The following is a 56,959-nucleotide window of genomic DNA, read 5'->3' as shown; positions in this document are numbered from 1 at the left end:
CATCTCCGAGCCCGGCGGACGCTACGACGCGCCGCCGCAGGAATGGCTGGACATCGCGGACCGTTTCTACGAGGCCTCGATGGACAGCGCCGACGGCAAGGCGGCGATTCCGATCCTGTTCGGCATCGATGCGGTGCACGGCCACAACAACCTGATCGGCGCGACTTTGTTCCCGCACAACATCGGCCTGGGCGCGACCCGAAATCCCGAACTGATCCGGCGCATCGGCGAGGCGACCGCGGCGGAAGTGCGCAGCACCGGCATGGAGTGGACCTTCGCTCCGACCCTGACCGTGCCGCGCGACGATCGCTGGGGCCGCACCTACGAAGGCTATTCGGAAGATCCGCGGCTGGTCGCCGACTACGCCGCGGCGGCGATCGAAGGGCTGCAGGGCAAGCTCGGCAGCGAGCAGTTCCTCGACGGCGCGCACGTGATCGCCTCGGCCAAGCACTTCCTCGCCGACGGCGGCACCTTCGAGGGCCGCGACCAGGGCGATGCGCGGATCGGCGAGGACGAGTTGCGCCGCGTGCACGGCGCCGGCTATCCGCCGGCGCTGCAGGCCGGCGCGCAGACCGTGATGGCCTCGTTCTCGAGCTGGCAGGGCCGCAAGATGCACGGCAACCAGGAGTTGCTGACCGGCCTGCTCAAGCAACGCTGGCATTTCGACGGCTTCGTGGTCGGCGACTGGAACGCGCACGGCCAGTTGCCGGGCTGCCGCAACGAGGATTGCGCGGCGGCGTTCAACGCCGGCGTCGATATGCTGATGGCGCCGGACAGCTGGCGCGGCTACTACGAGAACGCGCTCAAGCAGGTGCGCAGCGGCGAGATCGCGATGGCGCGGCTGGACGACGCGGTGGCGCGGATCCTGCGGGTCAAGCTGCGGCTGGGTCTGTTCGAGGCCGGCAAGCCCTCGCAACGCCCGCTCGGCGGCAAGTTCGAACTGCTCGGCAGTCCGGCGCATCGCGCCGTCGCCCGTCAGGCGGTGCGCGAATCGCTGGTGCTGTTGAAGAACGACGCCGCAACGCTGCCGATTTCGCCCAAGGCCCGCGTGCTGGTGGTCGGCGCGGCGGCCGACGACGTCGCCCGCCAGTCCGGCGGCTGGACCTTGAACTGGCAGGGCACCGGGCTCAAGCCGGCCGACTTCCCCAACGCGCAGTCGATCTGGAGCGGCCTGCGCGAGCAGATCCGGGCCGGCGGCGGCGAGGCCGAGCTGTCCGCCGACGGCCGCTACGCGCGCAAGCCCGATGTGGCGATCTACGTCTACGGCGAAGAGCCCTATGCCGAGTTCCAGGGCGACTTGCGCACGCTGGCGTTCCGCCCGACCCGCAATCCCGAACTGGAGACGATCCGCAAGCTCAAGGCCGACGGCATCCCGGTGGTCAGCGTGCTGCTGTCGGGCCGGCCGCTGTGGGTCAATCGCGAGATCAACGCTTCCGACGCCTTCGTCGCCGCCTGGCTGCCGGGTTCGGAGGGCGGCGGCATCGCCGACGTGTTGCTGCGCGGGCGCGACGGCAAGGTCCAGCACGACTTCAAGGGCAAGCTGTCGTACTCGTGGCCGAAAACCGCGGTGCAGGTGGTCAACGTCGGCGACCGTGACTACGCGCCGCAGTTCGCCTTCGGCTACGGCCTGAGCTACGCCGAGGGCGGCAAGGTCGGTGTGCTGGCCGAGGATCCCGGCGCGGCCGACATCGATCCGCGTTCGATGCAGTTCCTCGGCCGCGGCGCGCTGCCGCGCGGCTGGCGCCTGCGCGCGACCGCGCAGGGCAAGGCCAGCGAGGCGATCAAGCCGCCGTTGGCGGCCGGCACGGCGCTGGCGGTGACGGCGGTGGACTATCGCGCGCAAGAGGACGCGTGGCGCCTGCAATGGAAGGACGCGGCGCGGCTGGAATGGGTCGCCGACGCGCCGGTGGAGCTGGTGCGCGAGACCAACGGCGACGTGCAGTTGCTGATCACGCTCAAGGCCGATGCGATCGGCCAGGGCGAGGTCAGCCTGCTGGCCGGCTGCGGCCCGAAGTGCGAGGCGCAGCTGCCGCTGGGCGCGGCCGTGCGCGGCCTGCCGCCCGGGCAGTGGCGGCGCATCGGCGTGCCGCTGAAGTGCCTGCGCGCCGCGGGAGCGGAGATGGCCAAGCTGGAGGTGCCGTTCGGCCTGCAGGCCGGCGCCGGTACCACCCTGACCTTGCATGAGGTGGCGTACGGCACCGATGCGGAGACGGTGATCGACTGCAAGCGCCAGTGACGCCCGCAACGCCGCTCCGTCCACCCGGCGGAGCGGCGTCGCCGCTTTCCTGTAGGAGCGGTCCCACGGGGATTTCCTGCGCTCGTAAGCCGCGACCACCGAGGCCGCGTATCCAAGTTCAGCCTCCGATGCCAGGCCAGCCGGCCTGTCTGTCCGTCGGCCGACGCGGCTTCGGTAAAGAGCGTGGTATTTCACCACTCCGGTGGTCGCGGCTCACGCCGCTCCTACAAAGGCGCGTTGCGGTCCTGTAGGAGCGGCGCGCGCCGCGACAACCGAAGCGATGTACGCAAGCGTTGCGGCCAGGGCCCGGTGGGCGAGGCAATGCCGCCGCGGATCGGGCGGGTAGTCGGTTTTTGAGCGTGACGTGGTATTTCACCGCTCCGATTGTCGCGGCTCACGCCGCTCCTACAAGCGCGCGTTGCCGTCCTGTAGGAGCGGCGTGAGCCGCGACCACCGAAGCGACGTACGCGAGCGTTGCGGCCAAGGCCCGGTGGGCGAGGGAATGCCGCCGTGGATCGGGCGGGTAGTCGGTTTGTGAGCGTGACGTGGTATTTCACCGCTCCGGTTGTCGCGGCTCACGCCGCTCCTACAGGGGCGGCGCGTTAGCAGACCCCTGGACAGTTTGTCCTGCGGCGGTTTGCCGCAGTCTCGCGGCGCGGCGACAGGACTAGGATGCGGCGCATGAACGCACTGCCCCGTCCGTTATTGAGCGGTCTGCTCGTCGACGACGATCCGGCCTACGCCGCCACCCTGCAACGCAGCCTCGCCCGACGCGGGATCGAAAGCCGCACCGCCGGCAGCGTGCGCGAAGCGCTCGACCTGGCCTTGGCCCAGCCGCCCGGGTTCGCCTTGCTGGATCTCAAGCTGGGCCACGAATCCGGCCTGCAGTTGATCCGGCCGCTGCGCGAATTGCGCCCGGACATGCGCATCGTCCTGGTCACCGGCTACGCCAGCGTGGCCACCGCGGTCGACGCGATCAAGCGCGGCGCCGACGACTATCTGCCCAAGCCGGCCAGCGTGCCGGCGATCCTGGCGGTGCTCGGCATCGAGACGCCGGACACGCCGCTGCCGGCGGCGCCGGCCAGCGAAACCATGATGCCGTTGCGGCGGATGGAGTGGGAGCATATCCAGCAGGCGCTCAACGACACCGGCGGCAATATTTCGGCGACCGCGCGCCTGCTCGGCATGCACCGCCGCTCGCTGCAGCGCAAGCTGGGCAAGCGCCCCGGCCCCGAGCGTCGCATCGTCGGCCTGTAGTTCTCCAGGGGTAGCAGCGGCGTCCCGCCAGAGATTTACTTCGGTCACAAGCCGCGCCCGCCATCCCGCCCGGTCGCCGCGTCTTTATCCTGCGCCCCTGTAGGAGCGGCGTGAGCCGGGATCAAGGGACGCGCAGAGGAATCAACGCCTCCGCCATCGATCGAAGCCCGAAACCATCGCGAAGGGTAGGGGCGGCGTCCCACAGGGATTTCCTTCGGTCACAAGCCGCGACCGCGCTGCTGCAGTCTCGCGGCGTATGTCGTTCGGAGGCTTCAAAAGCTCCAAAGCTCCAAAGCAAAGCTTCCGTCCGCAAGCGGCCGGGTCCCCTTCTTTGTCCAAGGCGACAAAGTCCCACGGGATTTCCTGCGGTCAAAAGTAACCAAAGAAAACGCCATTCCTGTTTCGAGTCAAAAGCCACTATGGGACGGTGCTTGCGCGGGGCTGCTCCGCACAGGCCCTCCCTGGCCTGGCTGCGCACGGCCCGCATCCCTGCGGGCCGCCCTTCGGGGCTTCAGGGCGTTCTCGCGATTTCGCTGCTGCGCCAAGCTCATTACGGCAACGGCAACGGCAACGGCAACGGCAACGGCAACGGCAACGGCAACCGCAACCGCAACCGCAACCGCAACCGCCGTTGTCGCTACGGTGCCTTACGGCCCCGTCGCACCCAATGGGCGCACCAACGCCTGCACCTGGGTCTCGCTGCGTTTGCCGTGGGCGTCCTCGAACACCAAGGTCATCGGCACGCGTTCGCCGGCGCGCAGGGCGCGGCGCAGGCCGATCAGCATGATGTGGTAGCCGCCCGGGGCCAGGGCGATGCTGCGGCCGCGCGGCAGGGGCAGGGCGGCGATCTGGCGCATGCGCATCATCTGCCCTTCCATCGCCATCTCGTGCACTTCCACCGCTTCGGCCGCCGGGGAGCGCGCGCCGACCAGGCGGGTGTCGCGTTGCGCGGTCAGGCGCATGAAGGCGCCGGTGGCGTGCTGCTGGGCGACGCTGGCGCGCACCCACGGCGCTTCGACCGCGACTTGCGCCGCGGCGGCGGTACTGGACACGAACAGGGACACGGCGAGGGCCGCGGAACTGAGACGGGCGATCATCGGGCGGCGCTCGCGGAGGGAGTGGGGATGAGCCTGGCCCACAGGGTCGGGCTCATAGGATCTGGCGGATATCGTCGACGCAGCGCTGCGCGCTCTGCTCGTGGCGCAGGGCGATGCGCAAGGCGCCTTGTGGGTCGAACACATAGCTCAGCGCCGAATGGTCGATGGTGTAGGACGCGCCGGTCGGCACCTTGGCGTAGACCACGCGGAAGTCCTTGGCGGTGCGCGCGGTGCGATCGGCGTCGCCGTACAGGCCGAGGAAACTCGGGTCGAAGGCGCGCACGTAGGTGTCCAGCACCGCCGGCGTGTCGCGCTCCGGGTCCAGGGTCACGAAGATCACCTGCAGCGCCTGGCCCGGCGCGCCGAGCAGCTTGCGGATCTGCACCGCGCGGGTCAGCGCGGTCGGGCACACGTCCGGGCATTGGGTGAAGCCGAAGAACAGCAGCACCGGACGGCCGCGGAAATCGGCCAGCCGGCGGACCCGGCCCTGTGGGTCGAGCAATTGGAAATCGCGGGCGAAATCGCGCCCGGTCAGGTTGATGCCGTGCAGCGACAGCGGGCGCTGGCCGCCGCAGGCGCTGAGCAGGCCGGCGCAGGCCAGGCCGGCGAGGACGCGTCGACGCGCGCGCAGGTCGATCGGGACGGGAAGGCGGGACGCGGGCACGGCGGCGGCCTCGACGATGCGGGAGGCCGGCATTGCAGCACCGCCGCCGCGGGCGGCGGATGTGGCCGAGTGTCGCAGCGCGGTGCCTCGCGCGCTGCGGAGCGCTACAGGTCGCGCACCACCCAGCCGCTGGGATGCGGCGTGTCTTCGCCGCTGTCGAGCGCGGCCTGGGCGACCTCGTCCGGGCTGCGCCCGGCCTTCCACGCCGCGGCCATCGCCGCCAAGCGCTCGCGGGTGGCGCGGGTGTAGGCGCCTTCCATTTCGTTCTGGGCGTCGGCCGCGAGCTTCTGCGGGTACAGGGTGCGCGCGTCCTCGCTGCGGTTGAGCAGGGCGATCAGGCGCGACAGCGCGGTGCGGAAGCTGGCCGCGCCGAGCGCGGTGCGCTGGGTGCGCTGCAGGTGCCACACGGTCAGGTATTCGACCGGGCCGAGCAGGCGTCGCGGCGTGGCGCCGAAGAAATGCCCGGACAGGGCGCTGACCGCGACCGGGCCGCCGGCGTCGGGCAACCGGGTCGCGCCCCAGGAGCTCAGCGCGCCGCCGGGCAGGTCCATGCGCCGCAACGCGGTGCCGAAGGTGTCGGCGAGCAGGCGCTGGGCGTGGGTGTCGTCGCTCTCGGCGACCACCCCGAGCAGGCGGATGAACAAGGGGTAGCGGTCCTCGCCGAGCCGGCGCACCACGCGCTTGAGCACCGCCAGGCGGTACTCCGGGTCGCTGTGCGCGGCCAGCGCGGAGATCAGCCGGTCGGCGCCGGCGCGCAGGGCTTCGGGGCTGGGGATGGAGTCGTTCAAGCGGATACGGGGCGCGATGAAGCCGGCGCCTAGGGTAGCGCGGACGCGGGGCGGCAGCCGATGCTGGGCAGGCGCCCCGGATCGGACGCGGTCGCCGCTTGCGAGCGCAGGATATCCCGCGGGACGCCGCGGCTAGTTCCGCGCCGGCTCAGCTGAGCGCGTCGAGGACGGCGTCGGCGCCGCGGTCGGCGGCCGAGGACAGGTCCAGGCCGCCCAGTTCGTGTTCGAAGCCGGGGTCGCCGGCCAGGCGGCGTTCGCCCGCGGGCACCCCGCTCCAGGCGTCGGCATTGAGCACGGTTTCGCCGGCATCGGCCGCCGGCGGCGCGTAGGCCGGCAGAGCCGCTTCGGCGACCTGGGGCGACTGCTGGATCTGCTCCTGCGGCGCCGGCTCCCGTCCGCGCAGGCTCTCGAGCGCAGCCTGCCCGTCGAGGCTGGTGCGGTCGATGCGCGAATCGGGGCCGATGGTGCTCATGCGGGGCGGGCAACGGGTGAAGTCGGGGGGGATGGGCGAAATGTAGCGCCGGGCGGGGAGGGAGGATACTCGGGACGACCCTAGGTCGCCGGCCCGGGTTCAGCCAGGCGCGGCCGCGGAGCGTGACCGGAGTGGCGACGTCGCCACGGTCGCGTTCCGGTCTGCGTGATAGCCTCGTCACCCTCTCGCTGCAAGGGCCGCGCATGGCGAAGGACCAGGGCGCCGACAAGACCGAACCGCCTACCCCAAAACGGATCCGGGATGCGCGCAAGGAAGGCAATGTCGCCAAGAGCAAGGAGCTGACCAGCACGGTGCTGGTGCTCGGCTGGGTGGTGTGCGGCTGGCTGATGCTGGATTTCATGCGCGCCAAGCTGATCCGGCTGTTCGAGACCTGCCTCAAGGCGATCAACCAGCCCTTCGGCGACGCCCTGCGCGAGTCCGGGGCCGCCGCATTCGACACCTTGCTGTGGCTGTCGCTGCCGCTGCTGGCGATGGCGGTGTTCCTGGGCGTGATCGTCGAATTCCTCCAGGTCGGGCCGATCATGACCCTGGAGAAGCTCAAGCCCAGCATGGAGAAGATGAACCCGGCCGAAGGGCTGAAGAAGATGTTCTCCATGGACAACCTGGTCGAGCTGGTCAAGTCGGTGCTCAAGAGCGCCGCCCTGATCGGCATCGGCGGCTTCGTCCTGTACAAGATGCTGGCCCAGCTGATGTTGCTGCCCTACGCGCCGCCGGCGGCGATGGGCGCGGGCATCTGGCACGGGCTGGTGCGGATCGCGGTGTGGACGATCTTCGTGTTCTTCTTCGTCTCGGCGATCGACGTCTGGTACCAGAAGTTCGCCTACCTCAAGCAACTGCGCATGAGCCGCCGCGACATCCAGCAGGAGGTCAAGGAGAACGAGGGCGACCCGCACGTGAAGAGCCGGCGCCGGCAGTTGCATCAGGAGTGGTCGCAGCAGAACATGCTCAATGCCGTCCGCCAGTCGAACGTGGTCGTGACCAATCCCACCCACATCGCCATCGCCCTGCAATACGAGCACGGCGTGACCGACCTGCCGGTCGTGGTCGCCAAGGGCGAGGGCTACATGGCCGAGCAGATCAAGGCCGCGGCGGCCGAGGCCGGGGTGCCGATCCTGCAGAACGTCGAACTCGCGCGCGGCCTCAACGAGCACGTCGCCCTGGACGACTACATCGGCAACGAGTTCTTCGAAGCGGTGGCCGAGGTCCTGCACTGGGCCGAAGGCGTGCGCCGCCTGCGCGACGGCGACGACAGCGCGCCGGAACTGCCGCCGCCGCTGGAACAGCCGCGCTGAGGCGCGGGGTCGCCAGCACTTCCGCTACCGCAATTCCCTTTCAGCCCGCACCGTTCCCGCTGTTCCTGCCTTGAAAAAAGGGGCAGGGGGGATTTGCTTTTGGATTTGCTTCTGGCTTCGCTTCAATGCGGTCGCTATGAAGCAACAGCAACAGCAAATCCCCCCTGCCCCCCCTTTTTCAACGCTCTGTCCTCGATCTGTGTTGGTGGCGACGCCGGGTTATTTACAGTTATTAACTAAAAAAGCCCCGGTCCTTCCCCATTTAATTCCCTCTAGCCACCGTGCCCTCCCAGGGCATTGACACTTGTCCGATGAGGCGTCTCCCAAACGGCGACAGTCATCGAACTTTGCCATGTCAGTAGCTCCTCGCTTTGTTACAGCGAGCCGAAGCGGATGTCGTTCCACCTAAACGCGTCGTAAGCGCCGATCAAATACGGCCGGCCCCATCGCTAGATAAAGGCTACGTATAGCCTACGCTCCGTAGAGTTGCACGCCCGTCCTCCGGATCGGCAGTCATGGCAAGGAAGTCGTCTGCGTCGCCCCTTGACCGGCTGCGTGCCTTGGTCGGCCAGTTGTCGTCCGATGAGTGCTTGGCGCTCAGGCCGCTCCTGGCTGCGCGGGAAAGCGCGGTCGAAGCCGACATGGTCGGTGCACAACGGCGCTCGGCCATCCTGGACTGCCCGCACTGTCACGCGCCGTCTTTCACCAAGCACGGTAAATGCCGTCTTGGCGAGCAACGGTTCTTGCGCAAGGCCTGCAAGAAGACCTTTACGCACATGACCACGAGCGCGCTCAAGGGGCTCCATCTCAAAGACAAGCACTTCGAGAATGTGCGCCGCATGCTGGAAGGCCTTTCCGTGCGTCGGGTTGCGCAAAGCATTGGCGTGGACAAGAACACCGCTTTTCGGTGGCGGCACAAGTTCCTGCGCGCAATCATCGAGAACGGGCCGACGCAGTTGGGGGCAATCGTTGAAGTCGACGAAACCTATTTCAAGCGATCCTACAAGGGAGGAAAGCTTCCTCGTGGCGTGCGGCCGCGGAGCAGCGGCGGCCGGGCCAAGAAGCGGGGCCTTTCGCGGAAGTATCAGGTGGCGGTCCTCGTCGCGCGATCGCGTGATCCTGTGTTGACCTTCACCGCAGTGCTTCCTCGCGCCAATACCGATTGCATTGACAAAGTCCTTTCGCCACTCCTGGCGCCGGGCACGGTGCTTTGTTCCGACGGCGCCGCCATGTATCCGAAGTTGGCAGCCCACCACGGGCTGGAGCATCACGCGATCCCCGCCTACAAGCGCAACGCGCGACCCAAGCGCCGAACGAACTCCCTCTACAACATCCAGTCGATGAACGCCTACACGCGCGACCTCAAGGACTGGATGATCCCGTTTCGCGGCGTGTCGACCCACCACTTGCCGTCTTATCTGGCGTGGCATCGGCTCTTGAGGGGAACAAAGGAGCAGCCCCGGCTCGGGAGTTCTTTCTGAAATCTCACGGTAGCTGAATTCGGGGCGATGGCGGTCGCGCCACAAACACGACCGCCATCGCGGCTTTGGCCGTCATCATGCGCGCGCATCAAATCGGTCATCGCTCATTGGGGGTGAGTTGATCGGTCCTAAGGGTGTGGCACCTCTAACATGCCTAATGGAACCCGGTCTCGTTCTGTGACAGCAGCTTGTTTCACGAAGGTCCGCTTCGCTGGAAAGCACACCGCGTGGAACCGTCCAGTCAGCGTTCGAACTTGCATTCGTCTCTTACACAAGCTATATTGGCCTGGATTCCGTCTCGAAGGTGCGTTGTTAGCCCTACGGTCCGGAAGGAGCAAAGGCCGGTGCGGCGAGCCGTAGGTTGTTCCACGACATCCTATGTTGATTTGTCGTATGTATTAAACCCGCCAGCGCAAGTGGATACTGAAAACGGGGCCAAAGGCCCCGTTTTCGCGTCTGGGGTCATATGAACACCAACGACGATTTCGAGAAAATAATCGCTGAAATGATTGGCTCTGCGGGGGGGCGCCCAATCGCTGGAGCAAGAGCACGGATTCTTCTTGAGAGGATTGCTCAGGAGAGGGGAATTCCGTTCCCTCCGCCTGAAATGGCCGGGCGAAAATTCTACGACTTCCTCGAACGCTTCAGGAGCATAATTTCTCTTCGAAAGCGTCCTCACCAAGATTTTCTAATCGCTCCAGTTGACCAGCCGGAGTTGCTCGCGTCTGAGCACGCTACGCGAGGAAAGTTTGCAAAATTGCGGGGGGATATCTACGAAGCGCTGGCGAGAGAGCATCCTGATGGGAGAAAGCCTTTTTACCTAACTGGTCAGGATGTCATCTCGTGGCACACCCCCGACGAGATTGTAGCCGATGGCGTTGAACTCCCCGCGCCCGTTTCACCGATAGAAATTCGACGAGCTTATGCCGAAGCAAGTAAGTGGCGCGATCAGCTTCTGGATGTCGTTGAGAATGAGGCATCTTTTTCGAAACTTATTCGTTCAAAAAATCTCGGGTCAGACTGGGTTGAATTTCGGCTGCGATTATTAATCGACCGGCTTAAGGACTGGAGCGACTCCCATGGTATTCCCTGGGGAAATAGCTGGATAGAAGATCCGGCAAAGGTTGGTGCGCGCCCCGGCGGACTTCAGCACGCACCGGGCGTTAGTCATGTTCAAGATGCATTAATCGGCCTGCGGGCCGCTTTGACTGAGGATGATTTGCGCCGGATCACCGTTCCAATGGATATTGTCTTGAAGCTTCTTGAGCGAAAGATAAAGGGATAATCATGCCTACGGCGCTTATCGCAGGCTTGCCGCAAAGTATGATCCCACGTGTAAAGCATATCCTGCAGGGCTGCGTGCTACCCGATGGGTGGTCGATAAAGTTTGCAGCAGGAGCAAACTCAAAGCGTGCCGCCGTAGGTTGTAACGGTCTAGAAGATATAGTGGGACACATGTCCCCTGAAGAAAGCCCGCATATTATGGGGCTCACCGAGAACAGAAACGAGCGAAGCGAGGTCGAGCGCAGACTTACTCCCCATTTTCGTCTCCGGTGGCTTCCAAGCGAACCATTCATCCAGCAATCCAAAGAAATTATTGGGTTGATGCAGGCCGCCATTCTCGATGAGGATAAATGGCGTATGCGTGTCCTGCCTCGCGATGAGAAGCATGTGTTAGTTCTTCCTCATATCTTCGATTCTTCTTGCAAAGATGGTGGTCTAACCATCTGGCAACGAGCGACGCGCTGGGGAGATGAGGGGCTAATCAAGGCAGCAGAACGGCTCATTGCGCGCTTCGAAGGGGTCCATCAAAAGAAAGGGAAGGTTTGCCACGACGCCAGGGGGCTGGCTTGGAATCATGATGGGCAAAGACATGGCGGCATACCCATCCCAAGAAACTGGAAGTTTAGTTTAAAGCTCCCCGAAAGCTTCCATTTCGATGTTGCTTATCCCTCCCCGAAGGAATATTCGATTAACGACGCGCTCGGCCGACGCCATACCGCAAGTAAAGGGCCGACGCATCATCTCAACATCGATGCCCATGGATACGTTCGTTAGTAGATTAATTGCGTCTTTACTCTGATAGATATCAATGCGCAGACAGCCGGAGTGATGGCAGCGATCACCTCTTCGGCATTACTTAGTGCCGTCGCCTTCACGAAGAATTTTGACTGCATCTTTTCTTTCTTTCGGAGACATTCGAGCAAGCAGCTCGATCGCCTCTGCCAAGGCATCGTCGACGGCATAGAAGTAAGGCACCGGCTTACCCAGCACCTTTCCTAACAGTTCCAGCGAGCGCACATCCGGTGTGTGCTTGCCGGCTTCGTATTGATTGACCCTGGGCGACGCGCCCGTAGGGTCGAACCCCGCCGCAATTCCCAGGCCACGCTGAGACAACCCCATGGCCTCCCGCGCCTGTCTCAGGCGAATGGCAACGATGCCAACAGGGCTGGGGGCTGGACCTCGGGGCAAACCAGAGCTCTCGACGGATGAACTGATCCCTAAGAGGGTCTTAGAAGCCGCTGGACTTGTCTTCTAAGACTTCTTTAGAGTTCGCCCATCCGCACCGGAGCTCTGACATGAGCCAATCGATCCCGCGCGAGGTATCCCGCTTCTTGGTCTTGGTTTCGCTGGTGGCAGGGGTGGCGGGCTTTTCGGAGGCCGCTACGCCCGAAGCCGCTAAAACCCCCAGCCTGTCGTGCCGGCTCCAGGCTGGCCAGATCGCGGGGACTGCCAAGACCCCAAGGACCAGCGAGTTCGTCTGGAGCGCAGCCCATGGCATCGATGACGCCACGGGTCCGATCCGGACCAGCCTGGGCCAGGTCGACCAGGAAGCCGGATCCACCTCCTCGACGGTGCTGACGCTCGGCGGCAAGCGGCTGGCGCTGCCGGCGTCGCTCACGGGGTCTGTCCGGTTCGGCCGAGTCATCGACTACTGCGACAAGGTGGCGCTGGCCTATCTGGTCGAACGGGCCGAAGACAGCTCTGCGAGCCCTAGCCAGGTGGTTGTGCTGCTCGGCGCCCAGGGCGTGCTGGAAACCGATCTATTGCCCGGAACCGCCGCTTCCCCAGGCGAGCACTGAGTAGTTGTCCAGTAAACCGGGGTCCAGCGGCGCCGGCGATCGCTTGCACCCATCCGAGTGTTTCCGTTGCGCGAACTGAGCGCGACCAGTTCCTACAGCCGCCAAAGGCGGTCAGACCGTGCTCAACCGCGGCCCATTTCTCTAAGGACGGACGTCATGTTCACGCTGCTCAAGCTCATCAGGCTGGCAATCACGGCGATTTGCGCGCTGCTTCTCTTCATTAGCTTTCGCGATGACGACATCATCGGCTTGATTATGAGCGTTTCGATCGCAGGCTTCGTTCTGGCGGTCGTGTGGCTGGTGCCTCTGCCGTTCCGCCACCACCCGCCCAAGTTGCCCGGTCAATTTGCAGGCGGCTTCACCCCTACCGCCGCGCACGACAACATCGCGATCGATGCGAACATGGAATTGCTGTGGATCCGCGACCCTCTTCGCGGTGAACGCTACTTCCACCGCTCGGACATCCTCGTAGCCAGGGCTAACTACGACTGGCGCAATGGCACCTTCCGGCAGCGTATCGAACTGCAGGTCAACGATACCGCCTACCCGCAGTATTCGGTGCTCTTTGAGCGGCATTCGGACACTTGGATCAAGACCAGCAAGCTCAACGGCCAAGAGCGCGACGAATGGTTCGATCGGATCAGGGCTTGGACCGGACTGGTCACCGTAAGGTAGGCCCGACGGCGGCAGATGACCGATTGGCGCGTAACCCAATTTTCTGAGCGCCATCAGGGTCCGTTTGGCTCCGCAGGTCATAGAAGGGCCCGTGCAATACGCTCTCGCTCTGGGCATTTTGGGAAAGATCGTCCAAGGGAAGCGTGTCGGTTGGAGACTACGCGTCACCTTGCGACAATCGCCCCATGCACCCCCTCTTCCATATCCAGCCCGATCACATCCGAGCCTTGGACGACGGGCAGGCCAGGGAACTCCTGGCTCGTCTGTGCCGCTCCCATGTCCATCGAGCAGGCCTCGACCCGGCTGCCGTGTTCTGGGGCGGCAACCAGCGGGCAAACGACGGCGGGGTCGATGTGCGGGTCGAAAGCCACCCGGCCTGCGACCTGAGCGCCCCCCTGGGCCGCAGCGTAGCCATCGTCCAGGTCAAAGCCGAACCCTTTGAGCGAGCCAAGATTGGTCCGGAGATGGCGCCCAAGCCCAAGCGTGTCATCCGGCCATCGATTGCTGCGCTGGCGAAGGATGGTGGCCTGTATGTCATCGCCTCTACTCGCGACGATCCCGCAGACCCGAGGCGAGCCGATCGCGTCGCAGCCATGGAAAAAGTGCTCGATAAGCACCGCTTGGCGGGCAAGATCAAGGTCGATTTCCTTGGCGTGCGACAGATCGCCGATTGGGTCGAGGAATTTCCCTCGCTCGCGATCTGGGTTCGTGAGCATATTGGCAAGCCCGTCCTGGGATGGAACGGTTATGGGCCTTGGGCTTACAAGGAAACCAACCAGGAGGCTGAGTTCGTCGTAGGCGAGGAGCCGCGGGTCTTCGGGCCAGGGGCTACCGATGGAATGACTGACCTCCAAGCCATTGAGGCGATCCGGCGCGATCTAGCGGCAGGTGGCACGGTGCGCCTGGTGGGCTTGTCGGGCGTGGGTAAGACCCGACTGGCACAGGCCCTGTTCGACCCTCGCATCAAAACTGAATCGCCAGCCCTCTCTCAGGACTGGGCGATCTATACCGATATCTCGAATAGCCCTGATCCGTCACCAGAGGCGATGATCGAGGCGCTCTCGGGCTCTAGCGCTCCGTCGATCCTGATCGTGGACAACTGCGGGCAGAAGTCGCATGCGGCCCTTGTCGAGCGTAAGGCCAAGACCGCCAAAACGATCGGTCTGCTCACCATTGAATACGACATCCAGGACGATCTCCCCGAGGACACGGTGTTCTATCGGCTGGAAGGCGCGTCTGACGAAACCATGTCGGCGCTCTTGCGCGCACGCTATCAGCACTTGTCGTTGAACGATGTGCATACGGTCATTGCCGCAAGCGACGGCAACTCTCGCCTCGCCTTCGCACTAGCCTCCACCTCCAAATACACCGATGACCTGTCTTCCCTGAAAGATGGCGAGCTGTTCCGACGCCTTTTCGAGCAGAGCCAGGGCGCTGGCGACGAACTATTGCGCTGCGCCAAGGCTGCGAGCCTGATCTATTCTTTTGATGGTGAGGACATGTCGCCCACCTCCGAGATGGCCGTCCTAGCCGCGTTCGCAGGCACCACGGTCGCCGAGTTCCGGCGCAACATGGTCGACCTCAAGCGACGGGGCTTGCTCCAGGAGCGCGGGAAATGGCGTGCGCTGCTACCCCATGCGGTTTCAAACCGACTGGCGGCGCTGGCTTTGGAAGAACAGCTGGCATCGGAAATCGAGGAGCGGCTCTTCACGCATGCGCCAGAGCGCGTGCGTTCCTCGTTCGCACATCGCTTGAGCTTTCTTCACGCCTCGCCAGCTGCCAAAACCCTGGTGTCAGGCTTGATAGACGGCACAGGCTCCGTCTCGGACATCAGCCGCTTTACCGCCAAGGACTTGCCGATCTTCCTGCGCTTGGCTGCGGTTGCCCCGGAGCACGCGCTGGCTGCCGCTGAACGCTATGCGGCAGGCGGGGATCTTGGCAAGCTGCACGAGTTCGAGATCGAAAAGATCACGCAACTTATGCAGTCCATTGCCTATGACGCGAACCTTTTTGATCGGTGCGTTGGGGTATTGCTCACCTTGCTGCCCCTTCAGCCCACAGTTCGAAATACTAGAGAAAAGAAGCTGGAGCAGCTGAGAGAACTCTTCCAGCCCTACTACTCGGGCACGCTAGCCACCGGTGTGCAGCGCGCGCCGCATATCAAGCGTTTGCTGGCATCCGGCGCTCCTGAAGAAGTAGAAATTGGGCTCGCGCTGCTTAAGGAAGCTTTGAAGGTGCGGGACTTCCGCTATACCTCAACCTTCCAGTTCGGCGCGCGCAAGCGCAGCGTGGGCTGGTGGCCTAAAGACATCGAGGACTATCGAGCCTGGTATCTGCTCTTCATCGGTATCGCCGAGGAGCACGCGTTCCGTCATGACGCGATCGGCCGCCAGGTTCGGGTCATGCTCGGGCGCGGTGTCTTCGGATACATTCGAGATCCAGTGCTTTCGGTCCGGATCCAGGCGCTGGCCCCTCGCCTGATCGATTGCGACGACTGGCTGCCTGCTCTGAAGAGCATCAATGAGCTGTTGCGGCAGAAAGACCTGGAACCCGATCTCAGAGAACAAGTAACTTCGTTCAAAGACCTGATCTCGCCCAAAGCGCTGCGGGCAAAAATCCATGCCGTCATCTCGATGCGCGATGCCATTGACGACGAGGAAGATGACGACGACATTCTGGATGCCGAGGAGCGCGCTGCTGCGAGAGGTGAGCGCCTTGGCCGTGAACTAGCGGCGGACACGATTTTACTCCAGGAAATGATCCCAGGGCTGCTTAGCGTTGACGCCAAGAACTACACCATGGCGGTTGGGCGCGGAGTTGCCATGGCCACGCCTGACCCGGCTCCCCTCATGAGCGATATACGCGCCCATGCTCTTGCTTCTACAAACCTTGAACAGCTCAATCCCACTTTTGTATTCGGACTGATTTCCGGATGGGGTGAGCGTGACTTAGAAGCAACCAGCGCGCTACTGAATGGCATGCTCGACGACGAGGCTCTAGGGGGTTGGCTACCCACGCTCCAATTGGCCATTCCCATGACCAGCGAGGGAGCGCAACGTATCCGCCGGGCTTTGGCGATCGGAAGAGCGCCGCTGTGGCGCTATCGCGACCTCATGTTTGGCGGAAGGCTGATGCCTATCTCCGTCGATGAAATTCGCCCGCTTCTGGATGACATTGCCTCAAAAGGACTTGAGGGAGTGCATGTCGCCCTAGACATCCTTCATATGGTGATCTTCAGCGCCAAGGAGCGTGAACCGTCGGAGCAGGCCGCATTGGGGCGCTACTGCCAGGAACTGCTGGCACGCGTAGATTGGCCTCGCCTCGAACATGGCCAGGAGCGCGTCGACTTCGAGATTGAAAATCTAATCAAGTTCGCCACCAAACACTCGGCAACCTTTCAGGTTATTCAGCCCGTGCTCGCACGGGCCGTGGAGGCGAGGACCCTTCACTCCCGCTACTTGCCCAGCACGACCGGCAACTTCTTGGCGCCCATTATCCGAGGCTATCCCCAGGATGCCCTCACCTATCTGTTCAATCTGGAAGATCCCCAGCGTCGCCACGCCATGAGCGATCTAGTCTTGGAGGAGAGCTCGATCAGCAAGGACGGGGATACTTTCTCCGCAGTCTCCGACGACCTCCTTGTAGCTTGGTGTGCAGAAGACCCGGGCACCCGGATCCTGTTTGCCGCCCGCATCTGTCAGCTCACGGAAGCGACAGACGATGGCCCGTCTATTGCCCGGCGTCTATTCGAGCTTGCTCCGGACAAGAGCGCATTCCTTCTGGAATTCGCGGGGCGAGGCTTGACCGCCGGCAGCTCAGAGCGGGAGATGCCCATCCTGCGCAAGGTGCTGGCCCTTACTTTTTCCTTGCCAACTGCGGACGGATCGCCGGAACGTCAGGCCCAAGAAGAAGCTATCGAGCGGATCAAAGATCGGATCAGCGTGTGGGATCGAATGATTGGCCAAATGAGCCGAGACCGGGATGAATCATTCGAGTAGATGACGCTCGAACGCGGTTCCCGCCTCGGTGGGCGTGGAAACCGATTAGCGCACTCACGATTTTCCTGCAGCTCCCAGCTTCGGCCCCTCCGCCTGCAAACGGCTCCTTAGCTCGTCGTTTACTGCGTTTCCGATCGCCAGTATCAATACTTCTTGACGCTGGTATTCATCGATCAATGTTGCACGCACCCACTTCGGGGGATAGCCAATGCCATTGAAGGTGAAGGCATCGAAAGGCAGGCCGTGTTGGACAGCTTCTGTTTCGTGGCTAACCGCATAGGACACTTCGATGATCGAGCGGTGCTTGGAATGGTTGTTCAACGCGGCCAAGTAAATAAAGCCAGGATCATCCAGCAATGTGGCTAGTCCGTCTTTGATGGGCCCCGCGGCCAGCTTCTTGCCTACCTTGGCCCAGACGATGTTTCGCTCGTCTTTGATGGGCGCGGTCGGATCCAGGTTTATACCTAGGGCGTAGTAAGCGAAGTGGACGACGTTATCAGCGACGGCGTGCATGCTCTGAACACAGGCGACCGTATGCGCATAGGCCTGAAATCGTGCCGTGTCAAACTGTTGCTCATCCGTGTCGAATGCGCACAAGAAGACGGCTGTCAGCTCGAAGTCCTGCCGTCCCTGCAAGGCACTCTCCATCAAGGATTTGGCCTGATTGAAGTGATAACGGCTGAATTCGCGACGGTCGCCAATGGTCCGCAGGCACTCGTTTACGGTGCGCAACTGGCTATCCCCAAACAGTTGCCTTACATACCCTCGAAGCTCTTCATCGGGCCATCCTCAAGTGAAGAGACTAACGCGCAAATAAGCGGTCAACCTCAGTGCGCTCCTCCGCAGAGTAAGACTTGCCCAAATACTTGCCAGAGTAGTCCATGGCGCCAGCCAAAAAACGGTGAGCGACCGGGCTGCAGCCTTCAAGGGCGGTATCGAGATAGACACAAAAGGCGAAGCCGGCTTGGGCCGCCAGCATGCCCATTTCCTCCAGCACAGCGCGTAACGCGGTGGCGTCCGAAAATGGTCCCATATGGGCGTTCATGCCCTGGGGGCGCAGCATGGCGAAGCCATCGATCGTTGGGTGGCCCGCCAGCGTGGAGAATTTAATGTAAATCTCTTCGCGGCGGCTCTTACCTAATCCAGCGTGGTCGTCGAGGACCTTACGCATGGCCGCCGGACCAAATTCCAGCTTAAGCGTGCGCCGGTCCGCTTTGCGCCATTTTGCGATGAGCGAGCGGTCCGCGTGAAAGGCATTGACTAGGTTGGTCGTCTCGATGACGTCGCGCAGGATGAGCGTAGCGGCCTGGTAGTAGCCAGAAGCCATGAGCTTCCATGCGGTCGCAAAGCCATTGAATACTCTGATTGCTAGATGGCTGATGGCGCGCTCGTCGTCGTCGGCCTGATAGTGCTGGCGGAGCTTGTCCATGACATCCATGGCTCGCTCAGCGATATCCAACTGGTCAGCCAAGTCCGGTGCCGCCGCGATCAAATGCAGCGCGCGCTGATGCAACTCTTCTTCGCCCTGATGTAGCAAAAGCAGATTGGAAGGGATGCTTGCCACGGTCTAAGCCCTTGTATGGCCTAAATTCTTCATCAGAAAGTGCGCCGGGCGTCCCAGGTCGCCAGTGTGCCTTTGAAGTATAGCGGCGGACCTGATGTGACTTGTAGAGCGATACCCATCCACGCGTAGGCAGGCGCTAGTTAATAGTTGTAAATATCTGTTGGAATGAAGCGCCGCTGACCAATACAGATCGAGGACAGAGCGTTTTTCAAAGGGGGGAACAGCAAAGCAAAGGGGGGAACAGCAAAGGCTCAAGGGGGCAGAGGCTTGCGAAGGGGCGTGCGGCTGCACGCTCCGCCGAATCCCGAATCCCGAATCCCGAATCCCGAATCCCGAACCCGAGTCCCGAATCCCAGCCTCAGCCGCCGAACACGCGATTCAGCGCATCCAGCAAGCCGCGGTTGTCGGCCAGGCGATCCAGCACGATCTCGACGTAGACGCCGAGCATCAGCAGGATGATCCAGGTCGCCAGCCAGGCCTTGATCGGCATGGTGATGGTGAAGACGTTGAGCTGCGGGGCGAAGCGGTTGACCAGGCCGAACGACAGGTCGATCAGCAGCAGCACCACCATCGCCGGCGCGGCCAGCACCAGCAGGGCGGTCATCAGATAGCTGAACTGACCGACGAACAACTCCATGCCGACCGCGTGCAGGGTCGGGAAGTAGGTGGTCACCGGCCACATCGCGTAGCTCGACAGCAGCAGGTCGAGGAACACCAGGAAGGCGCCGCTGGCCATGAACAGCCAGGCCGCGAACTGCGACAGGAAGCTGCCGTGCAGCGAGGCCTGGTGACCCTGGATCGGGTCGAACACCTGCGCCAGGGTCATGCCGACCTGGGTGTCGATGATGTTGCCGGCGGCGCTGATCGCCCAGAACACCATGCCGAAGCAGAAGCCGATCGCGACCCCGATGAACAGCTCCTTGAGGATGATCGGCGCCCAGGCGAAGGTGCCCAGGGTATTGAGCGGCACGCCGTTCATCGCCACCGGAATGGCGATGATCGCCAGGCTGACCATGAAGCTGTTGCGCACCAGCGGCGGCATGTTCTCCGAGGTCAGCAGCGGCAACATCATGAACGCGCCGATCACCCGCGGCAGCACCAGCCCGAGCGCGAGCAGGACGTTGCCGACCGAATCGAAATTCATCGCCTGCCGCGCCTCAGTGCCGGACCAGGCCCGGGAAGTCGATGAAGATGCGGTCGGCGAAGGTGTACAGGGTGCCGCCGATCATCGACGCGGTGACGAACAAGGTCACCACGATCACCGCGAACTTGATCGCGTAGGCGAAGGTCTGCTCCTGCAACTGGGTCGCGGCCTGGATGAAGGCCACCACCAGGCCCACCACGGCCGCGGCCACCACCGGCGGACCCGACAACAGCAGGGTCAGCCACAGGGCCTGTTTGGTGAGTTCTAGCATGTCACCCATGGTTCGGGACTCGGGGTTCGGGACTCGGGACTCGGAGGCCGGGGACGCGCGGGACTGGGGATGAAACCGACAAGCGCGGCGCCGCCGCTCTTGCGAGTCCCCAGTCCCGAATCCCGAGTCCCGGCTGGGTGCGCTCACCCGCCATAGGTGAGCACCAGGCCATGCACCAGCTTGGCCCAGCCGCCGATCAGCACGAACAGCAGCAGCTTGAACGGCAGCGAGACGGTGGTCGGGGACAGCATCATCATGCCCAGCGAGAGCAGGATGTTGGACACCACCAGGTCGATGATCAGGAACGGCAGGAAGATCAGGAAGCCGATCTGGAACGCGGCGGTGAGCTCGCTGACGGTGAAGGCCGGGATCACCACGATGAAGTCGTTGACCGAGATGTCGCTGCGCGCGGCCGGCGGCAGCAGGCGCTGGGCGCTGCGCAGGAAGAACGCGCGCTCGGCGTCGCTGGAGTGCTTGATCAGGAACTTGCGCAGCGGTTCCTTGCCGGCGTCCATCAGCGCCAGCAGGCGCGCGGTGTCCATCTTGCCGCCGGAGCTGAGCAGGGCCGAGGGCGGCTTGCTCGCGCCGGCGGCCGCGGCCGGAGCGGCAGGCGGCGCGGCGACCGGGGTGGCGGTGGTGCTGAAGCCGACGCTGGTGTTGGCGGCCAGCGCGCCCGGCGCGGTTGCGCCCGGCGCGGCCGCGCTGGCCGGTGCGGCCGCGGGCGCTGCGCCGGCGGGGGCGGCTGCGGTCGGCGCTGCAGTCGCCGCGGGCGGCGCGCCGGTGCCCGGCGGCTGGCCCTGGGTCGCGCTCGCCGCCGGCTGGCCGCTGATGCGCGCGTTGATCGCGTCGTGGGTTTCCAGGATCACCGGATACATCACGTAGATCGACAGCACGATCGCCAGGCCGTTGATGACCACGTTCGGCGGCACCTGCTGCAGGCCCAGCGCGTTGCGCAGCAGGCTCAGCACGACCACGATCTTGGTGAACGAGGTCACCATGACCGCGACGAACGGGGCCAGCGCCAGGCTGACCACCGTCACCAGCACCAGCGCCGGCGAGAACGAACTGAAATCCATCGGTCAGCTCCAGCCGATCAGCCGCACGCCCAGGGTGTCGCCGACCGCGACGATCTCGCCGCGCCCGGCGTCGCGGCCGTTGGCGCGGATCACCACGTTCGCGCCTTCCAGCCGCGAGGGCAGGGCGAACACGTAGCCGGGCTGGAAGCCCGACAGCTCCTGGTATTTGCATTCCAGCCGGCCGAGGTCGAAGTCGAGCCGGACCGGCACGTCGGGCGCAGTGGGTTCCGCGGACTCGGGGGCGGCGGACTCGGTGTCGGACATCGCGGAAGTCTCCTGGTGCGTGGCAAGGGTCAAGGGCGGGCCGTCGATGCGCCAGCCGTCGGCGTTCGCGCTCACCGGCCAGGCGTAGCCGGGCACGTGCGCCTGCACCGGCGGCGGGCGCTGGGCGTTGCCGATCACCAGCACGTCGCCCGGACGCAACTGGCGGAAATGGTCGTAGCGCAGCTGCGGGCCGTTCCAGCGCAGCGCGACCGGCACCGGCAGGTCGCCCCAGCGCGCCAGCGCGTTGGGGTCCTGGGCCGATTCGACGATGTCCGAGCGCGACAGCAACTGGCCGACCCAGTTCACCGGCAGGCGCAGGGTGCCGCGGCTGAGCAGGTGCTGGCCGGAGGGATCGGCGATCGCGAACGCCAGCCACAGCCCGTCGAGCTCGGCCTCGGCTTCGGCATGGGCGGCGCGAATCGGGTCGTTGTCGTCGGCGACCGGGATCAGCGCCACGTCGATGGCCTGGCTGAGCTTCATCAGCTGCGCCTCGTGGGCCAGGCTCCAGGCCAGCAGGCGCGAGCGGCCCTGGTAATCGCTCCAGTGCAGGCCGGTGTCGGCCTCCTGGCTCAGGCTGCTCTCGAAATGCAGCTTGATCCGCGCGCCGTCGCCTTCCAGGGTGAAGACCTCGCCGTGCACCGGCTGCGCCGGCACGAACTGCAGCCAGGCGCCGTCGCGGGTCGGCCAGCGCTGGCGCAGCGCGAACACGTCGCGCAGGGCTTCGGCCTGCCAGGGGTGCAGCGCCGGCAGGCGCCCGCGCACCGGCGCGGCGGCGGGATGCGCGGCGGGCGCGATCGCTTCGCTCGTCTCAACCATGTCCCAGCGCCACCTTCATCAGTTCGGGCAGCGAGCGTACCCCGAGTTTGTTCATCATGTTCGATCGATGCAGTTCCACGGTCTTGACGCTGATGCCGAGTACGTCGGCGATGATCTTGTTCGGCTTGCTCGCCACCACCAGGTCCATGACCTGGCGCTCGCGCGGGCTGAGCCGGGACAGGCGGTCGTCGCCGCCGTCGGCGCCGGCGTGCTGGCGGGCGTGGGCCATCGCGGTGCGCAGCGCGTCGATCAGGGTGTCGTCGCTGAACGGCTTCTCGAGGAAGTTGGACGCGCCCTTGCGCATCGCCTCGACCGCCAGCGGCACGTCGCCGTGCGCGGTCACGAACACTAGCGGCAGGGCGATGCCGCGCCGGCGCAGCTCCTCCTGCAGCTGCAGCCCGCTCATCAGCGGCATGCGGATGTCGCTGACGATGCACTGCGCGCCGCCGCCGCCCTGGCGTTCGCCGGCGAAGCTCTCCAGGAACGCCGGGCCCGAAGGGTAGGCCAGCACTTCGAATCCGGCGGTTTCCAGCAGCCAGGCGGTCGACTCGCGGAAGCCGTCGTTGTCGTCGATCAGGTAGATCCGAGCTTCGGTCATGGGCGAATCCTCGCGCCCCGGCGGCGCGCGCGGCGCGCGCCCGCGCGCCCGGCGGAGCCGGCGGCGGGGACGAGCGGGGCGCGGGACGGGGTCATCGGCGTCATCGGCGGTGCGCGCATCCAGGCCGAGGCCGGTCCGGCGCGCGGAGCGGATCCGGGCGCGACGATATAACCCGACAGGCCGGGGCGGCGGTCGTGACCTTTGTCATGCCCGTAGCCGAAGGCGCAACCCAGGCCATCAATTGCGGGCCTCGTAGCGCGGCAGGGTGAAGCCGAACACGCTGCCGCCGCCTTCGCGCGGTTCGAAGAACAGCCGGCCCTGGTGGTACTCGACGATCGAGCGGCAGATCGCCAGGCCGATGCCCAGGCCGTCGGTCTTGGTGGTGAAGAACGGCGAGAACAGCTGGTCCTGCTCGGCCGGGCTGAGCCCGGCGCCGCGGTCGGACACCCGCACCTCGACCTGGTCGTCGAGGTTCATGCGCGCGTCGATGCGCAGCTCGCGCTGCGCGGTCGGGATGTCGCGCATCGCCTCGATCGCGTTCTTGACCAGGTTCAGCAGCACCTGCTCGATCATCACCCGGTCGGCGAACACCGGCGCCAGCTGCGCCGGCAGGCCCAGGTCGATGCGCAACTGCAGGCGCTCGGCCTCCAGCCGCAGCAGCTCGAGCACGGTCGCGGCGATCTGGCCCAGATCGTGGGCGTCGCGGCGCGGCTCGCGCGCGCGCACGAATTCGCGCACCCGCGCGATCACCGCGCTGGCGTGCTCGGCCTGGGTGCGCGCGGCCTGCAGGGCGCGCTCGACCTGGACCGGGCCGCCGGCCTGCTCGACCAGGCGCAGACTGCCGTTCAAGTAATTCATGATCGCCGCGAGCGGCTGGTTCAACTCGTGCGCCAGGGTCGCGGCCATCTCGCCGACCGACATCAGGCGCGAGGTGAACAGAAGTTTCTCCTGGCGGGTCTTGTGCGAGTCCAGGGTCTCGATGCGTTCGCTGATGTCGATCGCGGTCAGCACCTGCGCCGGCGCGCCCTGGTGCTCGGCGCGGCCCCAGTGCAGGGCGTACCAGCGGCCGCTGTGCGGCGCGCGCACCTCGCGCGCGGCCTCGTCCTCGCCGCCGCCATGCAGGCGCGCGAGCAGGGCCTCGCGCCGGCCGTGCTCGGGCAATTCGCCGAACTCCTCGCGGTAGCGCGCATTGCCGGCGAGCAGGCCGCCGTCGGCGCCGAACAGGGCGCAGGCGAACGGCACCGCTTCGAGCAGGCCGGCCTGGGCCGGTGCGGACGGCGCGGCGCGCGGGCCGGTGGATTGGAAGGAAGTCGTGACCATGCTCACATCATTGTCCCGGGCCGGCGCTGCGCGGCGTGAAACGCGACGAAGGTGGCGGCGGCGCTGCGGGCTGCTACGGTATGGCGCCGCGGCGACGTCGGCCGCGCATTCCCTGTTCCGGTTCCGTCCCGACTCGTCATGCCCATCCCTTTCCTGTCGCGCCCGCTGCTACGCCTTTGCATCGCCCTGGCCGTCTGGCCGTTGCCGGCCGCGGCGGCGCCTGCCGCCAAACCCGCGAGCCCTGCCGAACCGCCGTCGTTCTTCTTCGAACTGCTGTCGATCATGCTGCCAGTGGCGGTGGTCCTGGTCGGCCTGGTCGCGGTCCTGTACTACCTGCGCAAGCGCCATGGCCTGACCGCGCGCGATGCGCCGTTAACGATCCTGCAGGTGCTGCCGGTCGGCCCGCGCGAACGCATCGTGGTGCTGCGCACGCGCAGCGGCCGCGCCCTGGCGATCGGCGTCGGCGGGCAATCGCCGAACCTGATCGCCGAACTCGACCCCGCCGACATCGCTCCGGCGGCGGCCGATGCCGGACCAGCCCCGGATCGCAACGCGGAACAGGCCTCGTCCGGGGCCGAACCCGAATCGTGACCAACCGGACCCTACGTTAGTCGAACGCGGTGACGCAATTGCGCACGCGCTCACAAAAATAACCATGAATGCGCGCGAATGTAGCCGTACGTGAACAAGTCAGCGTGATTGTGCGCAAGTCGTACAAATCGCATCTCGTTCATACAAATGATGACAAACAGCACTTAGTATCGGCCGTCCGAACCGGGATCGTGTTGAGGACAGGCGCCATGCATGGGTGCTCAGGGATACGTGACAAAGCAGTGACTGCTTTCACCGTTCGAGACAGGGTCGACTTCCTTCCGATCGCCAGCCGCGGCCAGACCCCGCGGGCTGGCGCGTCCCCGTCTGCGCGCCCGCACGGCCCCGCCACGATCGTCGCCGTCTCCACCGCCAGGGTCCGGGGCTGACCGAATGCGCGCATTGCTGAGCTCGTTGATCGCCGCACCGCCCGGCACCCAGCCGCGTCGCCGCGCGGGCTACAGCGACGTGGTCCTGGCCGCGGCCGCGGTGACCATCATCGGGGTGATGATCCTGCCGCTGCCGCTGGCGATCATCGACACCCTGGTCGCGGTCAACATCGCGATCGGCTTCGGCCTGCTGCTGATCGCCCTGTACATCCCGACCCCGGTCGCGTTCTCCAGCTTTCCCAGCGTGCTGCTGCTGACCACGCTGTTCCGCCTGTCGCTGTCGATCGCGATCACCCGCTCGATCCTGCTCGAAGCCAACGGCGGCCACATCGTCGAGACCTTCGGCAGCCTGGTCGCCGGCGGCAACCTGGTGGTCGGCTTCGTGGTGTTCCTGATCATCACCGTGGTCCAGTTCATCGTCATCGCCAAGGGCGCCGAGCGCGTGGCCGAGGTCGCCGCGCGCTTCACCCTCGACGCCATGCCCGGCAAGCAGCTGTCGATCGACTCGGACCTGCGCGCCGGCCTGATCGACAAGGACGAGGCCAAGCGCAAGCGCCGCCTGCTGGAAGTGGAGAGCCAACTGCACGGCAGCCTCGACGGCGCGATGAAGTTCGTCAAGGGCGACGCCATCGCCGGCATCGTCATCATCATCATCAACCTGCTCGGCGGCCTGGCGATCGGCGTGCTGCAGAAGGGCATGCCGCTCAGCGACGCGACCCACACCTACAGCATCCTGACCATCGGCGACGGCCTGGTCTCGCAGATCCCGGCCATCCTCGCCACGATCGCCGCCGGCCTGGTGGTGACCCGCACCGCCGGCGACGAGGACGACCGCCACCTCGGCGAGTCGATCACCCGCCAGGTCTCCGGCCAGCCGCGCGTGCTGCTGATCACCGGCTGCCTGGCGTTCGGCATGGTGTTCGTGCCGGGCTTCCCCAAGCCGGTGTTCCTGTTGCTGTCGCTGGTGCTGCTCGGCATCGCCGCCTGGCGCTACCGCCATCACCACGCGGTGCTGCGGCGCGCGTTCAAGGTGCCCGAGGGCGAGCTCGCGCTCGACGAGAAGCCGGTCAACCAGGACGAAGTCGCGCCGCCGGCGCCGTTGCAGCTGGAGCTGTCGCCGTCGCTGGCGGCCGCGTTCGGCGAGACCGCCGCGCGCACCCGCCTGGTCGAAGTCGCGCGCCGGCTGCGCGATGAATACGGCGTGCCGCTGCCGGTGCCGAGCCTGCGCATCGCCGCCGAGCTGGACAACGGCGACGGCCTGGGCGGCTACCGCCTGACCGCGTTCGGCGCGCGCATCGCCTTCGGCCGGCTGTCGCCGAACGCGCAGTTCCGCCCGGCCCGCGCCGGTGACGCCAACGCGCCCAAGCTGGCCGGGTTCTTCCCGCCGCTGGCCGGCGAATGGACCGGCCAGACCGGCGGCGACATCCGCGACGGCCTGAGCACGGTGATCGAGCATTGCCGCGCGGCGCTGGAACGGCGCATGGGCAGCTTCATCGGCATCCAGGAAACCTCCAACCTGTTCGGGCGCATGCAGCGCGACTACCCCGACCTGGTCAAGGAAATGCTGCGCGTGGTCGCGCCGCAGCGGGTCGCCGACGTGCTGCGCCGGCTGGTCGAGGAGGGCGTGCCGATCCGCAACCTGCGCGACGCGTTCGAGGCGATCACCGACGTCGGCGGGCGCGAGAAGGACGTGGTCCTGCTGACCGAATACGTGCGGGTCGCGCTCAAGCGCGAAATCGCCGACCGCTACGCCGACGGCGAACGCACCATGCAGGTGCTGCTGATCCATCCCGAACTGGAGGATCGCCTGCGCCAGTCGGTGCGCGTCACCGGCGGCGCGACCCAGCTGGCGATCTCGCCCGAGCTGGCCGGCCGGCTCGGCGCCGAGGTGCGTTCGCACCTGGGCCGCCAGGCCGACGGGGTCAAGCCGGTGCTGCTGTGTTCACTGGACGTTCGCCGCCATCTGCGCAAGCTGCTGGAGATCGATTTCTTCGAACTGCCGGTGTTGTCCTACCAGGAACTCGCGCCCGACCTGCGGATCGTGCAGGCGGGCCAGGTCAACGCCTGACGGAGCCCCGACGATGCCCAGCCGTCCCCTCCAGCGCCGCGCAGCCCTCCGTGTCCATCTTCGGCCGGCAGTCCCGCGCGCCTCGCGCGTCCCGGCACGCTGCGCCGCCTGCGACGGCGGCGCCGAGTAGGAGTCCGCCATGTCTTCCCCCGACCCGAACACCGAACCCACCATCGACGCCGGCCGCGAGCCGCGCCCCGCCGCCGCGCCCGCGGTGAGCGTGCTGCGCATCGTCTCCGGCCTGCACGCCGGCGCCAGCCGGCCGTTGTCGGCGCAGGAAACCCTGTTGATCGGCAGTGGCAGCGACTGCGACATCGTCCTGTCCGACCCCGGCGTCGCTCCGCACCACGCGTTCATCATGCGCATGGGCGGGACGATCTCGCTGCGCGCGGTCGACGCGCCTTTGCAGATCGACGGCCAGTCCCTGACCCCGGGCGACCCGGCCGAACTCAGCGCGATGCAGCGCGTCGACCTGGGCGGCGCCTCGCTCGCGGTCGGCGCCGCCGAGGATCCGGCCTGGGCCGCGATCCTGCCGCAGCACCTCAGCGACGCCGCCCGCCCGCCGCGCTCGTCGATGCGCCATCTGCCGCTGATCGCCGGCCTGGCCGCGCTGTCGCTGGTGTCGGTGGCGATCGCCGCGGCGGTGATGCCGGGTTTCGAGAAGGAACCCACCGCGACCGAACTGGCCACCCCGCTGATCAAGGAGTTCTCGATCCTCGGCGGCCGGGTGGTCGAACACGAGGACGGCAGCGTGGTGGTGACCGGCACGGTCAAGGACGCCGCCACCCGCGAGATGATCCGCAAGCGCCTGGCCACCGACAACGTCGCCGCGCGCCTGGACCTGCGCACCGGCGACGACATCGCCGCCGACGTGCGCGAGGTGCTGCGCAGCCAGGGCCTGAGCACCGAAACCAAATACCTGGGCAACGGCGACGTCGAAGTCGCCGGCCGCTTCGAAGACGAAGAGGCGTTCCGGCGCGCGGTGGCCTCGCGCGCGATGCGCGACGTCAACGGCGTGCGCCGGGTGATCCCGCGCAATCTGTCCGACCAGCCCGCGGCCGGGCCGAGCCTGCCCGAGCCGGCCAAGAAGCCGATCAGCAGCGAGCCGACCCGGATCGTGCAGATCGTGCGCGGCGATTCGCCGCACGTGGTCGACGTCGACGGCAACAAGTACGAGGTCGGCGATACCCTGCCCGACGGCCGCAACCTGATGGGAATCGGGGTCAAGGTCTGGGCGATGAACAAGCTGAACAACCTGGCCGAGGAGATCAAGGCCAAGCCGCTGACCGCGGCCGAGCTGGCCGCCGCTGCGGCGCCCGCGAGCGAGGCCGCGGCCGCGCCGGCGCCGAGCGGCACCGCTGCTGCGCCCGCCGCTACGCCGGCGACGGCGTCGCCGGCCGCCGCCGCGAGCCCGGTTCAGGCGCCGCCTGCCAAGCCCGCCGCGGCTGCGGCCGCGGTCGCCGAAGCGCCGGCCAAGCCGGCCGCGACCCGGCGCTAGGGGAACCCAGGGTTTTCACTAGGTGGTTTCGCGACTCACGAACCGGTTTCATTAGGCTCGGCAACATCCATCCGTAGTTCCACGCCATTCAGCGGCCTCGCCGCACTCCGCAGGAGAGACGTCAATGAGCAACAACACGGTTAACCCCGCCAACGGCCTGGTGAACACGTTCATCGCCAACGCCAACAACTCCAACAACGTCAGCGTGTCGCGCGGCGGCGGCGGCGGTGCCGTCGGCGGCGGTGGCGGCGGCAGCTGGTACGAGGCCATGTCCAAGGCCTGGGGCGCCACCCTGGACTCGCAGGCCGCGCGCATCACCGACCTGTCCGGCCAGATCGGCGGCGGCAACGACCAGCCCTCGAGCATGGTCGCGCTGACCGCGGAAAGCCTGCGCATGCAGTTCATCTCCAACAACGCCGCCACCTCGCAGAACAGCGTCGGCGATTCGCTGAAGACGCTGGCCTCGCGCAGCGGCTGATATCGGCGCCTCGCGGCCCGACGTCGCCGCAGCCTGCCGGAACGGCACCCGGGTCCTCGGACCCGGGCGTCGGCGGTGGTGCGGGGCGGGCGACGGCTGCAGCGTCGAGCGTCGTTTCGTTTTTTGTTCGTTCGGACCCCACGTTTCAGGAGAACAGGGCCATGATCGAAGCCATTCAAGTCGCGGCTCCCGCCGCTCAGCCGGCCGCGGCCTCGCCGGCCCAGTCGCCGCAGGCCTCGGCGTACGACGTACGCGAGTTCGCCGCCGCGTTCGACCGCGGCGCCTCGCCGGCCGCGCAGGGCGGCAGCGCCCAGACCGCCGCGACCGGCGCCACCGAGCCCTCGCAGGGCACGCGCGCCGTGCTCGCCGCGCTCGACAACCTCAACGGCGGCGCCGACAAGATCGACGCCATGTCCAAGACCATGTCGGCCAACGCCGCGGACCTGACGCCGGGCGAGATGATCCAGATGACCATGCGCTGCCACCAGTTCATGTTCACCTCGCAGCTCACCTCGAACGTCGCCAATCGCACCTCGGACGGCATCCAGCAGCTGTTCCGTCAGCAGTCGTAATTCGTCATCCAACGGGGGATGCATGGGTAGGGCCTCAGGCTTCAACGCGGTACGAGTCGTGGCGGCCCTGCTGGCCTGCCTGCTGATGATCGGCTGCACGCGCACCACGCTGTACAGCCAGTTGGACGAGCAGCAGGCGAACGAACTGATGGCGGCGTTGCTGGACGCCGGCATCCCCGCCGAAAAGGACCCCTCGCCGAGCAAGACCGGCTGGGAGGTCATGGTCAATCGCGGCGACATTCCGTACGCGATGCAGGTGCTGAACTCGCGCGGCCTGCCGCGCGCCCAGTACCGCTCGCTCGGCGAGGTGTTCAAGAAGGAGGGCTTCGCCTCCTCCGCGCTGGAAGAAAAGGCGCGCTACCTCTACGGCCTGTCGCAGGAACTCTCGCGCACGCTTTCGCGCATCGACGGAGTGGTCGAGGCGCGCGTGCACATCGCCCTGCCGGACCGCGATCCGCTCGGCGGCAACGTCCAGGACTCTTCGGCTTCGGTGCTGGTGTTCGAGCGCCCGGGCCAGAGCCTGCGCGACCGCGAGACCGACATCAAAGTGTTCGTCAAGGACAGCGTCGAGGGTCTGGACGACGTCAACAAGGTGACGGTGAAGTTCTTCACCGTGACCGCGCCGCCCAAGGTGCATCAGAGCGGCGGGCCGTTCGCGGCCGTGCTCGGCTCGATCGACCTCAGCGCGGTCATCATCGGCGGCGCGGTGCTGGTGCTGCTGGCCATCGCCGCGTTCTTCCTGGCCCGCATGCGTTCGCGCTTCGGCGCCGCCGCCGAGCCGGTCAGCAACGCCCGCAGCGGGGTATGGAACGGATGAGCGCGACGGCGCTGAAGACGATCCTGGCCGAAGTCGATCCGAGCTGGATCGGCGTCGGCGAGGACGCGCTCGCGCCGGAACTGCTCGACCACGCGCGCGGCAGCGCGCTCGGCCGCCGCCTGGTCGCGCGCTGGCTCGCCGCCGACGCGCCGGCGCTGCTGGCGCCGCAACCCGGCGACGGTTTCGGCGCCGCCGCGCGGCGTTGGCCGCGCCAGCGCATGAACCGGCTGGTGCGCGACCTCGGCGCGCTCGCCTACGCGCCGGCGATCCGCTCCGAAGTCCGGCGCGAGCCGGTGCGCCGGCTCAAGCAGGCGCTGGACAACAGCTACCTGCTGGCGCTCGACAGCCTGGTCTGGGACGGCAAGGTCCAGGCTCAGCTCGGCGCCCAGCTCAGCGCCGAACTCGACGCGGCGCTGCGCGCCAGCGACGACGATCACCTGCTGTTCGACCTGCTCGACCGGCGCGGCCGCACCGAGTTGCGGCTGTGGGCCGAACGCCGCGACCCCGGCCTGGCCGACTGGTCGCGGCTGCTGCTGCCGCGCACCACCCATGAGGCCGCTTCCAATCTGCGCGGGCACCTGCCGCCGGAAGCGGTCGAACGACTCTACGCCCACCACGGCGCGCGTCCGCTGGCCGCCTGAGCCGCCGCGCGCCCCGTTCCGGAACCGCCATGCACGCCGACCCGCTCGCCTCCGTCGCCACGCCGTCCGCCGCTTCCGCCGCGGCGAGCGCCGCCGACGGCAGCGCCCGCCGGCTCCAGCCCGGCCGCGGCGGCGCGACCGTGGCGGTGTTCGAGCGGCGCCAGTTCGAACGCGCCGTCGCCGGCACCGTGGTGCCGGCCAGGCAGTGGAACGCGATCGCCGAACTCGACCAGATGCTGGCGCGGGTCAACGCGCTGTACGCCGAAGCCGGCGAAGAGATCAAGCAAGCCCGCGAGGCCGGCTATGCGGCCGGCTTCGCCGAAGGCCTGGCGCGCGCCCAGCAACAGATGGCGCAGCAGCTGGCCGACCTCAACGAACGCCGCGCGCGCGTGCTCGCCGACGCAGGCAGCCGGGTCACCGAGCTGGCCTGCGCGATCGTCTCGCGGATCTCGCCCGACTTCGACGCGCGCAGCGTGGTGCCGCCGCTGGTGATGCACGCGGTCGAGGCCGCCCAGGCCGAGCAGTTCCTGCTGATCCGGGTCCACCCCAGCGTGCGCGAGGAAGTCGCCAAGGGCCTGGGCCTGGTGCGCCAGGCGCACCCCGTGGTCGGGGTGATCGAGCTGGTCGACGACGAAAGCCTGGACAAGCTCAGCTGCGTGGTGGTCTCGGAAGTCGGCGAAGTGCGCGCCGGCGTGGCCCAGCAGATCGAGGCGATCCGCCTGGCCCTGTCGGGCGCCGAGTACGGCGCCGAGCACGCGGAGCCGGCGCCGTGAACGCCGCGCGCCGGCGCGGCCGCAACGCGCGGAGCGGGCGATGAGCAGCCTGCCGCGCCTAGTGCTGCAGCCGGCGCCCGCGCCGGTGTCGCAGCAGGATCCGCTGATCGCCGCGCTGGCGCGGGTGCCCAAGGTGGTGCGCGTGGGCAAGGTCGCCGAGGCCTACGGCACCATGATCCGCGCCACCGGGCTGAAGGCGATGATCGGCGAGCTGTGCGAGCTGCGCAGTCCGCGCGACCGCCAGTTCCGCCTCGCCGCCGAAGTGGTCGGCGTGTCGCGCCAGTACACCCTGCTGACTCCGCTCGGCCCGCTCGACGGCGTGGCTCACGACACCGAAGTCGTCGCCACCGGCCGCCAGGCCTCGGTGCGCTGCGGCGACGGCCTGCTCGGGCGCATTCTCGACGCCAACGGCGAGCCGCTCGATGGCCGCGGCGGCCTGGGCCCGACCGTGCAAGTGCCGATCTACGCCGCCTCGCCCAATCCGCTGGCGCGGCAGCTGATCGAGCGGCCGTTCGCCACCGGCGTGCGCGCGCTCGACACCCTCATCACCGCCGGCGTCGGCCAGCGCCTGGGCATCTTCGCCGTCGCCGGCGGCGGCAAGAGCACCTTGCTGGGCATGCTCGCGCGCGGCGGCGACGCCGACGTCAACGTGATCGCCCTGGTCGGCGAGCGCGGCCGCGAGGTCAACGAATTCATCCACGACAACCTCGGCGAAGCCGGGTTGCAGAAGTCGATCATCGTCGTCGCCACCTCCGACCGGCCGGCGCTGGAGCGCAGCCGCGCGGCCTGGGTCGCGACCGCCATCGCCGAGTACTTCCGCGACCGCGGCAAGCGGGTGATGCTGCTGGTCGACTCGGTGACCCGCTTCGCCCGCGCCCTGCGCGACGTCGGCCTGGCGATCGGCGAGCCGCCGGCGCGGCGCGGCTTCCCGCCGTCGGTGTTCAGCCAGATGCCGCGCCTGTTCGAGCGCGCCGGCAACAACGACAAGGGCAGCATCACCGCGTTCTACACCGTGCTGATGGAAGGCGAGGACGGCGACGACCCGGTGGCCGAGGAGGTGCGCTCGATCCTCGACGGCCACATCGTGCTGTCGCGCAAGCTCGCCGCGGCCTACCACTACCCGGCCATCGACGTGCTGGTCAGCCTCAGCCGCACCATGCCGCGGGTGGCCGACGAGGCCCACCAGCGCGCCGCCGGCCAATTGCGCAAGTACCTGGCCAAGCACCAGGACATCGAACTGCTGCTGCAGCTGGGCGAGTACAAGCGCGGCAGCGACCCGGAGGCCGACATCGCGATCGAGAAGATCGGCCCGATCCGCAAGCTGCTGCAGCAGCCGTCCGCCGACCTGGCCGACTACAAGCAGTCCATCGACGCCCTGCGCAGGTTGTTCGCATGAAGCGCTATCCCCTGCACACGCTGCTGCAACTGCGCGCGCACCGGGTCGAGACGGCGCGGATGCTGGTGCTCGAGCGCCAGCGCCAGGTGCAGGAGAAGCAAGACGCCTGCACCCGCATCCAGGGCGAGATCGACGCGATCCGCGACGAGCGCGCGGCGCAGCGCCTGCGGTTGATGGATCCGCCGCCGCCGGGCGTGCCCTGGCCGATGGCGATGTCGCAGCGCGAAGCGCATATCGACCACCTCGGCGAGCTCGGCGTCGCCGCCCAGCAGCGCCTGCAGGAAGCGCAGGGCAAGCTGCGCGAGGCCGAGGCGGCGCTGGACGAGTCGCGCAAGGCGTTCTTCCGCGCCAAGGCGCGGCTGGACGCGCTGGAAAAACGCAAGGACCTGTGGCGCAAGGAGCAGAACCTGCAGCACCAGCGCCGCGAGGAAGCCCTCACCGCCGATCTGATGATGGCCCAGCGCCAGCCTACGAACGGCCCCTTCTGAACCGAGGTCGCCATGAGCACGATCCGCAACAGCTCCTCGTCGTCCGAATCCGATTCGGCCAAGCGCAACGAGGCCGCCGAGCAGGCCAGGCAGCCGCGCGAACAGCCGCGCCAGCCGGCCGCGCCGGAGAGCGTCGACCAGTTCCGCCACCTGATGCAGCAGCGCCAGGGCGCGTTCGCCCAGTCCGGCGCGCAGAGCCAGGACGCGGCCCAGGACAGCGGTTTCGGCCTGCTGGAAGGCGAGGGCGAGGCCGCCGAGCAGACCAGCCAGCGCCTGATCGGCGACGCGGTGCGCGAGCGCGCCGCGACCAACACCGCCCGCCACCACGCGGTAGGCGAACGCGGCCACGAGGAATCGCGTCAGGCCGGCGGCGAACGCGCCGACGCCTCGCTGCCGCCGGCCGAGGCGTCGGCGATGTGGCAGGCGCAGTTGGCGATGCGCGACGCCGCCACCCAGACCCAGCCGACTCAGCCGACCTCGAACGCGGCCGCCTTCGCCGACCTGGTCGAGCGCCACGTGCGCCAGCTCGCGGTCAGCGACGGCGGCGCCAGCGGCGAAGACAACCAGGTCCTGTTGCGCCTGGCAGACGACACTCTGCCGGGCACCGACCTGCTGCTGACCAAGACCGCCGAGGGCTGGCAGTTGCGCGCCGACGTGCGTTCGCGCTCCAGCTATGACGCGATCCGCGAGGCCGGCCCCGAACTGGCGCGCCGCTTCGCCGCGCGCAACCTCGGCCAGCTCAGCATCGATCCGCATTTCCACGGCTGACCGCGAGCCGCTCGCGCCGCGCGCCCTCGTCGGCGCGCGGCAGGAGACCGCCATGGCCCCGTCCACGACTATTGCCGTTCATGCAGCCGTTCACGCCGTCGCGCTGCGCGCCGCCCTGGCCGCGTCGATGTGCGCGGCCGGCCTAGGCGCCGCCGCGGCGCAGGACAACGCGCCGCTGATCGACGGCGTCGGCGCCTATACCCATTCGCAGATCATGCGCCACCGCGGCGAGGCCGAACCCCAGCGCGGCGACCGGCGCGCGCCGCTGCGCACCATGCCCAAGCCGGCCCCGGCGCGCAGCGCCGCCGCGCAACTGGACAGCCTCGCTTTCGCCCCGCAGCCGGCGGTGTCGGCGGCGCTCAACGCCGCTTTCGCCGACAGCCTGACCGGACGCCGGCCGAGCCTGGACAGCGAGGTGCTGCGCGACATCGACGGCGCCTTCGAGCGCCATCCGCAGTTCCGCGCCCTGCTGGCGCGGCAGATCGGCGGCGACGACCGCGAGCGAGTGCTGCAGGCCCTGCAGTCCGGCCGGCTGCAGGCCCAGTTCGGCCAGCGCCTGCGCGCGCACGGCTACTCCACCCGCAACTTCGGCGACGTGCTCAACGCCTTCATGGTCTACGGCTGGACCCTGGCCAACGACGGCGCGCGCAGCGATCACCAGGCGGCGTTCGCCGGTTTGCGCGCGCGCCTGGCCGACAGCCTCGCGCGCGGACAGAAGCTGACCTCGATGCGGCCGCAGCAATTGCAGGAAGCGGCCGAGTTGTACGGCCTGGTCGCGACCTTGGCCGGCGCCGCCTGGCAGAACGCGCGCGGCCCGGCCGAGCGCGCCAGCCTGCGCGAGGGCATGACCGCGATCGGGCGCACGGTCGGCATCGATTTCCGCGCGGTGGCATTGCGCGACGGAGGCTTCGCGCCGAAGCGCTGAGCAGCGCGCCGACCTGGGGGCGGCCCGAGGATTCGCCGCCGCGCGCGACTGGCGATACTGCGCGGTCGCGACGGAAATCCGCACCGCGTCGAAGATCGGCGCGGGTGCGCTTCCGATGCGGCGCGGGCGCGTTGTCTACTGTTCCGTTCGAATACGTTTCGTTTTCACCATCAGTTGCGACAGGAGAGTCCGATGTCCCAGCCCTTCACCCCGACCCAGGAGCAGCGCGATCAGATGGTCGCCGACTTCGAAGCCCTGCTGCGCGAGCAGTCCGGCATCGACGCGGCCGATCGCGACGCGCTGATGCATCACTTCACCCGCGCCCTCGACGAAGCCAAGCCGGACGATGTCGCCGACCCGCAGGCGCTGATGGCCAACCTCAGCCAGACCCTGGACGTGCTGCAGGAGAACCGGGTCATCCAGGCCGGCGACCGCGACGGGCTCAGCAAGGCCTTCGCCGAGCCGCTGAACAACCCGACCGTGAAGCGCGCGCTCGAGTTCGCCCAGCGCCGCCAGCGCGACGGCGAGGACCAGGCGCTGGAATGGCTGCAGTCGCAGGCCGACGGCGAAAACGCGGGCGGCAACGGCAGCAGTGCGACCCCGGCGCCGCCGGCGGGCCTGCCGTCCTCGCTGGGCGCCAAGCGCCCGGTCAAGACCTATCGCTGAACCCGGCGCGGCGCGGAGCGTGAGTGCCCTCACATTCCGCGCCCCACGGCCCGGTTTCCCCTAGGGAACGCCCCAGCTGTACAGGCTTCGGCCCGGGCCGATAATTCACCCACCAAGTCATTCAATCCCGCTTCCGCACCGAAACGCGACAAGCGGCTGATATCGCCAAATCACCAGGGAGAGTGTCATGTCGGACATCAATGCCTCGTACGCTCAGTTTTCGCAGCAGCAGATGGTCGATAGCGCCGGCGTCGACGAGACCGGCGGTTCCAAGCGCGGCGGCCGTGCCGGCGCGGCGGGCGGCTGGCTGGTGGCGTTCGCCACTGCGATGGGCAAGCTGATCGAAAAGGCCGGCGAAGCGCTCATGAACAAGGCCGAGGCCATCGGCGACAAGCCGACCGCGGCCGACTCGACCGAGCTGACCGTGCAGAGCCAGATGTACTCGATGTTCATCAACGCCGTCAGCACCGCGCTGAAGACCATGGGCGAAGCCCAGGGCGCGATGGCCAAGCGCAACTAAGCGCTCAAGCCGCACCGACTCCGAGTCGCGCGAACGCCGGGCCTTCGGGCCCGGCGTTTTCGTTTTTGCAGGCCGGGACTCGGAACTCGGGACTCGGGGCGTGGGATTGAAGATCCGCTCAGGGTGGCGCGGCGGTTGGCGGCATGGCCGCCGTCTCGCCTGTAGGAGCGGCGTCCTGCGGGATTTCCTTCGGTCATAAGCCGCGACAGGGACGCGCAGAACGCGCAATCACGTCGTCGCCTGCCAAAGCGACATCGCAAAGGGATAGGAGCGGCGCGAGCCGCGACAAGGAACGCGCGCGGAACCTGCAACCGCTTCGCCGCCGATCGAGACGACGGCCGCAATGGGGAGCGGCGCCGGCGGGATTTGCTCCGGTCACAAGCCGCGACAGGGACGCGCAGGCGCTTCAACGGGCTACATGGCCGTTAGTAGCTCCGCGGCGTAGCAGGCGACGATCTCTACCCTGCGCACCGCCTGCGGGCCGATCCGGCCGGAACGATCGAAGGCGGCTCAGCTGCGCCGGTTCAAGCGCCGCCCCACCAGCCAGGCGCCCGCGGCGACCACCACGCCGATCATCAGCGCGCCGCCGCCGCCGGCGGTGGCGACCCGATCGCTGACCAGTTCGCCGGTGGGCAACAGCATGATCACCGCGGTGGCCAGGCAGGCATAGGCGACCACGGTCAGCAGCCAGAACAGCCATTGCAGCGCGCGCAGCACTTCGCGGTTGGGCTGGTTCTCATGGGTCGGGCGATGCACGCCGCCGCGCCCCAGCGTCCACAGCCAGTAGGTCAGCGAGGCCGCATCGATGCGCGCGCCGCGGCCCAGCGGCCGCCGCAGCGGCCCCTCGCCGAGGTAGGCGCCGCCGTTGAGCGCGCTGTCGCCGCGCAGCAACTGCACGCGGTCGTTGAGCGCGGTCGGCAGGCCGCGCGGGTCGTTGGCCGAAGTGTTGACGGTCAGCGGAATCACGTTCGGCGCGGTCGCGTTCTCGGCGTGCGCCGCCGCGGCATTGGCCGCGACCGCCGCCGGCGGCTGGCCGAGCTTCTGCATCATCGCCAACTGGTTGAGCAGGCTCTGCTGCGCGGCCAGCGATTCGCCGTGCGCCATCGCCGCCATCGGCGCGGCCGGCACCGCATTGGGGTGCGCCGGCGGCATCGCCAGCGCCGGCGCGGCGGCCTGGGCCTGGCTCGCGGCCTGGGCGCTGGCGACCGGGGACGGCAATGCAGCGGTCTGGTTCGGCGCGGCTTGCAGCACGTTGACGTTGGCCGGCACTGCATCGGCGCGGTTCATCGCCGCCGGCGAGGCGGCGAAGCTGCTCAGGGCGCGCTCGGACAGGGTCGGCGCCGGGTACTGGGTGGCCTGGTTGAAGGCCTGCGCCGAATTCGCGCCGTGCGCCGACTGGCCGGGCAACAGCCGGCTCGGATACGCGGCGATCTGGTCGTCGATCGGCGAGCCCGAGCTGACCACGTTCGGGGTGTTGTGGTTGGAGGTATTGGCGGCGTCGGGCGTGGTCGGGTTGGTGCCCGACGGCGAGGGCCCGTTGCCGGCGTTGTTGTGGTCGCCGCCGTGGTGATGGCCCGAGTCGACGTTGCCGCCCGGATTCGGGCCGCCGTCGTGCGGCTTGGCCAGGCCGGGCGGCAGGCCGCCGTCCAGACCCGGCGGGCCGTTGCCGCCGGGGCCGTGGCCATTGCCGTGGTCGCCGCCCAGGCCCAGGGGATCGGGCAGCCCGTTGGGCCCGCCCAGGCCGGGCAGGGACGGCCGGTTGCCGCCCCCGAACAAGTTTGGCAGCCCTCCCAGCATGGACCTTCTCCCAGCAGAAACCCCGCACCGGCACGGTGCGCCTGTGCAGACGCTAATCCTCCGCCGCGGCGGGGGCATCCTCGGGGCAACCCTAGGTCCGCGAGGTTGGGGCCGCACGCGAACCGCACCGTTGCGTTCCACACGCCGAGACGCTGTTCGCCGCACCGACGTTCCCCCTTTGAAAAAGGGGGCCAGGGGGGATTCGCTTTTGCCGTTCGCTCTTTCGACAGCGATGAGCAAAAAGCCAGAGCCGAAGCCGAAGCCGAAGCCCAAGCCCAAGCCCAAGCCAAAGCCAAAGCCAAAGCCAAAGCAAATCCCCCCTGGCCCCCCTTTTTCAAAGGGGGGGAATGTTGATGGCGGCTTCGATGTGGGTGCATGCCTCATGCTGTTCGGCGGCTACCGACTCCAACTCCTAAGTCCTCACATCTCACACCTCACACCTCACTCCTCACTCCTCACACCTCACACCTCACACCTCACACCTCACACCTCACACCTCACACCAACTCCCGCATCCCAACTCCCGAATCCCAACTCCCGAATCCCAACTCCCGAATCCCAACTCCCGAATCCCGAGTCCCGAATCCCGAGTCCCGAGTCCCGAAAGTCCCAACCAAATGTGGCAACCCAAGCCGCTTGCGCTTGCAAAACCTCTTGTTGCCGTTGTGCGCAGAGCGCAGACTGTGTGCGCGGTCTCTACGTCGCGATGCAACGTCGCGATGCGATCGCAGCCACACCGTCTGCCTTGCTCCCAACTTCAGGACCATTAGATGAGCCGACTGCCCGGCCTCGATCTGCTGCGCGCGATCGCGATCGTTTGGGTGATGTTTTTTCACGCCGCCGGAGCCGGACTCGGCTCGCCGTACATGCCGATGTCGCAGTTCGGCTGGATGGGCGTGGATCTGTTTTTCGTACTCAGCGGCTATCTGATCGGCTGGCAGGTGCTGCGGCCATTGAGCCGCGGCGAACCGCTGGCGTTCGGCGATTTCTATCTGCGTCGCGCGTTGCGCGTGCTGCCCGCGTTCTGGGTGGTGTTGGCGCTGTACCTGTGGCTGCCGGCGTTCCGCGAGCGGCCGGGCATGCAGCCGGCGTGGCAGTTCCTCAGCTTCAGCATCAACCTGCTGATCGACTACGAACGCAACAAGGCGTTCTCGCACGCCTGGTCGCTGTGCGTGGAAGAGCATTTCTATCTGCTGTTTCCGGCCCTGGCGCTGTGGCTGACCCGACGGCCGGCGGTATGGAAGACCGTGCTGCTGGCGGTGTTGCTGGTCGGCGGCGGCATGGCGCTGCGCGCCGTGGTCTGGCAGGCGAGCGTGGACGATGGCGCCAACGCCTGGGTCGAGCGGATCTATTACCCGACCTGGATGCGCCTGGACGGCCTGCTTGCCGGCGTGTTGCTGGCCGCGCTGCGCGCCTATCGGCCGGCGGCATGGCAGGCCCTGCAGCGTCGTGCCGGCAGCCTGGTCTTGCTCGGCCTGGCCCTGGTCGGCGCGGCGATCTGGCTCTCGCGCGAACGCCTCGGGCTGCAGGCTTCGGTGTTCGGTTTTCCGGTGCTGTCCCTCGGTCTGGCCCTGCTGGTCGCGGCGGGCAGCGCCGAGCACCGCTGGAGCGGACGCCTGCGCGTGCCAGGCGCGGCCTGGTTGGCGGCGGCGTCGTTCAGCCTTTACCTGACCCACAAGGCGGTGTTCGGCATGGTCGCGCGCGCTTATGGCGATGCGCTGGAGCCGCACGGCCTGCTTGCGTTCGCGGTCTACGCCGGCGGCGCGTTGCTGGCCGGGGCCGCGCTGCACTACCTGATCGAGCGACCGGGACTGCGCCTGCGCGAACGCCTGCGGGCGAGCGCTAAGGCCACGCCGGCGGCGGCCGATCCGGCCTGAGGCCAGGGTCGGCTCCGCCGCTGTCGCCCCTCCCGCCTACCGCTCATCAGCTCCAAGCTTTGCTATTGTGAGCATCATCACTTTATCGGCAGGCCGGTCCTGACCTAAGGTGGGGAAAACGCCGCGCTCCCACGTTCGAACTCAGGAGCGCCGCGGAAGCGGACGTCGGACCATGGAGGGGACGGCGGTCGGTTGGCGGTAAAGCGTCCATGCGCCCCCAGCATGGACTGGTGTTGCCAAGGCCGTCCTTGGGCGGTCGACAGCGTGGCGGGTTCCGGCCCGCCGTTGCGGAGGGGAAGTGAGATGCATCGAACCCGAGCCGAACTCGACGGCGATCTGTGTCAGCTGCGCGCGGCGTTGCCGTTGTGGCGCCGGCATTGGCGCGACGACGAAGTGTTCTGGAGCCGCGTCGACAGTCTGGTCGAACGCCTGCTGACGGTGACTCCGCGCCCGGAGCGCGGCCACGTCGTCTCGCACATCAACCATATCCTGGCCTCGCAGGGCCTGGAGCACGCGCCTTACGAATGAGCCGCGGGCCGCTCGGCGGCGCGGATCAGGTCGAGTCGGGACGCGCCGGCGCCGGCGCCGCACAGACGCGGTGCGTTTCGGCGCAGCCCGCAGCTGCGCCGGTGCGATCAGCAGGCGAGCGCTGCGTCGTCGAGTGGGACAGGCGGCATCGGATCGGCCGTCCTTGGGGCAGCGAAGCAGCGACGGCCGGCCTCGGCTCCGGGCTGTACTGCGAGCATGGCCGCGGTCTGTGGACGCCGCGCGCGCCGGCGAGGCCCGGCCGGCGGCATGAAGTCCTGAAGGGCGGGGCGCAGCGGCCCGGCGGGACCCGCACGCCAAGCTCATGACGACGGTGGCTTGACACCCTTTTGGCGCAGGCTTATCAACGACTCGGCTATTTAACCTCTCGGTTCAGCGACATGTCCGTCGATTCGCTCAGCAGTACCTTTGCGGCCCTGGCCGATCCGACCCGGCGCGCGATCCTGGCGCGCCTGGCGCAAGGCGAGGCCGGCGTGACCGAGCTGGCCGAACCCTTCGCCATGAGCCTGCCGGCGATCTCCAAGCACATCAAGGTGCTCGAGCGGGCCGGGCTGATCGCACGCGGCCGCGAGGCGCAGTGGCGGCCGTGCCGGTTGGAACCGGCGCGGCTGCAGGAGATTTCCGGCTGGCTCGATCGCTACCGCGCGTTCTGGGACCAGCGGCTGGACCGGCTCGACGACTACCTGCAGCAGTGGCAGGCGGCGAACGGGGCGCGCGATGGCTGCGACGCCGGTTGAGCGCGGCCCGGGCCGCGTCCATGGCTGACGCCGGCAGCGGCAGCCGCAAACGCGCGCCGGCGGCGATCGCGCCGCCCCCATGCTGCGGTCTGCCCAGTCCGCTGGCCAACGCGATCCGCCGCACCGTCTCCCGGCCGGCGGTGTCCGCGCCCGCCAAGCCCAAATCGCCGCGCGCCTGAAGCCCGGCTCACCCTCCTAGCCGAAGCCCGAAACCGTCGCAGGGGTCATCGCCATCTCGCCCTTCGCCGCGTCTTTGTCCTGCGCCCCCTGTAGGAGCGGCGTGAGCCGCGACCAATGGACGCGCAGAGAATCCAACGCCGATGTCATCGATCGAAGCCCGAAACCATCGCGAAGGGTAGGAGCGGCGTCCCACAGGGATTTCCTTCGGTCACAAGCCGCGACCGCGCTGCTGCGGTCTCGCGCCGTTTGTTTTTCGAAGGCTTCAAAGCCATCTCGCCCTTCGCCGTGTCCTTGTCCTGCGCCCTTGTAGGAGCGGCGTGAGCCGCGACCAAGGGACGCGCAGAGGAATCAACGCCTTTGCCGTTGATCGAAGCCCGAAACCATCGCGAAGGGTAAGAGCGGCGTCCCACAGGGATTTCCTTCGGTCACAAGCCGCGACCACGGGACGCGTAGAGAACCCAAGACCGTCGTCAGCGATCGAAGCTCGAAGTTACCGTCTGTAGGAGCGGCGTAAGCCGCGACCGCGTTCTTGCGATCTCGCGCCGTTTGCCGTTCGAAGGCTACAAAAGCTCAAAAGCAAAGCTTCCGTCCGCAAGCGGCCGGGTCACTTTCTTTGTCCAAGGCGACAAAGTCCCACGGGATTTCCTTCGGTCAAAAGTAACCAAAGAAAACGCCATGGCTGTTTCGAATCAAAAGCCACTATGGGACGAGGCCTGCGGGGGGCTGCTCCGCACAGGCCATCCCTGGCCTGGCTGCGCACGGGCCGCATCCCTGCGGGCCGCCCTTCGGGGCTTCAGGGCGTTCTCGCGAGGTCGCTGCCGCGCCAAGCTCTTCACGGCAACGGCAACGGACTTGGTAGGCGGGCGTCCGGCGCAGCGCCCGGCAACCCGGCAACTTCGGCAAACGCGTTCGCCGCGTTACCGGACACCGGTCCGGTTCGCCGCGGGCGCCAGCGATTAAGGTCGAACCGAACCATCGGTGCGACAGGCGCTCGGCCACGGCCGGACGGCGCCTGCGCTGGCGCGGACCTCCACGCGCCGGTCTCCCCAAGCCCGGCGCGCTTGTTCGCGGTCCGTCCACCCGCGGTGCGACGGACCGCGATTTTTTTTGCCGCGCCGGCGTGTCGGGCGGCCTGTCGATTCTGCCGCTGCCGATTCGTCGTTCCGGTGAGCGCCCGGTTCCGGGTCCTCTCTGCCAGGAGACGACGATGAAATTCATGCTGATAGTGAAGGCCGACCCGGACAGCGAGTCGGGCCGGCCGCCCGACCCGGCGCTGTTGCAGGCGATGGGCGCCTACAACCAGGCCCTGGTCCGCGCCGGGGTATTGCTCGCCGCCGAGGGCCTGCGCCCCAGCGCGCAAGGTGCGCGGGTGCATTTCGACGGCACCGCCCGCCGGGTGATCGCCGGCCCGTTCCCGGAAACCGAGCAACTGGTGGCCGGGTTCTGGTTGATCCAGGCGCGTTCGCTGGAAGAGGCGGTGGAATGGGTCAAGCGCGTGCCCAACCCCGACGGCCTGCGTTCGCAGATCGAGATCCGGCGCGTGTTCGACACGGTCGATTTCGATCCGGCCGCCGAGGCCGAGCCGCGTCCGGCCGGCAGCGCCGTCGCCCGCTCCCACTGAGGCGCCGCCGGCGCATGCGTCCGCTGCTGTCGATCCGGCTGCGTCCGTGCGCGTCCGCCGCCTTCGCCCTCTCACCCACTCCGCTACGGAAACCCGCCACCATGCAACTGAGCACCTACCTCTCGTTCGACGGCGACTGCCGCCAGGCCTTCGAGTTCTACGCCCGCACCCTCGGCGGCGAAGTCGTCGCGCTGATGACCTTCGCCGACAACCCCGGCTGCGACGAGATCGGCGCGCAGGAACGCGACAAGATCATGCACGCCTGCTACCGGCTCGGCGGCTTCGAGCTGATGGGCACCGACGCCACCGCGCTGTATCCGTATCGCGGCATCAGCGGCGCGCACGTGGCCCTGGGCCTGAGCGACGTCGCCGAGGCCGAACGCATCTTCGCCGCGCTGGCCGACGGCGGCATGGTGCAGATGCCGCTGCAGCAGACTTTCTGGGCCCAGCGTTACGGCATCGTCGCCGACCGTTTCGGCGTGCCGTGGATGATCAACTGCGCGCAAGCGGCCTGCGTGCCTTGAGATCGCGCTTGGTCGGGCGCCGGCAACGGCCGAACGGCGCTTGCGCCGGCGCACGCGAGGTGGTCTGATCGGTCGCCGTGACGGCCACCTCTTCCAATCTCGGCGCGACCCATCGCGCCATCGACGCGGTCTGGCGCATCGAGTCGGCGAAAGTCATCGCCGGCCTGACCCGGATGGTGCGCGACGTCGGCCTGGCCGAGGAACTGGCCCAGGACGCCCTGGTCTCGGCGCTGGAGCGCTGGCCGGAAACCGGCGTGCCGGACAACCCCGGCGCCTGGCTGATGCAGACCGCCAAGCACCGCGCGATCGACCGGTTGCGGCGCAAGAAGCTGCTCGACCGCAAGCACGAGGAGATCGGGCGCGAGATCGAAGCCGGCCAGGACGAGATCGAGGAGGCCTTCTTCGACCGCCTCGACGACGACATCGGCGACGATCTGCTGCGGCTGGTGTTCATCTCCTGCCATCCGGTGCTGTCGACCGAGGCCCGCGTCGCCCTGACCCTGCGCCTGCTCGGCGGTTTGACCACCGACGAGATCGCCCGCGCCTTCCTCGCCGCCGAACCGACCATCGCCCAGCGCATCGTCCGCGCCAAGCGCACCCTCGCCGACGCCCAGGTGCCGTTCGAGGTGCCGCGCGGCGAGGAACTGGAGCAGCGCCTGGCCTCGGTGCTGGAAGTGATCTACCTGGTCTTCAACGAAGGCTACTCGGCCACCGCCGGCGACGACTGGATGCGCCCGGGCCTGTGCGAGGACGCCCTGCGCCTGGGCCGTATCCTGGCCGGGCTGATGCCCAAGGCGGCCGAGGTGCACGGCCTGGTCGCGCTGATGGAAATCCAGGCCTCGCGGGCCAAGGCGCGCACCGGTCCGGACGGGCAGCCGATCCTGCTGCTGGACCAGGACCGCACGCGTTGGGACCGGATCCAGATCCAGCGCGGCCTGGATGCGCTGGAACGCGCCGCGCGCCTGTCCGACGGCAACGGCCCGTACACCCTGCAGGCGGCGATCGCCGCCTGCCACGCACGCGCGCCGACCGCGCAGGACACGCCCTGGCCGCGCATCGCCGCGCTGTACCAGCGCCTGGCCCTGCTGACCCCGTCGCCGGTGATCGAGCTCAACCGCGCGGTGGCGCTGTCGATGGCGTTCGGTCCGGCGGTCGGCCTGCAACTGGCCGACAGCCTGCTCGACGAGCCGTCGATGAAGCAGTACCACCTGCTGCCGAGCGTGCGCGGCGATCTGTTGCTCAAGCTGGGCCGGCGCGAGGAGGCGCGCGCCGAGTTCGAGCGCGCCGCGGCGTTGACCCGCAACGTACGCGAACGCGAGCTGTTGCTCGCCCGCGCGGCCGAGATCGATTCGGCCTAGCCATCGCCGCGCCCCTGTAGGAGCGGCGTAAGCCGCGACCGCCGCCGCAGTGCACGCAAGCGTAGGCTGCCGTAGCCCGGATCGCCTCGGCGCTTCGACCTCGCCGTATCGATAGCCAGGACAGCGGCGTGGTATCGCACCGCTTCGGCTGTCGCGGCTCACGCCGCTCCTACACAAGCGGCGCGCCGCTCAAGCTCGGTGCGTTCGACCGAAGCTGTAAATCCTCGCCTGCAGCAGCGGCGTAAGCCGCGACCAGCGAAGTGAAGTACGCAAGCGCATGTCGCCGAAGCCCGGACCACCCGGCGCTTCGGCCTTGCCGCATCGATAGCCAGGACAGCGGCGTGGTATCGCACCGCTTCGTCGGTCGCGGCTCACGCCGCTCCTACAGAAGCGGCGCGCCGCGCGGCGCCGGCAGCGACTCAAGCTTCCGCCCGCATCGCCCCCAGGATCACCGCGGTCAGGGTCGCGGCCGCATCGGCTTCGGCGATGCGGCCGTGGGTCATCTCGCGCGATAGGGCATCGGCGGCGCCGACGATGGCGACGCCGCGGCGCTGCAACTCGTCGGCATCAAATTTGGCGTACGGCGCCAACAAGCCGCGGTAGAACGCGACATAGGCTTCGAGCAGTTCATGCTGCACCCGCTCCATCTGCTCGTCGCCCTTGAGCGCGGCGAAGATCGCGTGGTACTCCGGGCCGGCGGTGCGGAAGCAGCTCATGTAAGTCTCGCCGATCAGCCGCGCCACTTCGCCCAGACGCTTGGGCGCGCGTTCGAAGGCCTGGGCCTGGATCGCGCACTGGCGGTCGTCGATCTTCCGGTACAGCGCGATCAGCAGGCCCGAGCGGGTGCCGAAATGCTCGTACGCGATCGGTTTGCTGACTCCGGCGCGCTCGGCCAGGTAGCCCAGGGTGAGGGCGTCGGTGCCTTGCTCGCGGACGATGTTCATCGCCGTGTCCAGCAACTGCTCGCGGCGATCGGCCTTGGACAGGCGCCGGGCCGGGGCGGGGGTGTCGCTCATGGAACGCAGTCTCTCGTCTGGCTGGGGCTTGACAGTGCAGGGGCTCAGCGTATCTTACTAATCGTAAGTTACCAATCGTAGCTTGTGTTTCGGCCATCCCGGCCGGACGCGCCGCCCGCACCCACAGGACCCCATCATGACCGCTTCCTCGCTCGCTCCCGTCCTCATCGTCGGCGGTTCCGGCATCGTCGGCCGCCACGTCGCACGCGCCCTGCGCCGCCTCCACCCCGAACTGCCGCTGGCGATCGGCGGCCGCGATCCGGCCAAGGCCGCGGCCGCCGCGGCCGAACTCGGCGCCGCGGTGCCGGTGCGGATCGACCTGGACCGCGCCGATCTCGGGCTCGACCCGGCGGCGCGTTACTCCGCGGTGGTGACCATGCTCAAGGACGAGAGCCTGAACACGCTCAAGTACGCGCTGCATCACCGCCTGCCCTACCTCAGCACGTCCAACGGCTCGTTCGAGATGGCGCCGGAAGTGGCGCTGCATCTGCGCCATCCGGACCGCTCGCCGATCCTGCTCGCCAGCCACTGGCTGGCCGGCGCGGCGACCTTGCCCGCGCTGCATTACGCGCGCGAGTTCGAGCAAGTCGAGCGGATCGAGATCAGCGCCGTGCTCGACGAACTCGACATGGGCGGCCCGGCCGCGGCGGCGGACTACGAGCGCCTGACCAGCGCGGCGGCGGCGCAGATCCTCGAACGCGGGCGTTGGCGCTGGGTGCGCGGCGCCGAGGCCGAGCGCCGCGTGGTCAGCGTCGACGGCACCCCGTTGCCGGCCAGCGCCTACTCGCCGATGGACGTGGTCAGCCTGGCGGCGGCGACCGACGCCGACTCGGTGCGCCTGGACCTGGCCTTGGCCGAAACCGCCAGCCGGCGCCGCGGCGAAGCCTATTCGACCGAAATCGCGCTCGACCTGTACGGTCGCGACCGCCAAGGCGCGCCGGCGCATCGCCGCTACGAGCTGGTCCACCCGCAAGGCCAGGCGCCGCTGACCGGATTGGGCATCGCCCTGGGCGTGGAACGCCTGCTCGGCCTGTCCGGCGGCGCCGCGCCGGCGCCGGGCCTGTACACCCCGGACCTGCTGCTGGATCCGGCGCAGTGGCTGCAACGCTACCGCGAATTCGGCGGCCAGGAGCGCGAGGTCGCGACGCCGGCGATGGCGGCCTGAGCGCCGCACCGCTAAGCCCATGCCCTGGCGTGGGCCTTCTGCGCGCCCCATGCTCGCAGCGCCCGCGAGTGCAGTGTGCTTACCGACCGCGAGGCCGAGTCAGTCTTGATCGGCGTCACAGAAGCGCCGCGCGCTTGCGACAACTGCAACATCGGCCGTGGAAGATGGCGGGTCGCTCCAGCGCACTTCGGGGACCGCGCACGATGACCGATCCGCAACGCCGCCGCTTCCTGACCGGTCTGGCCATCGGCGGTGCGGCGACCCTCGCCGGCCCGATCGCGATCTGGCGCTGGACCGGCGGGCACGGTCATCGCTTCGCCAGCGGCCCGGCGCCGGACCTGCAGCTGCTGCCGCCGGACGCGCGCTTCGTCCAGCCGCTGCGCCTGCCCGGCGGCGAAGGCCTGCTGGCCGAGGCCGACCTGCGCACGCCGCTGCGGCTGACCGCGCAGGCGACGGCGCAGGCGCTGTTTCCCGGTGCGCCGACCACGCTGTGGTCCTATGCCGGCAGCGTCGCCGGCCGGGCCCTGGTCAACCCGGTCCTGCATGCGCGCCGCGGCGACACGGTCGAGGTCGAACTCGACAACCGCCTCGCCGAGGCCACCACCATCCACTGGCACGGCCTCGCGGTCGACGAGGCCAACGACGGCAGCGGCCTGCACCCGGTCGCGCCCGGCGCGCGCCGGCGCTACCGCTACCGCATCGACAACCGCGCCGGCCTGTACTGGTACCACGCGCATCCGCACGGTCGCACCGGGGTGCAACTGCAACGCGGCCTGGCCGGTCTGTTGCTGATCGAGGACGACGAAGAGCGCGCGCTGCGCCAGCGCCTGGGCATGCGCTGGGGCGAACGCGATCTGCCGCTGATGATCGCCGACAAGCAGGTCGGCGCCGACAACGCCATCGTCTACAAGGACGGCGCCGACGACTGGATCGGCAACCGCGTGTTGGTGAACTGGACGCCCGAGCCCTACCTCGACGTGATTCCGGCCTGGTACCGCTTCCGCCTGGTCAACGTCGCCAACGCGCGCATGCTGCGGCCGTGCTTCCTGCACGGCGACAGAGTGCTGCCGATGCAGCTGATCGGCACCGACGGCGGCCTGCTCGAACGCGCCTGGCCGGTCGACGACCTGTTCCTGGCGCCGGCCCAGCGCGCCGACGTGCTGGTCGACTTCGGCGCGCTCGCGCCGGGCGAACGGGTGCGGTTGCGCAGCCTGGAATACGTGGCGATGGAGAACGAGGACGAGTCCGGCGCGTTCGTGCCCGACCCGATGGGCGACCATCCCGGCGCCGTGGCGATGGGCGAGGCGCTGGACCTGATGGAACTGCGCGTCATCGAGTGCGCGACCGAACGCCGTCCGCCGGCGCGGCTGCCGCCGCTGGAGGCGATGGCGGGGATCCCGCCGTTGCCGGACACGCGCGACTGGCCGGTGCGCGCGTTGCGGCTGCGCATGGACGAGCAAGGGCGCTGGTTCATCAACGACTGGAACTTCCACCTCGCCGGCCACGAGCCGGCGTTCTCGGTGCGGCGCGGCAGCCGCGAGGTGTGGGAGATCCGCAACAGCATGACCAGCATGCCGCACCCGATGCACTTGCACGGGTTCCAGTTTCGGGTGCTCTCGCGCAGCATCAGTCCGCCCGACATCCGCGGCCGCCAGGTCGCCGCCGGCGGCCTGGGCCCGCAGGACCTGGGCTGGAACGACACCGTGGTGGTCTGGCCCGGCGAGATCGTGCGTCTGGCCATCGACTTCGCCCAGAGCTTCGCCGGCACCCAGCGCTACATGCTCCATTGCCACAATCTCGAGCACGAGGACATGGGCATGATGCTGAGCTTCGCCGTGACCGACTGACGCCGCCGGTCGCGCGCATGGTCCTATCGCCGCATCTGGTTTGCCGCTACCCGCTCCCGGGTCGCCGGATCCCGGTTCCCTTCTCGTCCACCCCGCGTTACGGAGTCCGCATGTCGCGTCAGTCCGCCTTTGGTTCCGCCCCGTCCATGCCCTTTCGCCGCGTCGGACTCGCGCTTGCGATGGCGCTGGCCGGCTGCACGCCCGCATCGAAAGCGCCGCCGGCAACGGCGACCGCGGCGGCGATGCCGGCCGCCGCGCTGACCGCGGCCGAACTGAGCGACGACAAGGCGCGCATCAGCTACGTGATCGGCCGCGACTTCGCCCGCAGCATCGAGCCGATCCGCGGCGAACTGGATCCGCAGATCGTGCTGCGTGCGATCCGCGACGCCCAGGGCGGCGCCAAGCCGCTGTTCGACGAGGCGCAAAGCCGCACGATCCGCGAAGGCTTCAGCGCCGCGTTGCGCGCCAAGCAGGACCAGGCACAGCAGGCGCTGGCGGCGCGCAACCTGGAAAGCGGCGAGGCGTTCTTGAAGCGCAATGCCGGCAGCGCCGGCGTGCGCAGTACCGCCTCGGGGCTGCAGTACCGGGTGCTGCGCGAGGGCCAGGGCGCGCACCCCAAGCCCAGCGACACGGTGCGGGTGAACTACATCGGCCGCCTGCCCGACGGCAGCAAGTTCGAGAGTACCTACGACACCGATCATCCGGCCGAGTTCGTCCTCGACCGGGTCATGCCCGGCTGGACCGAAGGCGTGCAGCTGATGACGCCCGGCAGCCGTTACCGATTCTGGGTCCCGTCCAAGCTCGCTTACGGCGAACGCGGCGTGCCCGGGCAGATCGAACCCAACACCGTGCTCGACTTCGAGATCGAACTGCTCGAAATCGCCGGCGCCGGCGGCACCGGCGCTGCCGAATGAGCGCGCTACTCCTGTAGGAGCGGCGCAAGCCGCGATCGCCATCCCTCAACCTCGCCGCGTCTTGTCCTGCGCTCCTTGTAGGAGCGGCGTGAGCCGCGACCGCGTTCTTGCGGCCTCGCGCCGTTTGTCGTTCGAAGGCTACAAAAGCTCTAAAGCAAAAGCTTCCGCCCGCAAGCGGCCGGGCTACTTTCTTTGTCCAAGGCGACAAAGTCCCACGGGATTTCCTGCGGTCAAAGGTAGCCAAAGAAAACGCCATTCCTGTTTCGAATCAAGGGCCACTATGGGACGCGGTTTGCGCAGGGCTGCTCCGCACAGGCCACCCCTGGCCTGGCTGCGCACGGGCCGCATCCTTGCGGCCCGCCCTGCGGGGCTTCACGGCGGTCTCGCGAGATCGAGGCGGCGCCAAGCTCTTTATGGCAACGGCAAACGCGTGGCCGCCAGAAGGAAGCGGTCCATCCGAACGCGGACCGCACCTCATCAATGTGCCATCACCGCACACACCGACGACCGTCCGTCGGACGAGGCGAAACCTGTGACGGCAGCCTCACGGGCATCCGCAATCGACGCGATTTCCGTCGCAATCGTGTAGCGGTTTTCCGGCCAAACTCCGCAACCATCGCGACCCGAACGGATCGCGGCCGCCCGCCATCACCGTCTTCCGGAGACAGCCAGTGAACCTCATCCTCCAGCGCGCGCCGATCGGCGTCGCGATCGCCGCCGCCTTGATCGGCGCCCTCGCCGGCGCACCGGCGCAGGCCGCCCAGCGCACCCTGCAGCTGTCCGAGGACAGCACCCACAGCAAGCCGGTGCAGGCGGCCAAGGGCACGCCGCTGGCGGTCGCGGCGATGCCCGGCCAGGTCTGCGAAGCCGGCGCCAAGTGGCTGCGCCTGGGCTTCAAGGAGCTCAAGCTGGCCGGCTACGACTCGTTGGTGCTGACCAGCAGCGGCGGCGACAAGCTGGTGTTCGAAGGCCGGCACTGGAACGAGCGCAGCTTCACCACCCGCGCCCTGCGCGGCGAATGCGTCGACATCAAGCCCTACTTCAGCCAGCCCGACAGCCGCTTCCAGCTCGACCGCTACGACTACAGCGCGGTGCCGCTGAACCTGGCCAGCGTGGTCGTGGCCGGCGCCGGCGACATCTGCGACACCAGCGGCACCGCCTGCAAAGGCACCTCGGACCTGATCGTGTCGATCAACCCCACCGCGGTGTTCACCGCCGGCGACAACGCCTACGACAGCGGCACCCTGAGCGAGTTCAACAACCGCTATGCGCCGACCTGGGGCCGCTTCAAGGCCTTGACCAGCCCGTCGCCAGGCAACCACGAGTACTACACCAGCGGCGCCAGCGGCTATTTCGACTACTTCAACGGCGTCGGCAACCAGACCGGCCCGGCCGGCGACCGCAGCAAGGGCTATTACAGCTGGGACGTCGGCGACTGGCATTTCATCGCCCTCAACACCATGACCGGCGGCACCGTGTCCTCGACCCAGATCAACTGGCTCAAAGCGGACCTGGCCGCCAACACCAAGCCCTGCACCGCGGCCTACTTCCATCATCCCTTGCTCAGCCGCGGCAGCTACAGCGGCTACAGCCAGGTCAAGCCGTTCTGGGACGCTCTGTATGCGGCCAAGGCCGACCTGGTGCTGGTCGGCCACGACCACAACTACCAGCGCTACGCCAAGATGAATCCCAGCCAGCAAGCGGCCGCCGACGGCATCCGCCAGGTGCTGGTCGGCACCGGCGGGCGCGCGTTCTACGACATCAGCGGCAGCCATTCCTTGCTGGAGGCGAGCAACGACAGCACCCACGGCGTGCTCAAGCTGACCCTGACCGCGACCGGCTACACCGGCAACTTCGTGCCGCGCGCCGGCAGCAGCTACACCGATCAGTTCAGCGGCACCTGCAACAAGAACAGCACCCCGCCGTCGTCGTTGACGCTCAACGCGGTGCGCGACGTCACGGTCAAGTCCGGCGGCAGCCGGGTCAACACCGCGGTGCTGTACGCCGACGGCAGCGACGGCGGCCAGCAGTTGCGCGGCCTGATGGGCTGGAACGTCTCTTCCGCCGCCGGGCTGAACCTGCAGTCGGCGCAGCTCAAGCTGCAGGTCGCGGACCGCTCCACCGGCACTTACGACCTGTATCAGGTCACCACGGCCTGGACCGAGAGCAACGCCACCTACAGCGGCGCCAGCCTCGGCAGCAAGCTCGGTTCCTTCGTGCCCAGCGCGACCGGCACGCAGTACCTCAACCTCAACGCCACCGGCCTGCAGTTGGTGAAGAACTGGGCCAACGGCAGCGTCGCCAACAACGGCGTGATCCTGGTGCCGGCCTCCGGCGTCAGCGACGGTGTCGACTGGTCTTCGCGCGAAGGCGCCAACGCGCCGCAGCTGCTGCTGACCTATACGCCCTGATCCGGCACGGCCGAGCGCAGCGGACGACTACGCGTCGTCCGCTGCGGCAGGGCGATGGGATTGCGCGAAACGGTTTGCGCTCGGTTCAACCGTAGGCGGGCAAAGCAGGCCGCGCACTGGTGCCGGCCCCGGCGCCGATCATCAGCTTGACCGACTCCTTGATCCGTTCGGCGCCGCCGAGTTTGACCGCGGTGATCAGCCGTTCGCCGATGGTCTTGCTTTCCTCGGCGGTGTTGGCATGGGTGCCGAGCACGGCCAGGCCCTTCTCGGTCAGCCGATAGCGCAAGGCGACATGGACGAAAGCGACGCCGTTCAAGGACTCTTTGACGCAGGCGCCGCTGCGCAGATAACCCTCGTCCAACAGCCATTCGAAAGTCGCGCCGCAGGCCAGCACCGCGGCGGCCATCGCCTCGCGATTGTTCGGGTCCAGACCGGGAAGATGACGGGCCGATTCTTCGGCGTTGAAACGCGCTACGACGGGATGCTGCTCCAGCGCCGCGGCGCAGATCCGCGCCGTGGCGATACTGAAAACCTCGATGTTTTTCATTGATGACGCCCCCTGACGTCCTCGCTATTTATGTGGGGGGCATGTCAACGCCGCGTGATGAAAAAATTCCTAAGAAGTTGAATTAAAAGGGTAATTTCTAGATATCTATCGCGCACAATACGTGACGTGCATAGCATCGACGATGGCCGGTTGACCCCCTGCGGCAGATGCAGGCCGCGCCGAGACACCCCGGTCGAGGGGATGGAATCAGGTAGATGAACGCCGTTGGCGCGCTGTCTGACGAACGGCGCTCAGGCGTCCGCCTGGACGCGCAGCTCGATCACGCTGTCGTCGGCATCGGGCAGGCGTGGCGGCAGGGCAATCAGCACATCCTCGCCGTCGCGGCGCACCTCCAGCTCGGTGCCGCCGTCGAGCAGGCGCGCGCGTTGCGCGCCGGGCAGACGCAGGCGCAACTCGCCGTTGGCGGGGCGCTCGAACACGTGCAGGAACAGACGGCCGTCGTCGTTCGCGGTAATGCGGCCCCATTCCACCGGCTGCAGCGGATTGGCCCGGCTGGCGTAGATCGAATCGCCGTTGCGGCGCAGCCAGTCGCCGATCGCCTGCATCCGCTGCACGCTTTGAGCCGGCACGCTGCCGTCGGCGAGCGGACCGATGTTGAGCAACAGGTTGCCGCCCTTGCTGGCGGTGTCGACCAGGGTGCGGATCAGCTCGCGACTGGATTTCCAATCGTGGTCGAGCGCGCTATAGCCCCAGGTACCGTTCATGGTCAGGCAGGCTTCCCAGTCCACCCCGGCCACGCCTTGCGCCGGCACCGCCTGTTCGGGCGTGGTGAAGTCGCCGTGCGCGCGGTCGAACCAACGCAGGCTGCCCTGCGGATCGTCGTAGCCCAGCGAGCGGTACAAGCGATTGTTCATGACGATGCCGGGCTGGGCGGCACGCACCATCGCCATCAGCTCGCTGGCGCGCCAGGTTTCGCCTTCGGCGCCGGGATTGGAGTAGTCCCACCACAGCACGTCGATCGGGCCATAGTGTTCGACTAGTTCGCGCACCTGTGCCTGCAGGAAATCCTGATAGGTCTTCAGGTTCGCGCGTCGGTCGTAATCCGGATCGTCGGCCGGCGCGGTCTTCTCCAGCGGATGCGGCAGCGGCTGTTCCAGGCGGGCGAAGTCGCGGTAGGGATAGGCCGGGTGATGCCAATCGATCACCGAGTGGTACAGGCCGACCTTGAGGCCCTCGGCGCGCGCGGCCTGCACCACTTCACGCACCAGGTCGCGGCCGACCGTGTCCTGGGCGTCGAACTCGCTGACCGCGCTGTCGTGCAGCGCATAGCCTTCGTGATGCTTGCTGGTGAACACCAGATAGCGAGCGCCGGCGCGCTTGGCCAGTCGCGCCCATTCGCGGGCGAAGCCGGGCTTGGGCTTGAACAGCGGCAGCATCCGCCGCGCATACTCGTCGCTGGGCACGTGCGCATTGCGCTGGATCCATTCGGCCGAACCCTTGACCGGCGTACCGTTCCAACGGCCGGCGGCGCCGGAGTAGAGGCCCCAATGCACGAACATGCCGAAGCGCGCCTCGCGCCACCAGCGCATGCGCGCATCGAACGCGGCCTGGGATTCGCTGGGCGGCGCGACGGCCGGGCGCGGCACGGTCGAAGCAGGCGCGGCGGCGGATGCGGGCGACGCGCACGCCAGCGCGATCAGGACGGGAATCAGTGCGGCGCGCAAGGACGGCATCGGCGACATCGGGAGTCTCCACTACGGACCGCGGCAGTCCAGCAGAGTGGGTGCGGCGCGGTCAACCGGCAGATCGATTCGAAAGGCGCGCACTGGTTGGCCTTGCGTTTGCCGGCGCCGAAAGGCAAATCCCCCGCGCCGACGGTCGCATCGGACTTCGTGCCGCGCAAGGCGCGAGCCCCCTTTTTCAAAGGGGGCAATGAATGACGTGGCGGGACGAGTTGGTGAAAGGCGGCAAGCGATAAGTGGGGTTACTCCAGCCAAGCGGACTGGTCCCCCCTTTTGAAAAAGGGGAGGGGGGATTTGCTCTTCGCTCGAAAAAGCCGCAACAAATCCAAACGCGTCCAAACAAATCCAAGCGCGACAAAACTTGCGCGAGCCGTGCCCGGCACTAGACTCGAACGCTCGACAGCTTGCTCCTCTTCGCCATGGACCGTCGCCGCTTCCTGCTCGCCACTTCCGCCTCTGCGCTCGCCGCGACCGCACCGGTCCTGGCGGCCACGCCCGAACCCGCCGCGCCGATTTCGCGGCCGCGTCCGACGCCGCAGCAACTGGCCTGGCAGCGCGAAGAGCTGTCGATGTTCGTGCACTTCACCGTCAACACCTTCACCGACCGCGAATGGGGCGAGGGCGACGAAGACCCGCAGCTGTTCGCGCCCAGCGACCTGGACGCCGGGCAATGGGCGCGCGCGGCCAAGGCCGGCGGCTTCCGCAGCCTGATCCTCACCGCCAAGCACCACGACGGCTTCTGCCTGTGGCCGACCGCGACCACCGGACACTGCGTGCGCAACAGCCCCTGGCGCGGCGGCCGCGGCGACGTGGTGCGCGAGTTCGTCGACGCCTGCCGCGGCGAAGGCCTGGCGGTCGGCTTCTACCTCTCGCCCTGGGACCGCCATGAGCCGCGCTACGGCCGCGGTCGCGCCTACGACGATTTCTACATCGCCCAGCTCACCGAACTGCTGACCGGCTACGGGCCGGTGCACGAGGTCTGGTTCGACGGCGCCAACGGCGAAGGCCCGAACGGCAAGCGCCAGGCCTACGACTGGCCGCGCATCCACCGTACGGTGCGAGAACTGCAGCCGCAGGCGATCGTGTTCTCCGACGCCGGGCCCGACGTGCGCTGGATCGGCAACGAGCGCGGCATCGCCGGCCACACCTGCTGGTCGACGGTCGATCCCGGGCGCGTACCGCACGCCGGTTTCGACCGGCCCTGGGTCGGCGACGCGCTGCAGCAGGGCGATCCTTACGGCACCGCCTGGCGACCGGGCGAGTCGGACGTATCGATCCGGCCGGGCTGGTTCTGGCATGCGGCCGAAGATGCCAAGGTGCGTACGCCGGAACAGTTGCTGGCGCTGTACTTCGCTTCGGTCGGGCGCAACAGCAAGCTGTTGCTCAACGTGCCGCCGACCCGCAGCGGCCGTTTTCACGACATCGACGTGGCCGCGCTGGCCGGTTTCGCCCGGCTGCGCGAGGCGGTATTCGGCGCCGGCAACTGGCTGGCCGGCGCGCGCGTACGCGCCAGCGGCCAGGCCCGCGGGCACGCTCCCGAGCGTGTGCTGGAGGCCGACCCCGAAACCTACTGGAGCGCGCCGCGCGGCGCGCGCACGGGCTGGATCGAATTCGAATCCGCGCAGGACATGGAGTTCGACACCTTGTGCCTGCAGGAAGCCATCGCCCATGGCCAACACATCGCCAACTACCGCATCGAGCGCTGGCACGAAGGCCGCTGGCAGCCCTTCGCCTGGGGCACGACCATCGGCCACAAGCGCCTGGAGCGCTTCGATCCGCTGCGCGCGCGCCGCGTCCGCCTGACCGTCGAGCACGCCTACGACACCCCGCGCCTGAGCGCGGTCGGGCTGTACCGCAGCGCGATGTGAATCGCCGGATGGCTCTGGTAGGAGCGGCGTCCCACAGGGATTTCCTTCAGTCATGAGCCGCGATCAAGGGACGCGCAGAGGAATCAACGCCTCCGCCATCGATCGAAGCCCGAAACCATCGTATGTAGGAGCGGCGCCCCA

51 protein-coding genes (1 of these 51 cut by a window edge) are annotated in these 56,959 nt (G+C 67.8%); 34 read left to right on the top strand and 17 right to left on the bottom strand.

Annotated features, from left to right (window positions below):
- Nucleotides 1-2,236, top strand: partial view of a glycoside hydrolase family 3 protein gene (locus tag AC3A57_RS15115; RefSeq protein WP_487579665.1) — the 3' portion only. Its footprint begins 341 nt before the window's first position; only the last 2,236 of its 2,577 coding nucleotides appear in the window; the start codon falls outside the window, past its left edge; its stop codon occupies nt 2,234-2,236.
- Nucleotides 2,237-2,917: 681 nt separating this feature from the next.
- Nucleotides 2,918-3,493: a response regulator transcription factor gene (locus tag AC3A57_RS15110; protein WP_221670868.1), complete on the top strand. Its 576-nt coding sequence runs from the start codon at nt 2,918-2,920 to the stop codon at nt 3,491-3,493.
- A gap of 647 nt (nt 3,494-4,140) precedes the next feature.
- On the opposite strand, the gene AC3A57_RS15105 is transcribed toward AC3A57_RS15110, so the two are convergent.
- The 4 genes from AC3A57_RS15105 to AC3A57_RS15090 all read right to left on the bottom strand — a co-directional run bounded on the left by AC3A57_RS15105 (nt 4,141) and on the right by AC3A57_RS15090 (nt 6,514).
- Nucleotides 4,141-4,590 (bottom strand): copper chaperone PCu(A)C, encoded by a 450-nt coding sequence (locus AC3A57_RS15105; RefSeq protein WP_487579664.1) that lies wholly within the window; start codon nt 4,588-4,590, stop codon nt 4,141-4,143.
- A 52-nt stretch (nt 4,591-4,642) separates the two neighbouring features.
- Nucleotides 4,643-5,287, bottom strand: coding sequence for an SCO family protein (locus AC3A57_RS15100; protein ID WP_487579663.1), 645 nt, complete (start codon nt 5,285-5,287; stop codon nt 4,643-4,645).
- 71 nt (nt 5,288-5,358) lie between these two features.
- A complete protein-coding gene (locus AC3A57_RS15095; RefSeq protein WP_487579662.1) occupies nt 5,359-6,042 on the bottom strand; it encodes a hypothetical protein in 684 nt (227 codons plus the stop codon).
- A 148-nt stretch (nt 6,043-6,190) separates the two neighbouring features.
- Nucleotides 6,191-6,514, bottom strand: coding sequence for a hypothetical protein (locus tag AC3A57_RS15090; protein WP_487579661.1), 324 nt, complete (start codon nt 6,512-6,514; stop codon nt 6,191-6,193).
- 203 nt (nt 6,515-6,717) lie between these two features.
- On the opposite strand from AC3A57_RS15090, the gene sctU reads away from it, so the two are divergent.
- The 4 genes from sctU to AC3A57_RS15070 all read left to right on the top strand — a co-directional run bounded on the left by sctU (nt 6,718) and on the right by AC3A57_RS15070 (nt 11,366).
- Nucleotides 6,718-7,827: a type III secretion system export apparatus subunit SctU gene (sctU, locus tag AC3A57_RS15085; RefSeq protein WP_487579660.1), complete on the top strand. Its 1,110-nt coding sequence runs from the start codon at nt 6,718-6,720 to the stop codon at nt 7,825-7,827.
- Nucleotides 7,828-8,342: 515 nt separating this feature from the next.
- Nucleotides 8,343-9,308 carry an IS1595 family transposase gene (locus AC3A57_RS15080; protein WP_487579659.1) on the top strand — a complete coding sequence of 322 codons (966 nt, stop codon included), beginning with the start codon at nt 8,343-8,345 and terminating at the stop codon, nt 9,306-9,308.
- Between the two features lie 466 nt (nt 9,309-9,774).
- Entirely contained in the window at nt 9,775-10,593 is an 819-nt protein-coding gene (locus AC3A57_RS15075; protein ID WP_487579658.1) for a hypothetical protein, read from the top strand.
- Nucleotides 10,594-10,763: 170 nt separating this feature from the next.
- The gene (locus AC3A57_RS15070) at nt 10,764-11,366 is read left to right on the top strand and encodes a hypothetical protein (RefSeq protein ID WP_487579657.1); all 603 of its coding nucleotides are present in this window, start codon (nt 10,764-10,766) and stop codon (nt 11,364-11,366) included.
- Nucleotides 11,367-11,444: 78 nt separating this feature from the next.
- On the opposite strand, the gene AC3A57_RS15065 is transcribed toward AC3A57_RS15070, so the two are convergent.
- Entirely contained in the window at nt 11,445-11,780 is a 336-nt protein-coding gene (locus AC3A57_RS15065) for a helix-turn-helix domain-containing protein (RefSeq protein WP_487579656.1), read from the bottom strand.
- Between the two features lie 107 nt (nt 11,781-11,887).
- Here AC3A57_RS15065 and AC3A57_RS15060 point away from each other — a divergent pair, with 107 nt between their 5' ends.
- The 3 genes from AC3A57_RS15060 (at nt 11,888) to AC3A57_RS15050 (ending at nt 17,064) form a co-directional block, all read left to right on the top strand.
- Complete coding sequence (locus AC3A57_RS15060; protein ID WP_487579655.1) at nt 11,888-12,391, top strand: hypothetical protein; 504 nt, start codon at nt 11,888-11,890, stop codon at nt 12,389-12,391.
- 156 nt (nt 12,392-12,547) lie between these two features.
- On the top strand, nt 12,548-13,066 hold the full coding sequence (locus tag AC3A57_RS15055; RefSeq protein ID WP_487579654.1) for a hypothetical protein: 519 nt from the start codon (nt 12,548-12,550) through the stop codon (nt 13,064-13,066).
- Between the two features lie 185 nt (nt 13,067-13,251).
- A complete protein-coding gene (locus AC3A57_RS15050; protein WP_487579653.1) occupies nt 13,252-17,064 on the top strand; it encodes a hypothetical protein in 3,813 nt (1,270 codons plus the stop codon).
- Nucleotides 17,065-17,118: 54 nt separating this feature from the next.
- Here AC3A57_RS15050 and AC3A57_RS15045 read toward each other — a convergent pair whose 3' ends face one another.
- The 8 genes from AC3A57_RS15045 to AC3A57_RS15010 form a co-directional block, all read right to left on the bottom strand.
- The gene (locus AC3A57_RS15045) at nt 17,119-17,796 is read right to left on the bottom strand and encodes a hypothetical protein (RefSeq protein WP_487579652.1); all 678 of its coding nucleotides are present in this window, start codon (nt 17,794-17,796) and stop codon (nt 17,119-17,121) included.
- 70 nt (nt 17,797-17,866) lie between these two features.
- Complete coding sequence (locus AC3A57_RS15040; RefSeq protein ID WP_487579651.1) at nt 17,867-18,628, bottom strand: hypothetical protein; 762 nt, start codon at nt 18,626-18,628, stop codon at nt 17,867-17,869.
- A gap of 358 nt (nt 18,629-18,986) precedes the next feature.
- The gene (sctT, locus tag AC3A57_RS15035) at nt 18,987-19,772 is read right to left on the bottom strand and encodes a type III secretion system export apparatus subunit SctT (protein WP_487579650.1); all 786 of its coding nucleotides are present in this window, start codon (nt 19,770-19,772) and stop codon (nt 18,987-18,989) included.
- Nucleotides 19,773-19,785: 13 nt separating this feature from the next.
- On the bottom strand, nt 19,786-20,052 hold the full coding sequence (gene sctS / locus AC3A57_RS15030) for a type III secretion system export apparatus subunit SctS (protein ID WP_064748015.1): 267 nt from the start codon (nt 20,050-20,052) through the stop codon (nt 19,786-19,788).
- 134 nt (nt 20,053-20,186) lie between these two features.
- Nucleotides 20,187-21,119: a hypothetical protein gene (locus AC3A57_RS15025; RefSeq protein ID WP_487579649.1), complete on the bottom strand. Its 933-nt coding sequence runs from the start codon at nt 21,117-21,119 to the stop codon at nt 20,187-20,189.
- Between the two features lie 3 nt (nt 21,120-21,122).
- Nucleotides 21,123-22,199, bottom strand: coding sequence for a type III secretion system cytoplasmic ring protein SctQ (gene sctQ, locus AC3A57_RS15020; RefSeq protein WP_487579648.1), 1,077 nt, complete (start codon nt 22,197-22,199; stop codon nt 21,123-21,125).
- Nucleotides 22,192-22,797 carry a response regulator transcription factor gene (locus AC3A57_RS15015; RefSeq protein WP_487579647.1) on the bottom strand — a complete coding sequence of 202 codons (606 nt, stop codon included), beginning with the start codon at nt 22,795-22,797 and terminating at the stop codon, nt 22,192-22,194. The genes sctQ and AC3A57_RS15015 overlap by 8 nt, the downstream gene beginning before the upstream one ends.
- A gap of 237 nt (nt 22,798-23,034) precedes the next feature.
- A complete protein-coding gene (locus AC3A57_RS15010) occupies nt 23,035-24,117 on the bottom strand; it encodes a sensor histidine kinase (RefSeq protein ID WP_487579646.1) in 1,083 nt (360 codons plus the stop codon).
- A 138-nt stretch (nt 24,118-24,255) separates the two neighbouring features.
- Between AC3A57_RS15010 and AC3A57_RS15005 the strand changes: the two genes are divergently transcribed.
- The 14 genes from AC3A57_RS15005 to AC3A57_RS14940 all read left to right on the top strand — a co-directional run bounded on the left by AC3A57_RS15005 (nt 24,256) and on the right by AC3A57_RS14940 (nt 36,707).
- The gene (locus AC3A57_RS15005) at nt 24,256-24,708 is read left to right on the top strand and encodes a flagellar biosynthetic protein FliO (RefSeq protein WP_487579645.1); all 453 of its coding nucleotides are present in this window, start codon (nt 24,256-24,258) and stop codon (nt 24,706-24,708) included.
- Nucleotides 24,709-25,101: 393 nt separating this feature from the next.
- A complete protein-coding gene (locus tag AC3A57_RS15000; RefSeq protein ID WP_487579644.1) occupies nt 25,102-27,165 on the top strand; it encodes an FHIPEP family type III secretion protein in 2,064 nt (687 codons plus the stop codon).
- A gap of 139 nt (nt 27,166-27,304) precedes the next feature.
- Entirely contained in the window at nt 27,305-28,663 is a 1,359-nt protein-coding gene (sctD, locus tag AC3A57_RS14995; RefSeq protein WP_487579643.1) for a type III secretion system inner membrane ring subunit SctD, read from the top strand.
- A gap of 124 nt (nt 28,664-28,787) precedes the next feature.
- Nucleotides 28,788-29,141, top strand: coding sequence for a hypothetical protein (locus AC3A57_RS14990; RefSeq protein ID WP_487579642.1), 354 nt, complete (start codon nt 28,788-28,790; stop codon nt 29,139-29,141).
- A gap of 161 nt (nt 29,142-29,302) precedes the next feature.
- Nucleotides 29,303-29,713, top strand: coding sequence for an EscF/YscF/HrpA family type III secretion system needle major subunit (locus AC3A57_RS14985; protein WP_221670882.1), 411 nt, complete (start codon nt 29,303-29,305; stop codon nt 29,711-29,713).
- A gap of 22 nt (nt 29,714-29,735) precedes the next feature.
- Complete coding sequence (sctJ, locus tag AC3A57_RS14980; protein ID WP_487579641.1) at nt 29,736-30,530, top strand: type III secretion system inner membrane ring lipoprotein SctJ; 795 nt, start codon at nt 29,736-29,738, stop codon at nt 30,528-30,530.
- Nucleotides 30,527-31,171, top strand: coding sequence for a hypothetical protein (locus AC3A57_RS14975; RefSeq protein ID WP_221670884.1), 645 nt, complete (start codon nt 30,527-30,529; stop codon nt 31,169-31,171). The genes sctJ and AC3A57_RS14975 overlap by 4 nt, the downstream gene beginning before the upstream one ends.
- A gap of 29 nt (nt 31,172-31,200) precedes the next feature.
- Complete coding sequence (locus tag AC3A57_RS14970; protein WP_221670885.1) at nt 31,201-31,944, top strand: FliH/SctL family protein; 744 nt, start codon at nt 31,201-31,203, stop codon at nt 31,942-31,944.
- Between the two features lie 40 nt (nt 31,945-31,984).
- Nucleotides 31,985-33,340 (top strand): FliI/YscN family ATPase, encoded by a 1,356-nt coding sequence (locus AC3A57_RS14965; RefSeq protein WP_487579640.1) that lies wholly within the window; start codon nt 31,985-31,987, stop codon nt 33,338-33,340.
- Nucleotides 33,337-33,828: a hypothetical protein gene (locus AC3A57_RS14960; protein ID WP_487579639.1), complete on the top strand. Its 492-nt coding sequence runs from the start codon at nt 33,337-33,339 to the stop codon at nt 33,826-33,828. The genes AC3A57_RS14965 and AC3A57_RS14960 overlap by 4 nt, the downstream gene beginning before the upstream one ends.
- Nucleotides 33,829-33,840: 12 nt before the next feature.
- Complete coding sequence (locus AC3A57_RS14955) at nt 33,841-34,596, top strand: hypothetical protein (RefSeq protein WP_487579638.1); 756 nt, start codon at nt 33,841-33,843, stop codon at nt 34,594-34,596.
- Between the two features lie 52 nt (nt 34,597-34,648).
- The gene (locus AC3A57_RS14950) at nt 34,649-35,521 is read left to right on the top strand and encodes a hypothetical protein (RefSeq protein WP_487579637.1); all 873 of its coding nucleotides are present in this window, start codon (nt 34,649-34,651) and stop codon (nt 35,519-35,521) included.
- Between the two features lie 192 nt (nt 35,522-35,713).
- On the top strand, nt 35,714-36,187 hold the full coding sequence (locus AC3A57_RS14945; protein WP_487579636.1) for a hypothetical protein: 474 nt from the start codon (nt 35,714-35,716) through the stop codon (nt 36,185-36,187).
- Nucleotides 36,188-36,374: 187 nt separating this feature from the next.
- Entirely contained in the window at nt 36,375-36,707 is a 333-nt protein-coding gene (locus tag AC3A57_RS14940) for a hypothetical protein (RefSeq protein ID WP_064748030.1), read from the top strand.
- A gap of 510 nt (nt 36,708-37,217) precedes the next feature.
- On the opposite strand, the gene AC3A57_RS14935 is transcribed toward AC3A57_RS14940, so the two are convergent.
- On the bottom strand, nt 37,218-38,504 hold the full coding sequence (locus AC3A57_RS14935) for a hypothetical protein (RefSeq protein WP_487579635.1): 1,287 nt from the start codon (nt 38,502-38,504) through the stop codon (nt 37,218-37,220).
- Between the two features lie 770 nt (nt 38,505-39,274).
- On the opposite strand from AC3A57_RS14935, the gene AC3A57_RS14930 reads away from it, so the two are divergent.
- From AC3A57_RS14930 to AC3A57_RS14905, 6 genes are all read left to right on the top strand, one after another.
- Nucleotides 39,275-40,381, top strand: coding sequence for an acyltransferase family protein (locus AC3A57_RS14930; RefSeq protein ID WP_487579634.1), 1,107 nt, complete (start codon nt 39,275-39,277; stop codon nt 40,379-40,381).
- A gap of 303 nt (nt 40,382-40,684) precedes the next feature.
- The gene (locus tag AC3A57_RS14925) at nt 40,685-40,909 is read left to right on the top strand and encodes a hypothetical protein (protein ID WP_064748800.1); all 225 of its coding nucleotides are present in this window, start codon (nt 40,685-40,687) and stop codon (nt 40,907-40,909) included.
- 398 nt (nt 40,910-41,307) lie between these two features.
- The gene (locus AC3A57_RS14920; protein ID WP_487579633.1) at nt 41,308-41,664 is read left to right on the top strand and encodes an ArsR/SmtB family transcription factor; all 357 of its coding nucleotides are present in this window, start codon (nt 41,308-41,310) and stop codon (nt 41,662-41,664) included.
- A gap of 1,387 nt (nt 41,665-43,051) precedes the next feature.
- Nucleotides 43,052-43,465 carry a YciI family protein gene (locus AC3A57_RS14915; protein ID WP_487579632.1) on the top strand — a complete coding sequence of 138 codons (414 nt, stop codon included), beginning with the start codon at nt 43,052-43,054 and terminating at the stop codon, nt 43,463-43,465.
- Between the two features lie 101 nt (nt 43,466-43,566).
- The gene (locus AC3A57_RS14910; protein ID WP_487579631.1) at nt 43,567-43,989 is read left to right on the top strand and encodes a VOC family protein; all 423 of its coding nucleotides are present in this window, start codon (nt 43,567-43,569) and stop codon (nt 43,987-43,989) included.
- Between the two features lie 77 nt (nt 43,990-44,066).
- Entirely contained in the window at nt 44,067-45,347 is a 1,281-nt protein-coding gene (locus AC3A57_RS14905) for an RNA polymerase sigma factor (protein ID WP_487579630.1), read from the top strand.
- A gap of 419 nt (nt 45,348-45,766) precedes the next feature.
- Here the strand turns inward: AC3A57_RS14905 and AC3A57_RS14900 are convergent, their stop codons facing one another.
- On the bottom strand, nt 45,767-46,363 hold the full coding sequence (locus tag AC3A57_RS14900) for a TetR/AcrR family transcriptional regulator (protein ID WP_487579629.1): 597 nt from the start codon (nt 46,361-46,363) through the stop codon (nt 45,767-45,769).
- A gap of 136 nt (nt 46,364-46,499) precedes the next feature.
- On the opposite strand from AC3A57_RS14900, the gene AC3A57_RS14895 reads away from it, so the two are divergent.
- The 4 genes from AC3A57_RS14895 (at nt 46,500) to AC3A57_RS14880 (ending at nt 52,700) form a co-directional block, all read left to right on the top strand.
- Nucleotides 46,500-47,528 (top strand): hypothetical protein, encoded by a 1,029-nt coding sequence (locus AC3A57_RS14895; RefSeq protein ID WP_487579628.1) that lies wholly within the window; start codon nt 46,500-46,502, stop codon nt 47,526-47,528.
- A gap of 203 nt (nt 47,529-47,731) precedes the next feature.
- On the top strand, nt 47,732-49,375 hold the full coding sequence (locus tag AC3A57_RS14890; RefSeq protein WP_487579627.1) for a multicopper oxidase family protein: 1,644 nt from the start codon (nt 47,732-47,734) through the stop codon (nt 49,373-49,375).
- 179 nt (nt 49,376-49,554) lie between these two features.
- Nucleotides 49,555-50,289, top strand: coding sequence for an FKBP-type peptidyl-prolyl cis-trans isomerase (locus tag AC3A57_RS14885; RefSeq protein WP_487579626.1), 735 nt, complete (start codon nt 49,555-49,557; stop codon nt 50,287-50,289).
- Between the two features lie 671 nt (nt 50,290-50,960).
- Complete coding sequence (locus tag AC3A57_RS14880) at nt 50,961-52,700, top strand: DNRLRE domain-containing protein (protein WP_487579625.1); 1,740 nt, start codon at nt 50,961-50,963, stop codon at nt 52,698-52,700.
- Between the two features lie 85 nt (nt 52,701-52,785).
- Here the strand turns inward: AC3A57_RS14880 and AC3A57_RS14875 are convergent, their stop codons facing one another.
- On the bottom strand, nt 52,786-53,247 hold the full coding sequence (locus AC3A57_RS14875) for a hypothetical protein (protein WP_221670903.1): 462 nt from the start codon (nt 53,245-53,247) through the stop codon (nt 52,786-52,788).
- 251 nt (nt 53,248-53,498) lie between these two features.
- The gene (locus AC3A57_RS14870) at nt 53,499-54,950 is read right to left on the bottom strand and encodes an alpha-L-fucosidase (protein ID WP_487579624.1); all 1,452 of its coding nucleotides are present in this window, start codon (nt 54,948-54,950) and stop codon (nt 53,499-53,501) included.
- A gap of 404 nt (nt 54,951-55,354) precedes the next feature.
- On the opposite strand from AC3A57_RS14870, the gene AC3A57_RS14865 reads away from it, so the two are divergent.
- The gene (locus AC3A57_RS14865; protein ID WP_487579623.1) at nt 55,355-56,818 is read left to right on the top strand and encodes an alpha-L-fucosidase; all 1,464 of its coding nucleotides are present in this window, start codon (nt 55,355-55,357) and stop codon (nt 56,816-56,818) included.
- Nucleotides 56,819-56,959: the final 141 nt, after the last annotated feature.

It is taken from the genome of Lysobacter sp. Soil_C_15 (genome assembly GCF_057657315.1).
The sequence above is the reverse complement of the archived record's forward strand: the minus strand, read 5'-3'. Positions and strand labels throughout refer to the sequence as shown.

Bases quoted from the DNA above. Each gene is read 5' to 3' on its own strand.
- AC3A57_RS15110 (WP_221670868.1), top strand. From the start codon at position 2,918: ATGAACGCACTGCCCCGTCCGTTATTGAGCGGTCTGCTCGTCGACGAC.
- AC3A57_RS15105 (WP_487579664.1), bottom strand. From the start codon at position 4,590: ATGATCGCCCGTCTCAGTTCCGCGGCCCTCGCCGTGTCCCTGTTCGTG.
- AC3A57_RS15100 (WP_487579663.1), bottom strand. From the start codon at position 5,287: ATGCCGGCCTCCCGCATCGTCGAGGCCGCCGCCGTGCCCGCGTCCCGC.
- AC3A57_RS15090 (WP_487579661.1), bottom strand. From the start codon at position 6,514: ATGAGCACCATCGGCCCCGATTCGCGCATCGACCGCACCAGCCTCGAC.
- sctU (WP_487579660.1), top strand. From the start codon at position 6,718: ATGGCGAAGGACCAGGGCGCCGACAAGACCGAACCGCCTACCCCAAAA.
- AC3A57_RS15080 (WP_487579659.1), top strand. From the start codon at position 8,343: ATGGCAAGGAAGTCGTCTGCGTCGCCCCTTGACCGGCTGCGTGCCTTG.
- AC3A57_RS15075 (WP_487579658.1), top strand. From the start codon at position 9,775: ATGAACACCAACGACGATTTCGAGAAAATAATCGCTGAAATGATTGGC.
- AC3A57_RS15070 (WP_487579657.1), top strand. From the start codon at position 10,764: ATGTCCCCTGAAGAAAGCCCGCATATTATGGGGCTCACCGAGAACAGA.
- AC3A57_RS15060 (WP_487579655.1), top strand. From the start codon at position 11,888: ATGAGCCAATCGATCCCGCGCGAGGTATCCCGCTTCTTGGTCTTGGTT.
- AC3A57_RS15055 (WP_487579654.1), top strand. From the start codon at position 12,548: ATGTTCACGCTGCTCAAGCTCATCAGGCTGGCAATCACGGCGATTTGC.
- AC3A57_RS15050 (WP_487579653.1), top strand. From the start codon at position 13,252: ATGCACCCCCTCTTCCATATCCAGCCCGATCACATCCGAGCCTTGGAC.
- sctT (WP_487579650.1), bottom strand. From the start codon at position 19,772: ATGAATTTCGATTCGGTCGGCAACGTCCTGCTCGCGCTCGGGCTGGTG.
- sctS (WP_064748015.1), bottom strand. From the start codon at position 20,052: ATGGGTGACATGCTAGAACTCACCAAACAGGCCCTGTGGCTGACCCTG.
- AC3A57_RS15025 (WP_487579649.1), bottom strand. From the start codon at position 21,119: ATGGATTTCAGTTCGTTCTCGCCGGCGCTGGTGCTGGTGACGGTGGTC.
- sctQ (WP_487579648.1), bottom strand. From the start codon at position 22,199: ATGGTTGAGACGAGCGAAGCGATCGCGCCCGCCGCGCATCCCGCCGCC.
- AC3A57_RS15015 (WP_487579647.1), bottom strand. From the start codon at position 22,797: ATGACCGAAGCTCGGATCTACCTGATCGACGACAACGACGGCTTCCGC.
- AC3A57_RS15010 (WP_487579646.1), bottom strand. From the start codon at position 24,117: ATGGTCACGACTTCCTTCCAATCCACCGGCCCGCGCGCCGCGCCGTCC.
- AC3A57_RS15005 (WP_487579645.1), top strand. From the start codon at position 24,256: ATGCCCATCCCTTTCCTGTCGCGCCCGCTGCTACGCCTTTGCATCGCC.
- AC3A57_RS15000 (WP_487579644.1), top strand. From the start codon at position 25,102: ATGCGCGCATTGCTGAGCTCGTTGATCGCCGCACCGCCCGGCACCCAG.
- sctD (WP_487579643.1), top strand. From the start codon at position 27,305: ATGTCTTCCCCCGACCCGAACACCGAACCCACCATCGACGCCGGCCGC.
- AC3A57_RS14990 (WP_487579642.1), top strand. From the start codon at position 28,788: ATGAGCAACAACACGGTTAACCCCGCCAACGGCCTGGTGAACACGTTC.
- AC3A57_RS14985 (WP_221670882.1), top strand. From the start codon at position 29,303: ATGATCGAAGCCATTCAAGTCGCGGCTCCCGCCGCTCAGCCGGCCGCG.
- sctJ (WP_487579641.1), top strand. From the start codon at position 29,736: ATGGGTAGGGCCTCAGGCTTCAACGCGGTACGAGTCGTGGCGGCCCTG.
- AC3A57_RS14975 (WP_221670884.1), top strand. From the start codon at position 30,527: ATGAGCGCGACGGCGCTGAAGACGATCCTGGCCGAAGTCGATCCGAGC.
- AC3A57_RS14970 (WP_221670885.1), top strand. From the start codon at position 31,201: ATGCACGCCGACCCGCTCGCCTCCGTCGCCACGCCGTCCGCCGCTTCC.
- AC3A57_RS14965 (WP_487579640.1), top strand. From the start codon at position 31,985: ATGAGCAGCCTGCCGCGCCTAGTGCTGCAGCCGGCGCCCGCGCCGGTG.
- AC3A57_RS14960 (WP_487579639.1), top strand. From the start codon at position 33,337: ATGAAGCGCTATCCCCTGCACACGCTGCTGCAACTGCGCGCGCACCGG.
- AC3A57_RS14955 (WP_487579638.1), top strand. From the start codon at position 33,841: ATGAGCACGATCCGCAACAGCTCCTCGTCGTCCGAATCCGATTCGGCC.
- AC3A57_RS14950 (WP_487579637.1), top strand. From the start codon at position 34,649: ATGGCCCCGTCCACGACTATTGCCGTTCATGCAGCCGTTCACGCCGTC.
- AC3A57_RS14945 (WP_487579636.1), top strand. From the start codon at position 35,714: ATGTCCCAGCCCTTCACCCCGACCCAGGAGCAGCGCGATCAGATGGTC.
- AC3A57_RS14940 (WP_064748030.1), top strand. From the start codon at position 36,375: ATGTCGGACATCAATGCCTCGTACGCTCAGTTTTCGCAGCAGCAGATG.
- AC3A57_RS14935 (WP_487579635.1), bottom strand. From the start codon at position 38,504: ATGCTGGGAGGGCTGCCAAACTTGTTCGGGGGCGGCAACCGGCCGTCC.
- AC3A57_RS14930 (WP_487579634.1), top strand. From the start codon at position 39,275: ATGAGCCGACTGCCCGGCCTCGATCTGCTGCGCGCGATCGCGATCGTT.
- AC3A57_RS14925 (WP_064748800.1), top strand. From the start codon at position 40,685: ATGCATCGAACCCGAGCCGAACTCGACGGCGATCTGTGTCAGCTGCGC.
- AC3A57_RS14920 (WP_487579633.1), top strand. From the start codon at position 41,308: ATGTCCGTCGATTCGCTCAGCAGTACCTTTGCGGCCCTGGCCGATCCG.
- AC3A57_RS14915 (WP_487579632.1), top strand. From the start codon at position 43,052: ATGAAATTCATGCTGATAGTGAAGGCCGACCCGGACAGCGAGTCGGGC.
- AC3A57_RS14910 (WP_487579631.1), top strand. From the start codon at position 43,567: ATGCAACTGAGCACCTACCTCTCGTTCGACGGCGACTGCCGCCAGGCC.
- AC3A57_RS14900 (WP_487579629.1), bottom strand. From the start codon at position 46,363: ATGAGCGACACCCCCGCCCCGGCCCGGCGCCTGTCCAAGGCCGATCGC.
- AC3A57_RS14895 (WP_487579628.1), top strand. From the start codon at position 46,500: ATGACCGCTTCCTCGCTCGCTCCCGTCCTCATCGTCGGCGGTTCCGGC.
- AC3A57_RS14890 (WP_487579627.1), top strand. From the start codon at position 47,732: ATGACCGATCCGCAACGCCGCCGCTTCCTGACCGGTCTGGCCATCGGC.
- AC3A57_RS14885 (WP_487579626.1), top strand. From the start codon at position 49,555: ATGGCGCTGGCCGGCTGCACGCCCGCATCGAAAGCGCCGCCGGCAACG.
- AC3A57_RS14875 (WP_221670903.1), bottom strand. From the start codon at position 53,247: ATGAAAAACATCGAGGTTTTCAGTATCGCCACGGCGCGGATCTGCGCC.
- AC3A57_RS14870 (WP_487579624.1), bottom strand. From the start codon at position 54,950: ATGTCGCCGATGCCGTCCTTGCGCGCCGCACTGATTCCCGTCCTGATC.